General features: G+C 69.9%; 63 protein-coding genes (1 of these 63 running past the window's edge). 32 read left to right on the top strand and 31 right to left on the bottom strand.

Annotated elements, in window-relative coordinates; translation table 11 throughout:
- Positions 1–423 carry the 3' portion of a GNAT family N-acetyltransferase gene (locus tag ACZ59A_RS41570; RefSeq protein WP_470970203.1) on the top strand. 147 nt of this gene lie to the left of the window's left edge, so only the last 423 of its 570 coding nucleotides appear in the window; the start codon falls outside the window, past its left edge; the stop codon is at positions 421–423.
- Positions 424–440: 17 nt separating this feature from the next.
- Positions 441–920 carry a gamma-glutamylcyclotransferase family protein gene (locus ACZ59A_RS41565; protein WP_470970201.1) on the top strand — a complete coding sequence of 160 codons (480 nt, stop codon included), beginning with the start codon at positions 441–443 and terminating at the stop codon, positions 918–920.
- Between the two features lie 127 nt (positions 921–1,047).
- Here ACZ59A_RS41565 and ACZ59A_RS41560 read toward each other — a convergent pair whose 3' ends face one another.
- Positions 1,048–2,487, bottom strand: coding sequence for a DUF2637 domain-containing protein (locus ACZ59A_RS41560; protein ID WP_470970199.1), 1,440 nt, complete (start codon positions 2,485–2,487; stop codon positions 1,048–1,050).
- Between the two features lie 374 nt (positions 2,488–2,861).
- Here ACZ59A_RS41560 and ACZ59A_RS41555 point away from each other — a divergent pair, with 374 nt between their 5' ends.
- The 3 genes from ACZ59A_RS41555 (at position 2,862) to ACZ59A_RS41545 (ending at position 5,156) form a co-directional block, all read left to right on the top strand.
- Positions 2,862–3,773 (top strand): ParA family protein, encoded by a 912-nt coding sequence (locus ACZ59A_RS41555; protein WP_470970196.1) that lies wholly within the window; start codon positions 2,862–2,864, stop codon positions 3,771–3,773.
- The gene (locus ACZ59A_RS41550; RefSeq protein ID WP_470970194.1) at positions 3,770–4,681 is read left to right on the top strand and encodes a hypothetical protein; all 912 of its coding nucleotides are present in this window, start codon (positions 3,770–3,772) and stop codon (positions 4,679–4,681) included. The genes ACZ59A_RS41555 and ACZ59A_RS41550 overlap by 4 nt, the downstream gene beginning before the upstream one ends.
- A gap of 322 nt (positions 4,682–5,003) precedes the next feature.
- The gene (locus ACZ59A_RS41545; RefSeq protein ID WP_470970191.1) at positions 5,004–5,156 is read left to right on the top strand and encodes a hypothetical protein; all 153 of its coding nucleotides are present in this window, start codon (positions 5,004–5,006) and stop codon (positions 5,154–5,156) included.
- On the opposite strand, the gene ACZ59A_RS41540 is transcribed toward ACZ59A_RS41545, so the two are convergent.
- Positions 5,147–5,398: a hypothetical protein gene (locus ACZ59A_RS41540; protein ID WP_470970189.1), complete on the bottom strand. Its 252-nt coding sequence runs from the start codon at positions 5,396–5,398 to the stop codon at positions 5,147–5,149. The two genes, ACZ59A_RS41545 and ACZ59A_RS41540, sit on opposite strands and share 10 nt — an antisense overlap.
- 1,425 nt (positions 5,399–6,823) lie before the next feature.
- Here ACZ59A_RS41540 and ACZ59A_RS41535 point away from each other — a divergent pair.
- Both ACZ59A_RS41535 and ACZ59A_RS41530 read left to right on the top strand, forming a co-directional pair.
- On the top strand, positions 6,824–6,991 hold the full coding sequence (locus tag ACZ59A_RS41535; RefSeq protein WP_470970188.1) for a hypothetical protein: 168 nt from the start codon (positions 6,824–6,826) through the stop codon (positions 6,989–6,991).
- Between the two features lie 13 nt (positions 6,992–7,004).
- On the top strand, positions 7,005–7,394 hold the full coding sequence (locus tag ACZ59A_RS41530; protein ID WP_470970185.1) for a hypothetical protein: 390 nt from the start codon (positions 7,005–7,007) through the stop codon (positions 7,392–7,394).
- 87 nt (positions 7,395–7,481) lie between these two features.
- On the opposite strand, the gene ACZ59A_RS41525 is transcribed toward ACZ59A_RS41530, so the two are convergent.
- Complete coding sequence (locus ACZ59A_RS41525; protein WP_470970183.1) at positions 7,482–7,853, bottom strand: hypothetical protein; 372 nt, start codon at positions 7,851–7,853, stop codon at positions 7,482–7,484.
- Between the two features lie 120 nt (positions 7,854–7,973).
- On the opposite strand from ACZ59A_RS41525, the gene ACZ59A_RS41520 reads away from it, so the two are divergent.
- On the top strand, positions 7,974–8,780 hold the full coding sequence (locus tag ACZ59A_RS41520) for a hypothetical protein (RefSeq protein WP_470970180.1): 807 nt from the start codon (positions 7,974–7,976) through the stop codon (positions 8,778–8,780).
- A gap of 288 nt (positions 8,781–9,068) precedes the next feature.
- Here ACZ59A_RS41520 and ACZ59A_RS41515 read toward each other — a convergent pair whose 3' ends face one another.
- From ACZ59A_RS41515 to ACZ59A_RS41500, 4 genes are all read right to left on the bottom strand, one after another.
- A complete protein-coding gene (locus ACZ59A_RS41515) occupies positions 9,069–9,701 on the bottom strand; it encodes a hypothetical protein (RefSeq protein ID WP_470970178.1) in 633 nt (210 codons plus the stop codon).
- A gap of 332 nt (positions 9,702–10,033) precedes the next feature.
- The gene (locus tag ACZ59A_RS41510) at positions 10,034–10,345 is read right to left on the bottom strand and encodes a DUF6233 domain-containing protein (RefSeq protein ID WP_470970176.1); all 312 of its coding nucleotides are present in this window, start codon (positions 10,343–10,345) and stop codon (positions 10,034–10,036) included.
- Between the two features lie 24 nt (positions 10,346–10,369).
- Complete coding sequence (locus ACZ59A_RS41505; protein ID WP_470970173.1) at positions 10,370–10,573, bottom strand: hypothetical protein; 204 nt, start codon at positions 10,571–10,573, stop codon at positions 10,370–10,372.
- Positions 10,574–11,107: 534 nt separating this feature from the next.
- Complete coding sequence (locus tag ACZ59A_RS41500) at positions 11,108–12,970, bottom strand: hypothetical protein (RefSeq protein ID WP_470970171.1); 1,863 nt, start codon at positions 12,968–12,970, stop codon at positions 11,108–11,110.
- A gap of 374 nt (positions 12,971–13,344) precedes the next feature.
- Between ACZ59A_RS41500 and ACZ59A_RS41495 the strand changes: the two genes are divergently transcribed.
- Both ACZ59A_RS41495 and ACZ59A_RS41490 read left to right on the top strand, forming a co-directional pair.
- Complete coding sequence (locus tag ACZ59A_RS41495; protein WP_470970169.1) at positions 13,345–13,980, top strand: hypothetical protein; 636 nt, start codon at positions 13,345–13,347, stop codon at positions 13,978–13,980.
- 1 nt (position 13,981) lies between these two features.
- The gene (locus ACZ59A_RS41490; protein ID WP_470970166.1) at positions 13,982–15,064 is read left to right on the top strand and encodes a site-specific integrase; all 1,083 of its coding nucleotides are present in this window, start codon (positions 13,982–13,984) and stop codon (positions 15,062–15,064) included.
- Here the strand turns inward: ACZ59A_RS41490 and ACZ59A_RS41485 are convergent.
- On the bottom strand, positions 15,010–15,537 hold the full coding sequence (locus ACZ59A_RS41485; protein ID WP_470970164.1) for a hypothetical protein: 528 nt from the start codon (positions 15,535–15,537) through the stop codon (positions 15,010–15,012). The genes ACZ59A_RS41490 and ACZ59A_RS41485 overlap by 55 nt on opposite strands.
- Positions 15,538–15,548: 11 nt before the next feature.
- Entirely contained in the window at positions 15,549–16,196 is a 648-nt protein-coding gene (locus ACZ59A_RS41480) for a hypothetical protein (RefSeq protein ID WP_470970163.1), read from the bottom strand.
- A gap of 434 nt (positions 16,197–16,630) precedes the next feature.
- Between ACZ59A_RS41480 and ACZ59A_RS41475 the strand changes: the two genes are divergently transcribed.
- Positions 16,631–17,032 carry a hypothetical protein gene (locus ACZ59A_RS41475; RefSeq protein WP_470970160.1) on the top strand — a complete coding sequence of 134 codons (402 nt, stop codon included), beginning with the start codon at positions 16,631–16,633 and terminating at the stop codon, positions 17,030–17,032.
- A gap of 165 nt (positions 17,033–17,197) precedes the next feature.
- Here ACZ59A_RS41475 and ACZ59A_RS41470 read toward each other — a convergent pair whose 3' ends face one another.
- Positions 17,198–17,389, bottom strand: coding sequence for a hypothetical protein (locus tag ACZ59A_RS41470; protein ID WP_470970158.1), 192 nt, complete (start codon positions 17,387–17,389; stop codon positions 17,198–17,200).
- 441 nt (positions 17,390–17,830) lie between these two features.
- Here ACZ59A_RS41470 and ACZ59A_RS41465 point away from each other — a divergent pair, with 441 nt between their 5' ends.
- Together ACZ59A_RS41465 and ACZ59A_RS41460 are read left to right on the top strand one after the other, a co-directional pair.
- The gene (locus ACZ59A_RS41465; RefSeq protein ID WP_470970156.1) at positions 17,831–18,430 is read left to right on the top strand and encodes a hypothetical protein; all 600 of its coding nucleotides are present in this window, start codon (positions 17,831–17,833) and stop codon (positions 18,428–18,430) included.
- Positions 18,431–18,542: 112 nt separating this feature from the next.
- Positions 18,543–19,139 (top strand): hypothetical protein, encoded by a 597-nt coding sequence (locus ACZ59A_RS41460; RefSeq protein ID WP_470970153.1) that lies wholly within the window; start codon positions 18,543–18,545, stop codon positions 19,137–19,139.
- A gap of 131 nt (positions 19,140–19,270) precedes the next feature.
- Here ACZ59A_RS41460 and ACZ59A_RS41455 read toward each other — a convergent pair whose 3' ends face one another.
- Positions 19,271–21,052, bottom strand: coding sequence for an immunity 49 family protein (locus tag ACZ59A_RS41455; protein ID WP_470970151.1), 1,782 nt, complete (start codon positions 21,050–21,052; stop codon positions 19,271–19,273).
- Positions 21,053–21,205: 153 nt separating this feature from the next.
- Here ACZ59A_RS41455 and ACZ59A_RS41450 point away from each other — a divergent pair, with 153 nt between their 5' ends.
- Positions 21,206–21,607, top strand: coding sequence for a hypothetical protein (locus ACZ59A_RS41450; RefSeq protein WP_470970149.1), 402 nt, complete (start codon positions 21,206–21,208; stop codon positions 21,605–21,607).
- A gap of 352 nt (positions 21,608–21,959) precedes the next feature.
- Positions 21,960–22,175 carry an e9imm peptide gene (locus ACZ59A_RS41445; RefSeq protein WP_470970146.1) on the top strand — a complete coding sequence of 72 codons (216 nt, stop codon included), beginning with the start codon at positions 21,960–21,962 and terminating at the stop codon, positions 22,173–22,175.
- 120 nt (positions 22,176–22,295) lie between these two features.
- On the opposite strand, the gene ACZ59A_RS41440 is transcribed toward ACZ59A_RS41445, so the two are convergent.
- On the bottom strand, positions 22,296–22,739 hold the full coding sequence (locus ACZ59A_RS41440; RefSeq protein WP_470970144.1) for a hypothetical protein: 444 nt from the start codon (positions 22,737–22,739) through the stop codon (positions 22,296–22,298).
- A 29-nt stretch (positions 22,740–22,768) separates the two neighbouring features.
- Positions 22,769–23,038 (bottom strand): hypothetical protein, encoded by a 270-nt coding sequence (locus ACZ59A_RS41435; protein WP_470970142.1) that lies wholly within the window; start codon positions 23,036–23,038, stop codon positions 22,769–22,771.
- 396 nt (positions 23,039–23,434) lie between these two features.
- Between ACZ59A_RS41435 and ACZ59A_RS41430 the strand changes: the two genes are divergently transcribed.
- The 6 genes from ACZ59A_RS41430 (at position 23,435) to ACZ59A_RS41405 (ending at position 27,382) form a co-directional block, all read left to right on the top strand.
- Positions 23,435–23,878 (top strand): hypothetical protein, encoded by a 444-nt coding sequence (locus ACZ59A_RS41430; RefSeq protein ID WP_470970139.1) that lies wholly within the window; start codon positions 23,435–23,437, stop codon positions 23,876–23,878.
- Positions 23,875–24,057: a hypothetical protein gene (locus tag ACZ59A_RS41425; protein WP_470970137.1), complete on the top strand. Its 183-nt coding sequence runs from the start codon at positions 23,875–23,877 to the stop codon at positions 24,055–24,057. The genes ACZ59A_RS41430 and ACZ59A_RS41425 overlap by 4 nt, the downstream gene beginning before the upstream one ends.
- 32 nt (positions 24,058–24,089) lie before the next feature.
- The gene (locus tag ACZ59A_RS41420; RefSeq protein WP_470970134.1) at positions 24,090–25,139 is read left to right on the top strand and encodes a hypothetical protein; all 1,050 of its coding nucleotides are present in this window, start codon (positions 24,090–24,092) and stop codon (positions 25,137–25,139) included.
- Positions 25,136–25,894 (top strand): hypothetical protein, encoded by a 759-nt coding sequence (locus tag ACZ59A_RS41415; RefSeq protein WP_470970132.1) that lies wholly within the window; start codon positions 25,136–25,138, stop codon positions 25,892–25,894. The genes ACZ59A_RS41420 and ACZ59A_RS41415 overlap by 4 nt, the downstream gene beginning before the upstream one ends.
- On the top strand, positions 25,891–26,325 hold the full coding sequence (locus tag ACZ59A_RS41410) for a hypothetical protein (RefSeq protein WP_470970130.1): 435 nt from the start codon (positions 25,891–25,893) through the stop codon (positions 26,323–26,325). Before ACZ59A_RS41415 ends, ACZ59A_RS41410 begins: the two co-directional genes overlap by 4 nt.
- Before the next feature lie 433 nt (positions 26,326–26,758).
- Complete coding sequence (locus ACZ59A_RS41405; RefSeq protein WP_470970127.1) at positions 26,759–27,382, top strand: hypothetical protein; 624 nt, start codon at positions 26,759–26,761, stop codon at positions 27,380–27,382.
- A 72-nt stretch (positions 27,383–27,454) separates the two neighbouring features.
- Here the strand turns inward: ACZ59A_RS41405 and ACZ59A_RS41400 are convergent, their stop codons facing one another.
- From ACZ59A_RS41400 to ACZ59A_RS41360, 9 genes are all read right to left on the bottom strand, one after another.
- Positions 27,455–28,360: an aKG-HExxH-type peptide beta-hydroxylase gene (locus tag ACZ59A_RS41400; RefSeq protein ID WP_470970124.1), complete on the bottom strand. Its 906-nt coding sequence runs from the start codon at positions 28,358–28,360 to the stop codon at positions 27,455–27,457.
- Positions 28,361–28,434: 74 nt separating this feature from the next.
- Positions 28,435–28,569 carry a hypothetical protein gene (locus tag ACZ59A_RS41395; protein ID WP_470970122.1) on the bottom strand — a complete coding sequence of 45 codons (135 nt, stop codon included), beginning with the start codon at positions 28,567–28,569 and terminating at the stop codon, positions 28,435–28,437.
- Between the two features lie 91 nt (positions 28,570–28,660).
- Positions 28,661–30,541 carry a radical SAM protein gene (locus tag ACZ59A_RS41390; RefSeq protein ID WP_470970119.1) on the bottom strand — a complete coding sequence of 627 codons (1,881 nt, stop codon included), beginning with the start codon at positions 30,539–30,541 and terminating at the stop codon, positions 28,661–28,663.
- A gap of 33 nt (positions 30,542–30,574) precedes the next feature.
- Positions 30,575–31,417, bottom strand: coding sequence for a nucleotidyltransferase domain-containing protein (locus tag ACZ59A_RS41385; protein ID WP_470970117.1), 843 nt, complete (start codon positions 31,415–31,417; stop codon positions 30,575–30,577).
- Positions 31,414–32,328 carry an NAD(P)-dependent oxidoreductase gene (locus ACZ59A_RS41380; RefSeq protein ID WP_470970114.1) on the bottom strand — a complete coding sequence of 305 codons (915 nt, stop codon included), beginning with the start codon at positions 32,326–32,328 and terminating at the stop codon, positions 31,414–31,416. The genes ACZ59A_RS41385 and ACZ59A_RS41380 overlap by 4 nt, the downstream gene beginning before the upstream one ends.
- Positions 32,325–32,813: an NUDIX domain-containing protein gene (locus ACZ59A_RS41375; protein ID WP_470970112.1), complete on the bottom strand. Its 489-nt coding sequence runs from the start codon at positions 32,811–32,813 to the stop codon at positions 32,325–32,327. The genes ACZ59A_RS41380 and ACZ59A_RS41375 overlap by 4 nt, the downstream gene beginning before the upstream one ends.
- Positions 32,814–32,856: 43 nt before the next feature.
- Complete coding sequence (locus ACZ59A_RS41370) at positions 32,857–33,717, bottom strand: isocitrate lyase/phosphoenolpyruvate mutase family protein (RefSeq protein ID WP_470970109.1); 861 nt, start codon at positions 33,715–33,717, stop codon at positions 32,857–32,859.
- Positions 33,714–34,382 (bottom strand): dTMP kinase, encoded by a 669-nt coding sequence (locus ACZ59A_RS41365; RefSeq protein ID WP_470970107.1) that lies wholly within the window; start codon positions 34,380–34,382, stop codon positions 33,714–33,716. Before ACZ59A_RS41365 ends, ACZ59A_RS41370 begins: the two co-directional genes overlap by 4 nt.
- Positions 34,383–34,384: 2 nt before the next feature.
- Positions 34,385–35,119 carry a hypothetical protein gene (locus tag ACZ59A_RS41360; protein ID WP_470970105.1) on the bottom strand — a complete coding sequence of 245 codons (735 nt, stop codon included), beginning with the start codon at positions 35,117–35,119 and terminating at the stop codon, positions 34,385–34,387.
- 362 nt (positions 35,120–35,481) lie between these two features.
- On the opposite strand from ACZ59A_RS41360, the gene ACZ59A_RS41355 reads away from it, so the two are divergent.
- Positions 35,482–36,873 (top strand): sporulation protein, encoded by a 1,392-nt coding sequence (locus ACZ59A_RS41355; protein ID WP_470970102.1) that lies wholly within the window; start codon positions 35,482–35,484, stop codon positions 36,871–36,873.
- On the top strand, positions 36,773–37,324 hold the full coding sequence (locus tag ACZ59A_RS41350) for a DUF6233 domain-containing protein (protein ID WP_470970100.1): 552 nt from the start codon (positions 36,773–36,775) through the stop codon (positions 37,322–37,324). Before ACZ59A_RS41355 ends, ACZ59A_RS41350 begins: the two co-directional genes overlap by 101 nt.
- Positions 37,325–37,395: 71 nt before the next feature.
- Here the strand turns inward: ACZ59A_RS41350 and ACZ59A_RS41345 are convergent, their stop codons facing one another.
- On the bottom strand, positions 37,396–37,608 hold the full coding sequence (locus tag ACZ59A_RS41345; RefSeq protein WP_470970098.1) for a hypothetical protein: 213 nt from the start codon (positions 37,606–37,608) through the stop codon (positions 37,396–37,398).
- Positions 37,609–37,811: 203 nt separating this feature from the next.
- On the opposite strand from ACZ59A_RS41345, the gene ACZ59A_RS41340 reads away from it, so the two are divergent.
- From ACZ59A_RS41340 to ACZ59A_RS41305, 8 genes are all read left to right on the top strand, one after another.
- Entirely contained in the window at positions 37,812–38,228 is a 417-nt protein-coding gene (locus ACZ59A_RS41340; protein WP_470970095.1) for a hypothetical protein, read from the top strand.
- The gene (locus ACZ59A_RS41335; protein WP_470970093.1) at positions 38,225–38,596 is read left to right on the top strand and encodes a DUF6247 family protein; all 372 of its coding nucleotides are present in this window, start codon (positions 38,225–38,227) and stop codon (positions 38,594–38,596) included. The genes ACZ59A_RS41340 and ACZ59A_RS41335 overlap by 4 nt, the downstream gene beginning before the upstream one ends.
- The gene (locus tag ACZ59A_RS41330; protein WP_470970090.1) at positions 38,593–38,889 is read left to right on the top strand and encodes a hypothetical protein; all 297 of its coding nucleotides are present in this window, start codon (positions 38,593–38,595) and stop codon (positions 38,887–38,889) included. The genes ACZ59A_RS41335 and ACZ59A_RS41330 overlap by 4 nt, the downstream gene beginning before the upstream one ends.
- A 182-nt stretch (positions 38,890–39,071) precedes the next feature.
- Complete coding sequence (locus tag ACZ59A_RS41325) at positions 39,072–39,779, top strand: hypothetical protein (RefSeq protein WP_470970088.1); 708 nt, start codon at positions 39,072–39,074, stop codon at positions 39,777–39,779.
- A 57-nt stretch (positions 39,780–39,836) separates the two neighbouring features.
- Positions 39,837–41,054, top strand: coding sequence for a recombinase family protein (locus ACZ59A_RS41320; protein WP_470970085.1), 1,218 nt, complete (start codon positions 39,837–39,839; stop codon positions 41,052–41,054).
- A complete protein-coding gene (locus ACZ59A_RS41315; protein WP_470970083.1) occupies positions 41,051–41,440 on the top strand; it encodes a hypothetical protein in 390 nt (129 codons plus the stop codon). The genes ACZ59A_RS41320 and ACZ59A_RS41315 overlap by 4 nt, the downstream gene beginning before the upstream one ends.
- 145 nt (positions 41,441–41,585) lie before the next feature.
- Complete coding sequence (locus tag ACZ59A_RS41310; protein ID WP_470970327.1) at positions 41,586–42,044, top strand: HAD family hydrolase; 459 nt, start codon at positions 41,586–41,588, stop codon at positions 42,042–42,044.
- Positions 41,947–42,225 carry an HAD family hydrolase gene (locus ACZ59A_RS41305; RefSeq protein ID WP_470970080.1) on the top strand — a complete coding sequence of 93 codons (279 nt, stop codon included), beginning with the start codon at positions 41,947–41,949 and terminating at the stop codon, positions 42,223–42,225. The genes ACZ59A_RS41310 and ACZ59A_RS41305 overlap by 98 nt, the downstream gene beginning before the upstream one ends.
- Before the next feature lie 12 nt (positions 42,226–42,237).
- Here the strand turns inward: ACZ59A_RS41305 and ACZ59A_RS41300 are convergent, their stop codons facing one another.
- The 3 genes from ACZ59A_RS41300 to ACZ59A_RS41290 all read right to left on the bottom strand — a co-directional run bounded on the left by ACZ59A_RS41300 (position 42,238) and on the right by ACZ59A_RS41290 (position 47,507).
- A complete protein-coding gene (locus tag ACZ59A_RS41300) occupies positions 42,238–44,265 on the bottom strand; it encodes a helix-turn-helix domain-containing protein (RefSeq protein ID WP_470970078.1) in 2,028 nt (675 codons plus the stop codon).
- Positions 44,259–44,399: a hypothetical protein gene (locus ACZ59A_RS41295; RefSeq protein ID WP_470970075.1), complete on the bottom strand. Its 141-nt coding sequence runs from the start codon at positions 44,397–44,399 to the stop codon at positions 44,259–44,261. Before ACZ59A_RS41295 ends, ACZ59A_RS41300 begins: the two co-directional genes overlap by 7 nt.
- Before the next feature lie 333 nt (positions 44,400–44,732).
- Positions 44,733–47,507 carry an SAM-dependent methyltransferase gene (locus ACZ59A_RS41290; protein WP_470970073.1) on the bottom strand — a complete coding sequence of 925 codons (2,775 nt, stop codon included), beginning with the start codon at positions 47,505–47,507 and terminating at the stop codon, positions 44,733–44,735.
- Positions 47,508–48,029: 522 nt separating this feature from the next.
- Between ACZ59A_RS41290 and ACZ59A_RS41285 the strand changes: the two genes are divergently transcribed.
- Positions 48,030–48,770, top strand: a complete 741-nt coding sequence (locus tag ACZ59A_RS41285) for a hypothetical protein (protein WP_470970070.1) — start codon at positions 48,030–48,032, stop codon at positions 48,768–48,770.
- Between the two features lie 39 nt (positions 48,771–48,809).
- Here the strand turns inward: ACZ59A_RS41285 and ACZ59A_RS41280 are convergent, their stop codons facing one another.
- The 5 genes from ACZ59A_RS41280 to ACZ59A_RS41260 all read right to left on the bottom strand — a co-directional run bounded on the left by ACZ59A_RS41280 (position 48,810) and on the right by ACZ59A_RS41260 (position 53,230).
- Positions 48,810–49,646, bottom strand: coding sequence for a cytochrome P450 family protein (locus ACZ59A_RS41280; RefSeq protein ID WP_470970067.1), 837 nt, complete (start codon positions 49,644–49,646; stop codon positions 48,810–48,812).
- A 57-nt stretch (positions 49,647–49,703) separates the two neighbouring features.
- Positions 49,704–50,933 (bottom strand): cytochrome P450 family protein, encoded by a 1,230-nt coding sequence (locus ACZ59A_RS41275; protein ID WP_470970065.1) that lies wholly within the window; start codon positions 50,931–50,933, stop codon positions 49,704–49,706.
- A gap of 348 nt (positions 50,934–51,281) precedes the next feature.
- Positions 51,282–51,650, bottom strand: a complete 369-nt coding sequence (locus ACZ59A_RS41270) for a hypothetical protein (RefSeq protein ID WP_470970063.1) — start codon at positions 51,648–51,650, stop codon at positions 51,282–51,284.
- A gap of 314 nt (positions 51,651–51,964) precedes the next feature.
- Entirely contained in the window at positions 51,965–52,306 is a 342-nt protein-coding gene (locus tag ACZ59A_RS41265; protein ID WP_470970060.1) for an SH3 domain-containing protein, read from the bottom strand.
- A gap of 66 nt (positions 52,307–52,372) precedes the next feature.
- A complete protein-coding gene (locus ACZ59A_RS41260; RefSeq protein WP_470970058.1) occupies positions 52,373–53,230 on the bottom strand; it encodes a tryptophan synthase subunit alpha in 858 nt (285 codons plus the stop codon).
- Positions 53,231–53,429 lie beyond the last annotated feature (199 nt).

Below are 53,429 nucleotides of genomic sequence, written 5' to 3'. Positions count from 1 at the left end.
GACATGTACCGCGACCGGCTGCTCACCGCATTCGGCCTGCCCGGCTTCGAGACGGTGACCGCCCACCACGAAGGGCAGATCATCGGCTACGTCCACGGAGTCACCCTGCCCGCGGACAAGCCCTGGTGGACCTCGCTCGGCGACCAACGACCAACAGCAGCTCGCCAAGCAGCAGACGAAGAGCGGGTCTTCTGGCTCCGCGAACTCATGGTGCTCCCCACCCACACCGCTCAAGGGATCGGTCGACAGCTCCACGACACGATCATCGCCGGACGAGACGAGACCACCACCACCCTCACCTGCATCATCGGCAACGAACCCGCCCACGGGGCATACCGTCGCTGGGGCTACCGCATCATGGGGCAGATCAAGCACGCGCCGGAAAGCCCCACCTACGACGCGATGATCCTGCCCTCCCGCTGAGCACCAGAAAGAGCCACATGCACCACCCAACACCCCAAACTCCGGCCCTCGCCCCCCAGAGCCACGAACCTCGCGACCGGCTGACGGCCGCACCCGACACCCTCTACGTCTACGGAACCCTGCAATTCGACCCCGTCCTCCAAGCACTCCTCGGCCGAATACCCAAAAGCACACCAACGACCGCCCACGGCTGGCGCGCCGCCGCCCTCCCCAAGCGCGTCTACCCCGGCCTCGTCCCCGCTGTCGGCGCAACGGCAACCGGCCTCCTGCTGGAAGACCTCAGCCCTGCCGAATGGCGAGCCCTGGACGACTTCGAGGACGACCGATACGACCTACGACAGGTGCGTCTAGCCGATGGCCGACTCGGGTTCGCGTACTTGTGGCCTGGCGACGAAGTTCTCCCTGAGGACTGGGATGCGGGGAACTTCGCAGCCTGCCACCTCACCACCTACACCGCACGCTGTGCGGCTATCGCTGCACAGCGAACGACGCGGTAATCGCACAGCATCGCCACACGCTGCGCTCCGCATGGCCAAAGTGACCTTCGACAGGTCGTAGGCCGCCAGACTGCGCGACGGAGCCCCCGAATCCATCATGATTCGGGGGCTCCGTCGCACAGAGACGCTACGCCAACGAAGCCTCTTTCGGCTCTATGCTCCTCTCCTCACCGACATGCTGCCGAGGGATGCGCGCCCCCGTTTCGTCCTGACGCTCCCGAGCTTCGCCGAGATCATCCCCCGCGGCCTCTTCATGCGTGGTTGGAGGCTCAACGAGCCCTGGCCGCCCAGCGCTGGCCTGCTCCTGCTCCATCGCATCCCGGATTTTCCGCAGCTCGGGCAACAACTGCTTGACCGTCGTGCGTACCGCTCCCGCTGCCATAAGCCCCTCCTTGTGCCCGGCCTGCTGCCCTAGCTTCATGTTCGCGCGGTATGCGGCCGCGTTGCTGAGTTGCGACTTGTCAGAGAGGACTCGATAGTCGCCCTGACGAATCTGTGCCGCCAGCTCAGCGAACAACTGCGCTTTCTTGCTTTTGGGCCGGGAAGCGGAGGGAGGTATCACGGGTTGTGGAGTGCCAGCTGTAGGTCGTGGCCCTTCTGGGGGCGGGGCAGCGGTATGGGGCTGGTAAGCCCGCTCCTGGGGCGTGTTGGGGAGCGGGGAGGAGGATACGTTTGGAGCGGGAGCGGGAGCCGGGGGGATGCGCTCGATCTTCGTCAGCTCGGGTGAAGAGGCCGCAGCTTGCGGTTTCAGCGAAGTCGCCGGGCGTGGCGCAGCGGGAGTCATCTCCTGCACAGCGGTGGTGTCCTGCTGGCCACTTGGTCGAGCCGCCCCCGGGAGCGGGGCCCTTGAGCCGGGAGCGCGGACCTGTTCGAGCGTAGCGTGCAGCTCCGCCCGCCATTTCCTCCACATCTTCCGCGGGTATCCGACCACTGGCACCCACAGCAACAGGCTGTAGCCGCGCTCGGCGCTCTTCTTCGCCTTCTTCTTCGGATACTTACCGAGGACCAGCTGCTCGACCTTCTGTAGCAGCGTCTCCAGGAAGATCGCATAGACCAGAGGAGGGATCACCGCGACGAGGCGCCCGCCGACGCTGGCTGACTCTCCGGGCGCATGCGGGGCGTGCAGCAGATTCATCACTGCTGAGGCGATGACGAAGCCGACGAGGTACAACTTCGTCAACTGGCTGGAGCGGGCCGTGAGCGCTTCGAAGAGCCTCATCAGCGACAGGCCCAGCGCGCCAGCATCGAGTAGAAGGGCGAAGCCGGTCGCCGCGGACCGGGAGCCACCATTGCGGTCGAAGGCATACGCCTTCTGCGCGCCGAAGCTCAACCAGGCTGCGATGCCAGCGATGCAGAAAATGATCACGAAGGCTACGACCAGCGAGATCACAGCCAAGCGTCGGCGCCACGATTCACGGCGCTCCTTGTTGAGTGCTTCACGCTCCGCGGCGGTTAGCTTGTCCTGCTCGCTGCTGCGGCGGAAGCGCAGGACCAGCGCCACCGTAACGAGGAGACAGAGCGCGCAGACCGCGATCCCTACAGGCAGCGCGACCTTGCCGACGTCCATCAGCTCAGCCTCCCCAGCGCGAGGCCCTGCTTGCGGGCTCGCTGGGCTTGCGGCTGGCGGCCGCCGCCTGGTGACGCATGAAATCTCCGATCATCGGTTTTCTGAGGTTCCAGCGTCACAACCCTAGGACGCTGCACATGCAGCCCCAGACGTAGCAGTATCTTTCACAGGCACCGCAGGCATCATCGACCTCATCTTCGTCCGCACGCGCTCCCGAGAGCCGATCAAGATCGTTCTTGCCCAATTGGGCAAGAACGATCTTGATCGGCTCCGGCCCCGTACGAGTGAAACACCCGGCCCTCTTCGCCTACCGCCACCGTGCCTTACCGACTAGCTGTCCCCACCGCGGCGTCGGTGTGGCTATCGTCCCTGGCATGGCAGAAACTACGAAAGGGCCCCTCATCGGTGCCCAGCAGGGGCAAAGCGCAGCAGTGGAGCGCAAGGAGACCGAACAGGAGCGACAGGAACGCGTCCGCGCGGACCTGGAGCAACACCGCTCCGAGGAGACGCGCGCGCGCGTCCTCGCGATGTGCAACCAAAAGGGCGGCGTCGGCAAGACGACGACGACCATCAACCTGGCCGGCGCGCTCGCCGAGTACGGCCGCCGTGTCCTTGTTGTCGACGGTGACCCGCAATGCAACTGCACTACCGGTTTCCAGGTCGCCATCCCGGGCCCCAACGACCTGACGCAAGCGAAGGTTGTCCTCGATGCCCTCGACCCGCTGCCCCTCATCCGCGAGACGAAGGTGCCGGGCATCTACGTCCTCCCGGCGAGCCTCGACATGGCAGGCCTTTCCATTGCCCTCCGGGACACGGGGACGGGACTGACGCTGTACCGCGTGATGATCGACAAGCTGCGTGGCCTCTTCGACGACATGCTCTTCGACCAGCGGCCTGCGCTCGATCTGGACACCGACTCGCAGCTGGTCGCCTCGGATAGGGCCATCATCCAGGTGGATGTCGACCAGTGGTCCATGGAGGGCCTCAAGCGCCAGCTTGGCCAGCATAAGCGGGCCATGGCGCGCGCGGAGCGTGACGACTTCGACGTCCTCGGCTTGATCATCGGCCGCGTTACCAAGCCCATGGGCAAGTTCGACGCCGCAGTCTACAATCTGCTCCAGAACCATCCCACTGTCCGATGCCTCGGCGAAGTGCCGGTTCGATCCGCCGACATCAAGGAAGCCCGTAACCAGGGGCTTCCCGTCTGCCAGTTCCGCCCTCGCACGGACACCGCTGCCTTCTTCCGCACGATCGCCGCCAACGCCGGGCTGGTGAAGGCGTCGTGACCGACAACGATTTCGGCCTGGACTGGGGCGCCGCCGACGAGCCCGAGGACACCGCCGACACACTCAAGGCAGTTGACACCAACCGCGACGAGCAGCGCCAGCAGGCCCAGGCCAAGTTGATCTCCAAGCATGTCGAAGCGGCAGTGGAAGCCGCCCGCCCCAGCATGGATAAGATCCCCGACCCGGTCGAACCTGCCGGAACCGGCGCGCTCACCTCCGCGGAGAAGAAGCGATTCCAGACCTGCAACGAAGGCATTGACCTCGGCAATGAGGTCTGGTTCATCCTGGCCAAGTCCCTGGACACCATTGCCGTCGGCCGCCTTTTCCGGGACACGCCGCACAAGTTGGAGCCGGAGCGCTGCTACACCACGATCGAGGAGTGGGCCCCCCTTGAGAAGGGGATCTCGGTCGGCAAGTGCAGCAAGCTCCGGGCGGCGTGGGAGATCGGAGCAGCCCTTGCTGCTCGTGGCTATGCCTCCAACCCGGGCCAGGTCCGCGAGATCGTTCCGGTCAAGAACGCGTACGGCCTCAACGCCGCGGTGGCGGTATACGTCCTCGTCGCCGACAGCGTCGGAGCGGACATGGTTACGGCCGACCGCCTCCGCGAGGTGGTCAAAATGCTGCCAGGTGACCTACAGCTTGACGACGAAGAAGACGTCGACGTCCTCGCCAAGACCATCAACGGCGCCCTCATCGAGGAGCGGCCGACGTCGTCCTCGAAAGCAATCCCGGCGGCTGTGACGCAGGCAGTCGACAAGCGAGCCATCGACCTGGCCAACGTGCTCGAACGTCGCCGCATCCCCCGCGCGGAGGTCACTCTGCACCTCCTACGGGCCTTCGCCGATCCGAACGACTCCACGGTGTACGACGCGGTTCTCGAACGCATGAAGCAGACAGAGCAGAAGTAGGCACAGGCACACCGCGTACCAACGCACGGAGACCCGGCCATAGGTGGTGACCGGGTCTCCGCGCGGGATTGCCGGCCGCCGGGTGGGGGACCCCGATGCTGCTGGCTGCGCTCGGCCGGGCCTGCCGGATGGGGCAAGACCCACAAGCAGCCGTGCAGCGGTCAACTATCGACGGCGTTCAGCAGCCGAAGGCCCCGCATTGCGGGGCCTTCGGCTGTCGCGGCACCCTCGATACCCTCTCCCAGGGTTCCCCGAACGTCCAGTTCGGTCTGGCGAATGGTCGTTCGTTCCGGAGCAGTCGACGAACAGGAAGCGGGGCGTAGTGGACGAGGACGAGATTGCAAGGGGAGTGGCACGCGGCCTGCATCAGCACGAGGCCCGCCGGGCCCGGGAGACGTCCAGCGCCTTTTTCCGCGGCCTCTTTGCTCTGGCCGTCGCGTTCGTCGCATTCATCCTGCTGGTGACCTACGGCTGATCTGCGTTCGTCGAGGAACGCTGCTGCCAGCCCAGCACACGGCATGTGCTGGGCCGAGGGCTGCGTCGATCCGAACCCTTTCGTTCGCAGACGCTGGGCGGCGCGCTGACGCGGGCGCGTTCCAGCGCCCAGGCGGCCACCCGCTCCCACCATCGCTCGTACTTGCGCCGGGTCTCCTCGGGAACGGCGTTGGCCAGCGCCTGCCGGGTGGCGTCGGTGAGCTGGTAGTCGGCGGTCCACACCTGCTCGCCGGTGGGGCGGTGCGCGGGCGCCGCGCCGCCGGGGCGGTCCGGCAGCGCGGGGGCGGGCCGGGGACGGCCGGGAGCAAGTTCGCGGTGGTGTTGTCGGTCATGTGCCTCTTTCTCGGGTGTACGGGGGAGCCGGCCCCTGGGTCGGAGCGGAGCGGCGTGGCCGCGGGCGCGGGCGCCGCCCCGCACTGGGGCAGGAGAGGGGTGTTAAGGCCGCCGCCGCGCCGGGTAGTCGGGGCGGTCGCTGAAAGGCTCAGGCGAAGGCTTGCAGGGACCACCGCAGGCCGTCCGCGTACGCCGGTCCGGGCCCGTCCGGGTGGGCGCCGGTGCCGACCTGGCTTTCACGCACCTCCAGGATCCGGGTCAGGCCGCCGAGCAGCTGGCGCTCGCCCGGCCGTTGGCGTTATCTCGGGTGAGAAGTGAGCGTCAGGCATGTGAGGCGAGTACCTGTTCCGGGACGTGCCTCACAGATATCCGAGGGGCTGTCAGGCATGTCGGTCACGACTGGCAGGTGCACTTCCGTTCGCCCGAACCGAAACGGTAGGCCGGACCTTGTTTCGGCCGAAACGAGGTTGCAAGTCGGGACACCACGATCGCGGCGGCCGGGTACGCGCGGTAGCTTCCACTTGGCGCCTCCCGCTGCTGCTTTCTTGATCAACAGCTGCGTGACGTGCAGTCGTCATACCAGCCGGTACGCGCAGCTTTTGCAACGCGTGTACGTCACGCTGGGCGCCTCGCCCGGCGGGCAGCGCGACGCCTCCAAGCGCGGCTCCTGCACTTCCCGCTGCAGTAGATCAGGTCGCTGCGCCGGGTGGCTCCCGCGAAGGTGATGTGACCGCACTCGGGGCAGGTCAGTAGCCGGACCATGCCCTCGTCACCGATCCACTCTGCCTCGCCGAGCATCAGTCCGAGTCCGAAGGCGTGCTCAGCGCGTTTGCGGTCCCGGTATGCCTGGGCCCGGCAAACATCGTCGCAGTACCGGCGCCGGGCCGAGGCGCCTCTCGGCAGCCGGGCCCCGCACGAGTCGCAGAAGCGGATGCGCGCCACGCTCCCAGCATCGCCCCGGCCGCCGACGCTGACCCGCTCCGAGCGCGAGTGCAGGAAGGTGGTTCGACCGAACCACCTTCCTCGGACATGCCAAGCCGTACTTGCCCTACTTGCCTGCACTCTCGATCAGTGGCCTGAGCTGTGCAAAGAGGTCGCGTCCCCTAGATAACGCGTGCCGCGCATGGGCTCCTTCCCGTGCTCTTCTTCGCGCGGGCTCGACCCCCGAAACCCCATCACATGCCATGTTCATGAAGCGTTTCACATTCTGTGAATCGACCTGGCATTCGTTCAATTGTTTGATTTTCGTGAACGCGAGGTAGGTCCGCTCAGGCTGTACCCGACACCCCCGCCAACGGCCACAAGACGCTGGTCTTGTGGCTGGGCGCACTGACAAGCACCGTAGTCTCCCGGCGGCGGACCGGCGCGCTGCTGCCCGGCGGGCAGCCGTCGGAGGAGCAGTGGGCCCGTACCGGCGACGCGGCCGTGCTCCCCCGCTGGTCCAGCCTCTCCGGCCGGGCCTCGAACGATGACACCGACTGAGAAGAGACCGCTGATGCCGATCCCCGACGACACACAGCCGCACCTGACGCCCGAGCAGGAGATGACCGTCGCCTGCGAATTCGTACGGGAAGGGTTCGCCCGCCTCCAGGCCGCCACGATGCGGACCGCGGACGCGGGCCCGCACGCCGAGGGGCTGCGCCGCTTCCACGACCACCGCGACCGCGAGGCGGGCCTGCTCCACCTGTTCGACAACTTCCTCGCTGGTCTTTCCCTCTCGCTGAGCGAGGTGGGCGCGCCAGAGGACGAGGACCAGGTCACCACCGTCATCGAGCAGCTGGACAGCGCGACAGCCCACCTCCGGGGCGTCGCGGAGCGCGTCGACCGGGCCCGCGAGGCTCTCGCGCCGCTCCTCCCGGCCCAGGCGCCGCGCCCTCAACGCTGATCTGCGCGCGGAAGTACGAGCCGCGAAGCCGCCGGGCTGTGGGCTGATTGCGTCAGGGCATGGGCCCGCACAGGCGACCGCGACCGTTCAGACGCGCTCGCGGTCGCCGGTGTAGTGCCGCATCAGCGGGTCGCGCACCTGGTGGAGCACGGCGTGCAAAGCGAACTCGAAACCCACCGGGTCGTCGATGTCCGGGTTCTCCTCCGGCTCCAGCCCCAGATGCATGCCCCATTCGGCGCACTCCGGGCAGCCCTCGACGCGGGGCGGGTTCAGGCGGTGCACGCCGACCTGATGGTAGGTCCACGCCACCTCGGCCTCGATGGCACGGCGGGTCGCCTCACCCGCGGCGACGCCGTCGCCGAAGGCGTCCACGTAGGCCAGCAGCAGCCCGCGCCCTTCACGGCAGCACGGTATGGGCAGGCCCGGAATCGCGGGCGAGGTCAGATCGGTGTCCGGCATACAGCCGACCGTACCGGGGCCCGCATCGTACCGGCAGGCGATCAGCGCCCGGTACGCCGCTCCCCGCCGCCGGGCGCCCGCCCCTGACCCCTGGCCCCCGGGAGCGGAAGAATGCCATGCATGGCCTCTCGTTCTCCTCGTGCGGCGCGGCAGCGTCCGGCTGCCGCGCCGCTGCGCCGACCCCCCGCCCGTGTCGATGTCGACCCTGCCGGGCTCGCCCGGGAGCTACGGGAGTTGCACGAGAAGAACGGAGATGCGAGTGCGGAGCGGATGCCGGAGTCCGCGGAGCTGTGGGGGGTGCTGCTGCACGCCGAGCAGTACGACCAGGTGCTCCGCGATCCGGCCGTACGCAAGGAGGCGGCGCTGAAGCGGGTGCTGCTGTGGGAGTACCTGAGCCAGCAGTCCGACATCCGGCAGGGCCGCGCGGTCCGCGACGCCCGCGACGCGGGCGCGGAGTGGGCGGAGATCGCCCCCCACTACGCGGTCCGTGGTGCCAGCGGGGCCTACCAGAAAGCGCGCAGGCAGCGGGGGGCCGAGCTGTCCACCGAGGACGGCGCGCTGCCGGTACGCCGCACCCCCGAAGCCGTCGCGCGGGCGGAGGAAGAGCGGGCGGCGGCCGCGCGGGCGGAACGGCGGCAGGAACACGAGGCACAGCAGCGCCATCTCCTCACCGCCCGGGTGGCACGGGCACTCCTGGCGGCCCGGGAGGAGCTGCACGTCGACGACGAGGCGGACTACTGGCTGGGGGAGGCGGAGGAGGTTCTCCGGGACTGCCGCACGCCACGGCAGTACGCGAGTCTGGCGGTGTACGTTTCAGCCTCGCTCCGGTATCTGGACCGCCAGGACCAGCGTGATGCGCCGCCCGACGCGAAGCGCGCCCTCGGGAACGCCCGTGCCTGGCAGGCAGATCGCGGTTCTGAACATTGACGGGCGCAAGCTGCCCCGGTCCGGCGCCCACGGGAGGGGCCGACGGATTAGGTGATCACCAGTCTGTCGCCGGTCGGAGCCGGTGCGACCGGCCCCTTGGTCTTGGGTGAACCTCCCGAAGCCAGGCATGGCGTCGAACGGGGCGGATGTCGCGGTGAGCCGGATCGGCCCGCCCCTGCTGCGGGAGCCGGGGCTCCCGCAGCAGGGGCGGCACGGGTCGCCGGCGCGGGGGCAGAGGACGGGACGAGGCCGCGCGTGTTCGCAGACCGAACACGGCCAAGTCGTGATCTAGAGCTGCCGTGAGCGCTTGTAGTGGGCCTGGCCCAGCTCTTCCTCAGTCAGCGAGGCGATGCACTTCGGGCAGGGATGCTCGAACAGGTCGGTGGTCGAGTCGTAGAGCGGGTGGCACGGCAGGGTCACCCGGCGGCCGATGTTCCATGCGCCGCCGCACACCGAGCAGCGGTACAGGTCCGTCCGCACTCCCTTGACGGCGCCTTGGTGGATGGCGTCGGTGTGGGCACGGTCGCGGTCCCATTTCTCGTTGTTGTAGTGCTCCCACTCGGGCGGCTTGGGGGCGCCCCACCGCCAGCCGTCCGGGTATTCCTCGGTCGTCGGTTTGGGCAGGCACTGCGGGCAGCTGCCCCTCAGGTACGTCACGCCGTCGGCCAGCACGTGGGTGCACAGGCTGACGAGGGCCGGGTCGCTGCCGCTCGCGCCGCAGTGGTGGCAGCGCCAGGTGCGCGGTGCCTCCCAGGGCACCGGGTCCGCCGGGCCGAAGGTGAGCGTGGTGATACTCAGCGCGCCGTTCCCCGCGTCCGGGGCCGCGCTCCGGCCGCGGGCGGCCTGGGTGTACTTCACCTCGTCGCGCTCCTGCCGGGCGCGGGCGCGGGACTTGGGGCCGTTGGCTCCGCTCTTGGTCATGTCCTTCTCCCTCGCGGGATCCCACGCATCCCGCCGGGCTCATCGACATGAGGGCGGGTACGGCTGTGCCGGTGCAACTCCGCGGGCCCGCGCCGGGATGTCCCGGGGGTCCTTGGCCGTCTGCCCTCGCAGCGTGGGTGCCGGGCGACCATGGCGTGCGGCGTGCGCGTCCTGCCGCTGCCCGCAGCATATCGGCAGGCACCGGCATCCGGCCGGTACGCGCCGGATGCCACAGCGCCGACACACCGTCCGATGCCGCAGGGCCCGGGCGCACGAGCGCCGATCACCCCGTGAAGTGGGCCGGGTGCGCGATGTCCTCGGCGAGCGCGATCTCAGCCCGTGATCCCCGGGCGGCATCCGTCGCACTCCTGGATGTCGGGCGATTCGGCTGCGAGCCGGGCCTGCTCACGGTCGACCGGGCGGCCGGGCAGGAAGCAATCGTCGCGATGGAGGTAGCCGCGCGGGGGCGCGTCGTCGGGGCTGGGCATGAGCTGGATCTTCCATCCGGTGGGCGGGCCGTCCGCCCAGCCGCCGGGCTGTGGGGTTTCGAGTTCGGCGATGCGCGCTCGGATGGCGTCCAGCTGGAGGCGCAGGTACGTCTCCAGCACGCGCAGACGCGGCAGGTCCGGTGGAAGCTCGCTCACATGTTCGAGTGTAGGAGGTGCCCGCTACGGGGCGGTCTTGTCGATCCAGACCAGGCGGCCGATGAGGTAGAGGCCAGCCCCGATCGCGCCCAGGATCACCGAGGGCGTGAGCCACCGGATGTCGTTCAGGACACCGGAGAGGATCAGGCCCGCGGCGCCGCCCGCGGCCGTGATGCCGACGGCGCCCTTGATGGCGGCTTGTACCTGGTACCGGCTGTGGTGGTCCATGCCGTACACCTTTCCATGGGAATGACGCTTGCCGCTGCGGGAGCGGGGTGGGGCTCCCGCAGCGGGGGCGCCACGGGCCACCGACGGGGCCGCGTCGGTGGCTAGCGGGTGTGGGCGCGCAGGTCGGCGACGGTCAGCCGCAGCGGCTCCGCCCGCTTGCTCCGCTGGCGCGCTATTAATCCCTCCAGTGCCACGTTCCTGGTGCGCGGACCGCACGAGGTTCGGTCATGTCACACCGCACACCGCCAGCCTCCAGCGGAATGAACTGCATCCCCAGGGGCTGGAGGATTGCGAGCCCGACTGCCTTCCCGTCCTCGCTGACCTCCGTGATGGTCGCTGCTTGGAAGGACTTCTCAGGGAGCATCTCGCTGCCGTACTTGGCGCGCCGTTCGCCTTGGTGCACGTAGTACACCTGGTCTCCGACGCAAGGTCGGCGTGTCTCACTCATGGATCAATCCCCTTCTTCTGGGTGGATCAAGGTAGTGGGCGATGGTCGCCTCGATCGGCGCATACGGCCGCGACGAGGCGAGGGGGTCAGCGGGCGTGGGCGCGTAGGTCGGCGACGGTCAGCCGCAGCGGCTCGTCCTGCTGGAGCGTGCTGGTCGTCAGGGTGCGCAGATGGTCCTGGAGATGCTGGGGCCGCTCTTCCAGTTCCTGGGGGCGCTCGGGGTCGGGATGGGCGATGACCGCGTAGGCGAGGGCCCGGGCCAGGGTGTCCGGGCCGGAGCCGCGGTACCCCCAGGTGGCATCGGTGGTGAAGTCCCTCGGATCGGTGGGCAGCAGGTCCACCCGCCCGTCGGGGAGCTGCACGAAGACGGCCATGGCCCGGAAGGTGCCCATCAGTTCGGCGTCGTCCGGGTACGGGGTCTGGGGCAGGTGGCGGGGCACCTGGACCACCAGGGCGCCGGTGGTGGGGTTGTGGATCACCATCCGGCCGAAGGGGTCATAGCCGCACCGGGCGCCGTCGGTGTGCTTGCCCCACAGCTGGGCCCGCAGCTCCTTCTCCCGGTGGGCATCGCCGGGGGCCGGGCCCCACCAGGAGACGGTGCGCAGGTAGGCGGCCTCCGCCTCGCCGGGGTTGGCGATGGCCACCGGTTCGGGGCCGGGGTCGGCCACCAGGCCGGGGTCGAGGTAGTGCGCGGCGCTGACCAGCTCGGGCCGGGCGGCCTCCAACGCGGCCAGCAGCTCGGGGTCGGCGGCCGGGGAGCCGGTGGCGACGGCCTCCGTCAGCCGGGCGGCCATCTGCTCCAGCAGGTGCGCGGAGCGGTGCAGTCCGGCGGCGGTCAGCCCGTGCAGCAGGTCCGCATCGCCGGTGCCGGTGTAGTAGGCGGCCAGGGCCTGTTCCTCGGACGGACCCGGGGTGCGCCAGGACCGGGTGGCCAGGTGCGCGCCGGGGTCGTCCTCGGCGTCCTCGGACTGGGCCTCGTACTGCTCGGCGGCGTGGACGGCCGGGGCGGCCAGCAGCCGCCCGGCCACGGTCAGCGCCTTCGCGCCGCGGCGGGCGCCGTCCGGCCCGGTGGCCAGCAGCTCGGCCGCGGGGGTGTGGGGCACCTCTTCGCCGGACAGGGCCCGCTGGTAGCGGTGCAGGGCGGTGAGGTGGTCCAGCTGCTCCCCCAGGTGGTCCGGGTCATGGTCCACGGCCACCGGCCGTTCGCCTGCGGCCAGGGCGGTGACGGTGGCGGCGGTGTAGGTGCCCGGGGGGTAGTCCAGGTCCGGCTCGGTGCCGATGGCCCGGGCCAGGTCCTCCCGGTCGATCGGTCCCCAGGCGGGGTCGTTGAAGGTTCCGTCCCAGGCGGCGGCCGCGCCCCGGCGCAGCAGGGTCTCCAGCAGGCCGGTGCGGGCGGGCTGGTCGGGGAAGTCGAAGGAGACCCAGTCGATCTGGATGGCGCCGTCGGATCCGCCGGTGTGGCCGCGGGGCCAGAAGTCGAACCACCACGCGAGGCGGGCTTCTTCGCCGCGCAGGTGGGCGGCGGCGATGGCGGCGGCGATGGTCTCGGCGCGGTTGATGATGGTGCCGCCCGCCTCGGCGATGGCCCCGTACAGGACCACGGTGCGCGGGGTGCCGTCGACGGTGCCGCGCCAGATCCGCGCGTGCACCTGCAGCGGGGGCCCGGCCGCGGAGCGGCCGAAGGGGAGCACGGTGTCGACCGCCAGGGTCAGCGGCGGGGAGGGCGGGGTGAGGGCGGCGAAGTCGGGCCGGGGCAGGCGCCCGGTGGCTTTGCCCAGGGCGGCGGCGTCCAGCTCGATGTCCCCCTTCCTCCACAGCCGGTGGCGTCCGTGCCGCATGGGCTTGGTCACCCGTCCCTCGGCCACCAGCACGTCCAGCCGCTGCCGCCTGATCCCCAGACGGTCGGCCACCGCCTTGCTGTCCATCAGTTCGTCCATGTCGCGGTCCATCCCGCCACACCCCTCCCGTTGGTCGTCGGCACGCCCACCCGAATGAGGGGGCGTCAGAGCATCACTGTCCCATGACTGTTGCTTTGAAGCAACAACCCCCCGAGAAGGGTTGCGCACTCCCCGGGCGGAATCACCGGCGTTGCCCCCGCGCCCCCGCGCAAGGGGGATCCGGCCGTCAGGTGCGCGGAAGCAACGCGCGTGCTGCGGAGGTTGCGGGGGAGCCCGGGGTGGTGCGGGGGGTTGCCGCCGGGCCCGGGAGCGGGCGGTGTCGCCGCGGTGTACGGCCCGGATAAGCTCACATATCCGGGCTGTAGATGCTGCAAAGGTTGGTACGGAAAACCGGGCCTGACGGTCGATCGGAATGAAAGGGGATCATGTACTCATTCAGGATGATGCTCATCCCGCAGTGCGCGCAGTGCCAGAGGGACGTCACCGAGGACGACGGCCGCGCGATGCTCGTGGAGACCCGGCTGCTGCCCGAGCCTCTGCGCGGCCGCCTGACCGAGTCCGGGTGGAAGGTCACCCCCGGCAACCCGAAGATCAACCGCGGACCGCAGGATGCCATCGGCGGCGACACCCTGCGCTGCCCCGACTGCCTCGCCCGCGACCAGGCCGCCACCGACGCCGAACAGCGCCGCCTGGACGCCCTCTTCGCCCGCCCGAGGACCAAGCGGCTGGACGTCTCCGCCCGGCTCGGGCCCGGCTGGGAGCTGACCCAGCGCGAGGGCGACGCCTACCGGCACCACTGGCTCGTCGAGCACCAGGGCACCGTCCACGGCTACGTCCAGCGCTACCTGCGGGTCAACAAGACCTTCTCCCCCGGATGGGAAGCGCACCACCTCGGCGGCGTGCACTTCTTCCGCCTGGACGCCCCCACCGCCTTCGCCCACCGCACCAACAGCTCCTTCCTGTGGTCCGGACGCGATCTGGCCGCCTGGGGCATCGCCCACCGCCCTCGCTCCCAGACCCCCCGGCCCGTCTGGGCCACCCGCACCCGGAAGGCCAGCTGACATGGACGACCTCCACCAGCAAGGCCCGGCCGGGCCGGTCCTCCAGCCCTCGGCGGTACTCCCCTCTGCCCCCGGCGGCCCGGAGGGTACCGCCGCGCGGTTCACCCCCGAGCAGCTGGCCAAGCTCGCCGAGCTGGAAGAGCGCTCCGCCCAGCACGACCAGAACCTGCGGCCCAAGAACACGGTCGACGGCTACGCCGCGGACTGGAAGCACTGGGAAGTCTTCATCGCGCTGCTCGAACTCCCCGTCATCGCCATCACCCCCGGCACGCTGACCGCGTTCGTGGAATGGCTGTGGGTCCAGCCCGGATGGCGACCGGGCACCTTCACCGCGCCCTCCACCATCGACCGGCGGCTGTCCGGGGTGGTGGTCACCGGCCGCACCCTCTACAAGCTCAAGCTGGACAAGACGGTGGCCGCCCGCGCCCGCCGGGTGCTCAAGGCCAAGGTCCGCGAGATGGAGAAGACCGAGGAGACCCGGGGCCGGGGCTCGGCGCCGGCGCTGCTGGTCCAGCACCTGCGCGCCGCCATGCTCGCCGCCCCTGACACCCTGCTCGGCATCCGCAACAAGTCCATTGCCCTGACCGCGTTCGCCCTCATGGCCCGCGAGCACGAGGTCGCCTTCCTGCGCCAGCGGCACATCATCGAGACCGAGCACGGCCTGATCATCGACGTGAAGGTCTCCAAGACCAGCCCCCGCAGGCCCAAGGTCCCCTTCGGCTCCCGCCCCTCCACCTGCCCGGTCCGCGCCTGGCGGGCCTGGAAGGACGCCGCTGGCCTGGACGACCCCGACGACTTCGCGTACAAGCCGCTCCACCCGCGGTGGCACACGGTCATGGACGGCGGGCTGCACCCGGAGACCATCGGCGACGTCATCACCCAGATCGGCCAGTGGGCCAAGATGCCCGTCCGCGCCACCGGCCACTCCACCCGCCGCGGCGCCGCCGAGTCCTCCAAGCAGGCGGGCAACGACCGCAAGCACATCGCCGTCCAGGGCGGCTGGGTGCCGCACTCCGCCGTCATGGAGGTCTACTTCGACGACGCCGACGGGTGGGAGGAGAACGCCATGATCGGGGTGCTGTAGAGGCCGGGGCGTATCAGGATGACGGGGCACAGCAGGGCGTACATCCGGCCGCGGTCCTGGGCGGCCGGAATGTCGGCCGGGTGCGCGATGTTCCCGGCGAGCGCGACGAATACGCTGTGGCGGCGGGCCAGCCGCCGCCACGTCTTCGAGCTGTTCAGGGCGCCCGTGTAGAAGGGGACGCCGCCGGGGCCGGTCACGGTGAACAGGTCGCCGGGCACGTCCAGGGCGGCCGACCAGCCGGTGGCGGGCTCGGCCCAGGCGGCGAAGTCGTCGAACTTCGCCCAGCCGCCGGTGGCCAGGCCGTGCAAGTGCGGGTCGGTCCCGCTCCCGCCGCCCGGCCTGAACGTCTCGACGCGGTGAGCTTTGGTGAACACCACCTGGGCCCGGTCGCGGTGGTCGACGCTCCACGCCTGCATGTCCATCGGGGCCGGCGGCCCGGACAGGTCGACGCTGTACATGGTCTGCGGGTCCACAGCCGCACGCCTCAGCCGACCGGCGCCAGAGCGGCGTCGTACTGCTCGACGGCCCAGGGCAGCACCACGCAGGACAGTAGGTACCAGTGGCTGTAGCGGTGGAGGTCCCATTCCTCGACGGGGAAGCGGAAGCCCTCGTGGATGTCCTGGTAGGCGCCCTCGAAGCGGCCGATCGCCTCACGCAGTCCGGCCTCGGTGTTCAGGTCCGGGCCGTCCCACTCGGGGAACAGCTCGTTCTCGACGTCCTCGGACAGGGAGGGGTGTTCCGCGATGTAGTCCACGACGGTGTTCCGGATGTGGGAGGCCGCGCGCTTGGCGTCGTACTCCTTGGCCTCGCTGCCGGAGCCGGGCACCAGCTTCCCCGCCCAGGACACCGGGTCGATCCGCTCCTGGTGCGGGGTGGGGCGGAAGTAGTCGAGCATGTCCTCGACGCGGGTCCAGCACCAGCAGCCCAGCCCGCCGCGCAGGACCAGTATCCCGGGCCAGGTGACGACCTCGCACCAGTCCCACGATGCCTTCGGGAACCGGAAGGACAAGTGCCGGTGGACACCGTCGTCCTTCACCACCGTCATCGTCGCGCCCTTGACGTCGGAGGCGAACCGCTCCTTCGCCGCGGCCAGCTGCCGCTCCATCTCGTCGTACGGATCGGTCACACTCATCCCGGCGCCCTTCCTCACGGCTTCCCGGCCCTCCCCCGCGTTGGGCCCTCTGGGGTACAACGACCCCGTGGCAACGTGGTGGCGGGGAAGCCCGGCACTCGTCGACCGGTCCGGCATGGCCACCACGTGTCGCAACGTCACAAAACTGATTAAAAGGACGAAGCTGGGGTGGTGATGACCACCTGCGGGGAGTGCGCCAGCCACAGCTGCCGCGAGTGCTTCCCCATCCCGCCCCCACAAGACACCTTGTGCGCGACGTGCGAGCGTATGAAGTGCGCCGACTGCGGGGTGTGCGCGTGCGCCTCCAGGTGCCCCAGCTGTGAGGGCCCCGTGAGCAAGGCGCACCACGTGCATGCAGGCTGGCCAGGCGGACCCTGTTGGTGCTCCTGCACGTGCTCGGTGCTGGTGATGGAGCGGGCCGTGGATATCGAGGCATGACAGCGCTGGAGAACGGCCCGTCGAGGGCCGTGGACCCGGCACCCGCCAAGCCTGCTGGTCGATGGCTGCGGATGCTCGCCGTGACCACCGACGTGGGCGGTCCCGGGGCGGTAGGTCTCGACACCATGGTCAGGCTGGAGAGCGTCGGCAGTGTCCAACTGTCCGACAGTACGGAGAGGGTGGCCACCGGTGTGGACCAGGACGTCATCGGTGGCGCGTCCGGCATGACGACGGCCGCGAAGTTCTGCGCTCCGTGGATGGCTTCCGTATCGAGCTGGACGGACACGGCGGCGCTCGCGTGTTCACGCCAGTGGATGTGGAGATCCCTGTGGGCGGGTTCTTCTTCGTCCACGACCCCGAGGCCCGTTCTCACCAATGACCAGTTACGAGAGTTCTGAGAAAGCGCCCCAGGGCGATCGTGTTTCCGCAGGTCGCCGTTCGCAGAAGTACGATCGCCTCGGACGCCGAGCTGAAGACCCGGATCGCGGAGGTGAAGGAGCGCTTCGCCGCCGCCTGACACGGGGCCCGGGCCGGATAGCCGGGCCCCACTACGCCACGGTTGGTCACATCACGGCGACGGCCCACTTCAGGGTGAGGCCGACCGCCGTTGCGCCCGCCGCGCCTGCGGCGCCCAGCGCCGCCCGCCATACCAGCGCCTTCGCCCTGCGCCGCCACCGGCCGCCCTGCGGCGGGGCGACGGCCGCGCCGCAGGGTCGGCTCTTCGTGCTGGGGGCGGAGTCAGGATCGGTGGTCATGTTGTGCTCCTCGGATCGGGCATGCGGATTCGCATGCGAATTGGTGGGGATGCCGCCGAGCCCGATCACAGCGGGAGCGAAGGCGGCGACGGCACTGTGCGACAGGCGGTAGTTAGCGGCGCAACCACCGGCGGCGGATCACCTTGGGCCCATCCCCAGCCCCATGAAGAGACGTTGGCCTGGGGCTTTCCTTGCCTCCCGTACGGGGTCTCCAGAGAGCCGATCGCCGGGGCTGTGCGTTTCCGCTCTTCGTCCGCAGCCCCATACACCGTCATGGGCCTAGCCACGCAACCCCCACCGGCCAAGGCGGACGCGGGCCCGGTTGCGCGACAGCCCATTTCGCGGTGTAGGCCGATCGATTGGCGGCGCCCGGAGTCCATCGGCCCTGGTGGGCGGCTGACGGGCCGGTTACGTCGAGGCGACGGTGGCGTTGAGCACGGCGTGACGGATCTGGAGTACCGACCCCTCATCGCAGAGTTGGCGGCGGACCTTCCACTGCGCGAGGTCGCCGCGGACTTCCTCGCCGGTGCGGAACTGGGTGACCTTGCGCTCGACTACGGCACGGACGCGGATGCCCTGGAGGCCCTGCTGACCCAGGCGGAGTTCTTGCCGATCGGCGACGTGGCCCGCCGGTACTGGCGGCGCGAGCCGGTTGAGCACATCGCGGCGTCGTACAGGGTGAGCGGGCGGACGCTGTTTCGTTTGCTGGAGCGCTTCGGCATCGAGCGCAACGGCGGCACCCGCAAGCACTTGCCGCTTTCCTCGCAGGAGATCGCCCGCTCCTACACGCGCGAGCGGCGCCAGCTCCAGGAAATCGCTGCGGAGCTGGCCGTCAGCCCGCGCACCATCTCCCACCGGCTACGCGAAGCAGGTGTCCGAGTTCCGGTCGGACGCCGCCCGCTCGCCCTCCCGGAACAGGAGATCAGGCGCCGACGCGAAGCAGGCGAGACGATCGCCGCCCTGGCGCGCGACTTCGCAACCTCAGCGCCCACCATCCGTCGGCGGCTCCCCGGCGGCCGCGGGGCACCTGGCGCTCCCTGACCCCGGCCGGCGTAGCGGCTCAAACCGGCCCGGACTGTCTCCTCCGCACGCCAAAATGCCCCCAGGGCCGCCACCACGGCGGCTCTGCCCGTTCCGGAGAGGACCCGTACCCATGCCCGACTGGACCTCCACGACCCTCGTGTCCGTGGACGAGGACTACGACCTCGCCAACCACGGCCACAGCCGGTACGGCGCCTACATCGCCGACCGCCCCGCGAGGTTCCACCAGTACAAGGAGCCCGAGACCCCGCTCACCGCCGCCGAGTTCTCCGTGGCCGCCTGGGAAGTCGCCACGCCCCCGGTCCTCACCGGGTACGTCAACCTCCGCCCCGACCTGAACGCGGTCACCACCACCTTCAACGACAACGCCGACCTGCTGCTGAAGGTCTCGGTGCCGCTGCGGCACACCGACCTCCCCGCCGACCGTCGCCCCGGCTACCCCTGGCAGGACTGGACGAGCAAGTACAACTACGCGGACCGCGACGAAAAGTACCGGCACGCCTACGAGCCCGAGGTCGAAGCCGACCGCCCCGCCGTCCTCACCGTCTCGCACATCCTCATCCCCACCACCGGATGGGACCTGCCCACCCCGCAGCACACCAAAGGCCGCGCCCTGGTCGAGGAGGCCAAGCAGGTCGTCCACGAGATCGCCCGCCGGGTCAACCAGGACGCCGGGCCGATGGTCGCGCAGCTCCTCGGCGACCGGTGACCTCGGTGACCGGCACGAACGGGCTCGACGCCGTGGAGGCCAGGTGTAACGGCGGCACCGAACGGGGGTCCCGCGTTCCGGTGCGGGCCCATCGGCGGCCGCCGCTGATCGAAGCTGTGCCCTGTCTCGGGTCAGCGCCTGTTCAGCGCCTGGAAGGGTTCGGCCGCCTGGAGCAGTCGCGGCGGCAGGTAGGGGGAGGCGACGCGGATCGTCCAGCCCCTGCGGCGGGCGTGGCAGGTCAGCGCCAGGATGTCGAGGTTGATCGTCGCGTCCGAGTCGTCCGCGCGGTCGGCGACCTGGTAGTGGTCGCGGTGGGCTTCGAGGGCGTCGGCCAGGGCCAGGTTGAAGCTCTCCTCATCGCCCTCGACGAGCTGGGAGAACAGAACGGCGGGCGGCGGGAAGAATCCCCAGTCCCTGGCCCGCTCCGCTTCCTGCAAGGCCCGCTCTGTCGCCGGGAAGGGATCTTCACCCCTCAGGTAGTCGTGGAGGGCTTCGCGGTACGCGGTGAACGCGGAACCGTCCTTGCAGGCGTAGGCCGGACCGGTCAGCACCAGCGGGGCAAGGTCCTCACGTACGCCGGTGACCAGCGCGAAGTTCGTGGCGGTGTGCCAGTGGCCGGGGCTCATGTGCTCGCCGCGGGTGGCCGGGTAGGTGACCGTACGACCGTCGATGGTCACCTCGGCCTCCGTACCGGGCTCGGCAAGGGCTATGCGGAACAGGGCCGCCCCCAGCTGGGAGGCCAGGCGCAGATTCGCCATCTGGACATCCGTTACATCGGCGGAGAGAGAGGCACGTTCCTTGAAAAGGATCTCCTGGTCGCCCATCGCACGGGCAAGCCGCCGTACGGCGGGGCGCTGACCGTTCGTCTCGGTGAACGCCTTGCGGGTGTATTCCTCGAAGTGCGCCTCGCTCTCCGGATGCAGGGGCCGGGGCGCAATCGGCCGGTCGATGACCACCGTGCCGTCGGCCAGCGCGGCGACCGCGTCCGCACGACGGTCGCGGCCCAGGCCGCCGACGCGCGGACCGGGAGTCTCGAACCCGGTGACCAGGGCGCGCGGGAGGTAGTCGGTCTCGACCGCGGGCTCCCACCCCGGGCCCCGGTACGCGAGCGCGGCCAGGGCGATCGGCAGCAGCGGCAGGAGGCTGCTCGGCCCAGCAGCGGGCCCGCGCTGTTCGGCCAGGGGGAGAAGCAGGTCCATCAGGCCGGTGTCGAACGCCTCCCGGTCTCCTGCGGCCAGAGCACGCAGGGTCTGCAACGCCACGGCGTACGGCTGGCGGAACATGTCCTCGTCGGTCTCCTCCGCCCGGACCCGTATCCGGGCGAGCGCCGCGTCGATCGCGCCGAGTCTGGCTTCCGCGCTCGGCGGGTACTCCGCGCCGTCGTCGCCAATGTCTCCAAGGACTTGGGCCATGAAGCCGGTGGCCAGCTCACCGGCGCTGGTTCCCTCCACGGCCGCGCGGAACTTCTCCCGGGCGAAGTGGAAAGCCTCGCCATGCAGCGTGGCCTTATCCGACAAGACCGCGAGACAGAACGCGTCGACCCACTCGTGCGGGATGACCTGGTCCCCCGGGTCCTCCTCGCCGCCGGGGTCGTAGCTCATCCCGAAGTTGACGTATTCGAGCATGACGGAAAACGCATTGTGCGGGTGGTACGCCGCGTACGCGACGGCGCCGGCCGCGGCTTCGGTGGCGTCCTTCAGGACGGCCTTGGCCTCCGGGGTGTCGAGGTCGGGCGTCTGGACCGACAGCGCGCCCAGGTACTCGTGAAACTCCTCGGCGAGCAGCTGCCACTCGTAGGTGGCTATCGGGCCTGCTTTCGACATGGACCGGACCTGACCGCCGATCCGGTTCACGAAGTCGTCGCGTACCGCCGAGACCGCGTCCCTGCCCACCTGGTGACGCTCAATCTGCATGCCCCGCTCCTTGATCACTGGATTGGCTTGCAGCCTAGGCGTGGGGGCGGACACACTGCCGCGCACCGGTACAGAAGTCTGCCCAGGTAGCAGCGGAACGAGGGCGGCCCGTAGCCTTCGTTGCAGATCAGCCCGAGCAGGAATGCGGACGCCATGAGCAGTGAACAACCGATCAACCCGCGGTTCGCAGAGGACATTCAGTGGAGGGAGAAGTCTGGTCCGGCGCGGTACCGGAACTGGACCGAGCGGCCGGTGCGGTACTTCACCGTGGTCGACAAGGACGACGGGTCGGTCCTGGGATATGTGTGGGCCGGTGACGAGGACGACGCCGCCTTCTACGAACCGCGCGAGGCAGGTGGCTCCCGCGCGGTAAACCACGGCATGGTCTGGATCCAGAGGCTGCGCGAGGGGAAGGCCCGCGGCCTCCCCGCGGCGCAGCTCCTTGAAGAGCTGTACGGCGATTCAGGTCCGGCTGGCAATGGCCGTCCCCTCCCCGGCTCTCTCACCGGCGCCGCGAACGCCGCCGTGGTCAAGGCCCTCGCCCAGACGTCTTGAGAGGTGCGCTAGGTCTCCGGGGACATAGCGCCGCCCCCACCGGCGCAGGGCTCGGCGACGATCCGGATAGTCTCCAGTCCCCGGCCGGAAGGAGCCCACTGATGTCCAAGAACACCGTCACCTGCACCCGGTGCGCAGCCAGTGCGCTGGTTCCGGACAACAGGGATCACTCCGGGCTGTGGGACAACGGATGGCGCTGGATCGGCTCTCAGGACCTTTTCTCCTGCCCGGACTGCCCGCCCGTGATCGTGGTCGATGAGGACGGGATCCACCGTGGAGGACCAGGAGCAGGGCCGCGCTGATGTCGGCCGGGAGGTGTGGCCCCGGCCGAGGGGACGGTAGGTCAGTGGAGATGAGCCGAACCGAGGCGGTTGACCTCGTGCAGAGGATCATGGACGCGGACCATGCATCCGAAGAGCAGGTAGACCAGTGGCTTGACCTGCTCGACAGGGCGCTGGCATGTCCAACGGGGCACGTCAGCGCCTTGATTTTCTGGCCACCGCAGCGGGAGCTTTCGGCTGAGGAAGTGGTCGACCAAGCCCTGTCGCATCGGCCGATCGCTCTGTGAAGTCCTCTGGGTGCCGACCAGCTCGGTAACACGGCTTTCGCGCACCGGTACAGAAGGCCGCCCAAGCCCCCGTGGGCTTCTCCCCGAGCGCTACGAAGTGGTCGTGCCGATTCGGGGGGATCAGTTCGAGGACCGAGCCGAGTGCAGATATTGAGTCGAGGCATCGTCGTCATCGGTGATGAAGTCCGCCGACCAGGGCACGGGACAGGGCCCCGCGTGCTCGAACGATGGGCAGGCCGCATGTGCCAGCGCGTCCATAACGGCCTGTGGGTTCGGCTTCCGACTCACGACGGTAATACGGATCTCCCCGATCTCACGAGTGCCAGGATCTTCGCCGGGGTGCTCATCGCGCCATTGCTCCGGCAACTCGGCGTAGAGGTCGCTCACAGTGAGGTCAGGGTCGAGGGCCGCTGTCTCCTTCGCGGATGCGTAATAGACGTGACGTGCTGCGATGCCCTCCATTGAGGAGACGTTTTCGGCTCCCCGTTCAAGCAGGAGGTCCCGATCGTGAGGGGAGGCGAAGATCCCCAGATGCACTGCAAAGGTCTTGTCCTGGTCTGCCATGCCGAGATCTTCGCCCCTTTTCTCTTCGCTCAGTGGACGCGTACAGTCCGGCAGTGCTTGGCTCGGTGACCGGATCCGACCTTGGAGTTGGCATCTCGCTTGGCCGCCGTCACTGCCTTCGGCTTCGTATTGCCGCGGCCGTGCCCGGTCACGAAGCCGACGCCGTGGTTGTTGCTGATACGAACCTTGGTGCACTTCACTTCCGCATGGAAATTCCTGGCTGAGAGTGCTCCGGCCGTTTCCGTCCCGCTCAGCGCGATGGGGACGGCCATCGCCAGCCCCGCGAACAGAACACCCAAGCGACGCATCATCGTGAACCACCCTAATCGATGTATCGAGACCATTTCCCTGGGCAGAAACCGTATGGTTCGCGGCATCTCTCAGGTGTCGCTATGCGTGAGTTCACCTGCACGGGTGAATGTCAAAGTTCAGCTCTGTTCTCGCACAGCTGTGTCTCGCGCGAGATTCAAGTGCCACCCGATATCGGCGCACACGGAACTGCCCGTCTCGACCTGTGCCTGATCGCACCCCGGGCCGAGGTCGAGGGGCACTGGGGCTTGGTCGAGCGTGCAGCCTTTTGCATCACCCCCGTCCGGGGCCCAGTGCTCGGATAATGTGCCGTATCCGAGGCGATAAACCGGACATGACGGCAAGTCAGCGAACCGGACCGCCGACCCGGAAGGAATCGAACGTCTGTGTCATCGACTCCGGAACCGCCCCGGCGGTACGTCGTGGACCTCACCGCCGCCGACGGTGAGGCCGTCTTCGCGTTCCTCGCGCCGCGACTGCGCGCTCAGATGGACGAGCACTACGGCACCGAGACCTACAAGATGGGCTTCGCGCTGGATGCCATCATCCGCAGTGCGGAGCACACCGTCGGCCGTCAGTCCCAGGCGCTGGCTGCGGACAGCTTCCACGACGGCCGCGAGCGGCTGCGCTGCCTCTACGCTCTCCAGGATGCCTGGAACACGCTGTGGCGGGCCGTCTTCCCGTGGCGGGAAGAGGAGGGGTACGACCACGCCCGGTGGGTGTACGTCGAGTACCACGACGCCGAGGACGCCGCACGCTACGACGTGATGAAGGCGGAGCTGCGTGCCGAAGCGGCGGCCGCCGAGCAGGCCCCGGAGGCCAGCCAGTGAACGCCCTGGACACGCCGACGGCGCAGACAACTCCCGTGTGCCCGGGGCAGCTTGAGCTGTTCCGTCCGCCCGGCCCGCGTGTCGTCATCTCCTACGGTCATCGGCGGCTGCGCTTCGCCGAAGCCACCCGGATGGGCGAATTCGTGGACCCGGAAACCCTGCTGTCAGCCTATGGCTGACACGGCCATGCTGTCAGCCATAGGCTGACAGGATGACGGAGAAGGAAGTACCGCAGCTCGCGGAGCAGGACCCGCCGCACCCTTATACCGAGGTGGCATTGGCCCGTCTCATGCTCTCCGATGCCTACCGGGATGCCGCCGATTCCGCCCTCGCCGGGATCACCACCTCCTACGACAGTTCCGGCATGGCCGGCGGGGGCAGCTACATCGAGGAGGCCGCCAGCCTGGTCCGCCGCGCCGAGGAGGTTCTGCGGCGGGCAGTGGTCTACGAGCGCGGGCGCGGTACCAGCTGGGAGGAGGTCGGCGAAGCCCTGGGCATGACCAGGCAGTCCGCGCACAAGAAGTTCTTCGAGCACGTAGACGGCTGGTGCGCGCCCTTCAAAGAGCCCGAGCGTCTCCACTCCGACGGCACCCCCGACGACGAGCGGATCCCGTACGGCGTCCGCTACACCCCGGACCCCATCAACGCCGAGCACACCGCCCGGGAGCTGGACACCTGGCTGCGCGAGCGCACCATCGCGACCGACGGCTGGGCGGGTGAGGAGCACCCGGTCAGTGGCGGTCTGCCCCGGCACTCCACCACCTCCATGCTGATGCTGGCCGACGATATCTCCGGTCGTCTGCTCAATGAGCAGGTGGTGCCCGACCCGCAGGCGCAGGCCGCTGTCTGCGACCGGCGGGTGACGCTGTACGAGCGGCTGATCCGCGAGGGCGACGCCCTGCCCGAGACCCACCAGTGGATCAAGGAGGACCGCGCCCGGGCCGCTGCCCTGCGCGCGGTCCCCCACCGCGGCGTTCCCTGGGAGAGCATGGGCACCCCCAGCAGCTGGCTCTCCGGGGCATGGGAGCGCACCGTCGCCCGTCTCCCCGAGGTCCGGCTGCTGGACCACGTTCAGCCGCTGGCCTGGGTCGCCGGGACGGTCCTGCTGGAGGCCGACACCCCGGAGACTTGCCGCGCCCTCGACGCGGACTTCACCCTCCGGCAGCGACTGGTCGCGATGCTGAGCGAGGAGACCAGCCCCGCCGACGACCTCTCCGTCTCCGCGGTGGCCGTAACGGAGAAGGGGCTGACGGGCCGATGAGCACTCGCAGCACCCAGGCCCGGCGCCTGGCCCAGCACCTCATCCAGACCACCGGGGTCACCGTCGAGCTGACCTACGACACCAGCACCCGGTGGTGCCTGACGTGGACCGACGGTCCGACCCGCGACCAGATGCGCGAGCACCTGACCGACGCCCTCGCCGGACCCCACTACCCCGACATGCGCGACCGCCAGATCTCCACCAGCCGCAGCAACTCCCCCCGCGCCTGGGCGGCCCGCGCCATCCACGCCCGCCGGGACGGCGTCCTCGCCCGGACGATGACCGAAGGCGCCGCCTGGCGGCGGGCAAACCTCCCTCAACGGCAGATGGGCGGCAACCCCGCCGATCTGACCCCCGAAGACCACGCGATCCTCGCCCACATCGACAGCATCCTCGACGCCACGCCCAGCCCCGACCGCGCCGTCGCCCCCGAGGACGAACCCGCCATCGCCCAACTCCTGGCCGCGGGCGCAGGCGGCCCCGGCGGCACGAGCGAGTACACCATGGTCCGAGTCCTGCGCGCCGAGCTGACCGCGCCCCGGCCGACGGCGGACGGCCCGGACCTCCGCGCCGTGCCCGCCCCCGCGCCGCGCGAGGAGCAGCCCGCGGCCGCGCAGCACAGCCCCGAGGGCCCCCTGAAAGCCGAGGCGGTAGACGGCCTCGCCCGGCACGCCGAGACCGTCCTACTCCCGGCCATGCGGACGCTTCCCCCCCCCGACGCCCCGAGCCATTGGCTACCGCCGCGTGGCAGATGAGCATCGCCTACAGCCGGATCGCCGAACTCCTGGGGGACCTTGAACCTGCGCGGCGCGCCGAACTGGCCCAGGATCTGGCCGAACGGTGCCGCATGGCCCAGCACGAGGCACACACCTACTGGGCCTCCCAGCAGACCCCGCTCGACCTCGCCGCGCGTACCGACGAGCACCTGTTAGATCTGCTCGACGTCCAGGGGATCGTCAGCCAGGCCACGGTCAGCCTCACGCTGCCCATCGGCCGGTCCATCACCGTGCAGTTGCGCCGCGCAGCCGGCCATCCCGGACGCGGCTGGAGCACCGTGGAGACGGACAGCCCGCTGCTGAGCACCGGCGTGGACGGCACCGACCACCTCGACCTCGAAGGCGCGCTCACCACCATCGCCGACGTGCTCACCCGGCACCTCAGCGAGGCGGCCTTCGAACGAGACTGAGCACCGCAGACCCCGCCGCAGAGACGCGTAGGGCCCGGCCGGAAAGCATCCGACCGGGCCCTACGCGTCCCGCAGCGCGGGGGTAGCCCTTATGGGCTGATGAGGCAAAGCCCGCCAAGCCGATCAAGGCAAGGCACGAACCTTGCGATCCCTTCAGGGATGATGATGATGCAACACGCACCGTGCCAGCATGCTGTTGCGAACCCACCAGGGATGATGCTGCGCCAGGCCCGGGGGGCCGGCACGTGCATCACGTTAGCAGCCCGGGCGCCACAGAGGGGTAAATCGTGGTTTCTCCTGACCAGGTCGAGTAGTACCGTTGCATCACTCGCCCCGTTGCCTCCGGATTCCACATGGAGCCGGGGCACTTCATCAGCCCTTCAGGGATGGCCTGGCGGACCGCGCCGGGCCCCACCAACTGAGGGGACTCCTCATGCCCGATTTCTCCAGCCTCAGCCGTCAGGACCAACGGGAGACACGGGAAGCCGCGGACCATCTGGCCAGCCTCGGCATCTTGGTCAGCGTGTCCCAGGTGGCCAAAGCCGAGAAGGACATCCAAGCCTGGCGCGGCGGACGCCTTTCCAGCGTGCGTCTGTGCGCACGGCACGGATGGGACCTCAGCCGCTTGCACCCAGAGTGCGACGAACACGATAAATTCGGGCGCGTCGTCTACCTGTCCGACGCCGCCTTCACCGACGCCGTCACGACCGCTCGCCAGCGCACCGAGGCGGGCGAGCCCACGTTCCTCGGGTACGCAGTACGCTCCGGCGGCGTGAAGCACCTGCCCGTCGTCACCGTCGCGCGCCGCTCACGGACAGCGGTCGAGCAGCTGCTCACCGGCAAGGGGTTTGAGTTCGAGGACCTGCCCGGTCTCCGCATGGCGGAAATCCCGGTCAACCGGCCGCACCACCCGGACCGCGGGATCCCCTGCGCCCTGTGCGACGTGTACGGAGCGCAGCGCCTGCGCCGTGACGAGCGTGGACGCCCTGCCCTGGTGTGTGACGACTGTGCCGACATCGACATGAGCACCCGCATGTGGCCCATGCACCTCGGTTAACGGGCTCCGGAGGGCCACGGCCGCTCCCCGCAGAAGAGGTACGGGTGACGGTAACGGCCGCTGGGCTCGTCGTCACAGCGCGAGAGCGTACCGGTAGACCGCTCGCAGGGCGGCGCGGAGAGCGCCGTCCGTGATGGTCTGCAGGGCGGTCTCGTGGTCATTGAAGACGGTGCGGAGTTGGGCGCGCTGCCGGTCGAGGTAGGCGGTGAGGAAGGTCTGGGTCTCGCCGTTGGTGGTGGGCAGTACGGAGGCGACGTAGAGCGTGACGAGGGAGAACGACCAGCAGGCGTGGATGAATCCGTACGCCGGCCGGTGGGTCTTCTTCCATGGGGAGTAGAAGGTGCGGGTGTTGTCGAGCGCGCAGCCGGTGACGGTGAGCGCATCGTTGAGCCAGTTGTGTCCGGCCTCGTGGACGAGGTCCCGGGCGACCATGGCGGGATTCTCGGGGACGTAGTCGAGGAAGACGGTGCCGGGCAGGCGGCTGATGGTCCAGCTGCGCAGGGGGCTGCCGAGGGGTTTCCCGGTGAGCAGGCACACGATCGAGGCGTGTGTGTCGACCAGGTCGCCGAAGCCGTGGTCGGCGGCGAGAGTGGCCGACTGCGCGGTGAGCTCGCCCAGGTGTTCCGGGGCGGGCTGGGTGGTGGGGCCGAGGACGTAGTACGGGGTGTCGGCGATGTCCGAGGTGAGCAGGTCCTTTTCGTCGGGCGCGAGGGTGAGCGGTCCGGTGGCTGGGGTGAGTTCGGCGGCTCTGGCGTCGGGGTGGTCGGTGTACCAGGTGAAGGTGTCGGAGTCGTCGGTGTGGGCGGCGTGCTCGGCGCCTTCCAGAACGTGGTGGGCGAGTGCGTAGGCGGCCGGGGTGCGGGCGGGAGGTGTGAGGGCGTGTCCGGCGCCGCGGGTGAGGGCCTGGTGGATGCGGTCGGTCTTGGTCCGGTGGAGGTCGTCGATCGCGTGCATCCGGAGGATGGTGGTGAGGTCCATGGCGGTCTCCTTGGCGGGGTGGTGGGGCCAGGGCTCGTGTGAGCCCTGGCCCCGGTGGTGTGGAGTGCGCCAGATCAGGGGACGACGGGGGTCTCGGGCGTCCAGTCGTCGGAGCCCTCGCGGGAGGAGTGCGCGGTGATGCGGACGGTGCCGTCGTCGGTGAGTTCCGCGACGGAGGCGAGGAAGTCCGTGGCCCAGGTCTCGTTCATCGGCGGTTCCTTCTCTCTTTGTGTGTGGTTGCCGGGGAGGGGCGGGGGATTGTTGCGGATCCCGGGGGTGCTCGCCCCCGCGGTGTCGTGGTCACGCGGTGACCGGCAGGGCCGTGGGGGGAATGTCGGCCGGGAGCGGGCAGGCGCAGTCGGCTCCGCTGGTGGGGTTGTCGGCCTCCAGAGCCGCGAGGAGGAGCGCGGTGGCGTCGTCGAGGGCATCGAAGTACGCGGCGCCGGCCGTGTTGGAGGTGGGGAGCAGGCGGAGGTCGAGTACCGGGTAGGTGTGGCCGGTGGTCTGGCAGGTCAGGTTGTTGCGGGCGAGGAGGAGTTGGACGGCGTCCGGCATGGCGGCCGCGCATCGGGTGGCAGCCCGGCACAGGGCGGTGGCGGTGGCGGCGTACTCGGCTCGGGTGCGGGGGAGGATGCCCACTTCTCTGGTCTGGTCGTTGCGGGCGCTGTCGTCGTACTGGTGGCCTGCGCAGCTGTCGTAGGTGACCAGCTGCCAGCCGCTGGTGAGGTGGTCGACGAGCGGTTTGATGCCGGGCTCGATCGCGGAGGTCCACTGCGGGTGGGCGGGGTCGAGGTCGTCGGCCGGGTGGGTGCCTGGAAGGCCGACGGTGTTGATGTTGCCGAACTCGCTGGTGCGCAGCTCGGCCGCCGGGCGGGGAGCGGTCGGGTTGTCCCAGGTGGTCAGGAAATTGTCGACGTCGCGCATCCGGTTGACGGGGGTGGGACGCCAGCGGGTGGTTCGGCACCACGCGCCGCCGGGGTAGTCGGGGGCGGCCAGCAGTGCGGCGGTGCCGTCGATGAGCCGCATCCGGTGCTCGCAGTACGCAGCGTGCTGGTCGGCGTGGTTCATGCGCCAGCGGGTGGCGATGCAGCCGCCGCCGCAGGTGGCGCGGTAGTCGCAGGTCGTGCACGCGCGCATGAGGCTCTTGCCCTGGTTCAGGAGGTTGGAGCCGCGCTGGGCTGCGGTGATTTCGGCCTGGCTGGTAGTGGGCTGGAGGCGGGTGAGCTGGGCCTGGGGCCATGGCAGTTCGTCGCAGCTGCCCAGGCGGCCGTCGGGGTAGAGGGTGAAAATGTGGTCGCACTTCATGTCGGAGAAGTGGCAGAAAGAGGCGTTCAGTCCCCGCAGGCGGCGGATGGTGGGCACGGCAGGGGAGAGCTTCAGGCGGCGGAAGTGGCCGCTGGCGATCCAGTGCTGGGTGAGGCCGAGGACGAAGTCGGTGTACTGGGCGGGGGTGATAGCCCACTGTGGGCCGGGGCCGTTCAGGGCGGTCTGCTGGAGGACGCGGCTGGCTGGGCGGCGTCGGCCGGTGTGCGTGGTGGGCCGGGTGATCGTGGTGTCGAAGCACGGCACGAAGCTGACAGAGGTGACGGCCTCGAACGCGGCCAGGTGGTCCAGCACCTGGGCCGGGCGGCCCAGGACGGCGGGGGTGACGGTGGTGATAATCCCGCACCTGCGGCCGCGCTCGGCCAGGAGTTCCAGGGCTTTGACCACCAGCGGGTAGGTGGGCTGGCCGTCGTACCCGAGGCGCCACCGGTTGCCCTCGGGGTCACCGTCGAGGGAGATCCCGAGTTCCAGGCCCGGGTACAGGGCGTCGAACAGGTCGAGCCATTCGGCGTCGAGCTGGACGCCGTTGGTCTGCAATGACAGGCGCTTGACCTGCGGCAGTCCTGCGAGGGTGCGCAGCAGGTGGGCGATGTGGTCCTTGCCCGCGGTGAGCGGTTCACCGCCGTGGAGTTCGATGGCGAGCGGCCGGTCCCCGAAGATCTTCGGCAGGAGCTGGACCTGCTCGGCGCTGACCCGGGCGCCGCCGGGGGATTCCTTGCGTTTCTCGTAGCAGTGCAGGCAGTCGATGTCGCAGGTCTCTCCGCGGACCTTGAGGATCACCGAGACCGCGTCGTCCTCGGACCGGTCCAGCGACCGGTACAGGTGGCCGATCTCCTCGTTCAGGCTGGCAGGTTGCACAGGTGCCTCCCAGGAAGGCGAGCGGGGCCCCGGTCAGGGGCTAAGGGCGTGGTGCCAGGCGGCCAGCTGGCCGGGAGTGAGGCGGATGGTCGCGTCGGCGAACTTCAACCGCCATCCGTCGCTGTAGCGCTGGGGCAGCCAGCCGACGTCCAGCCAGTCCTGCGGCACCGCCCCCTCCGGTTCGGCGTCCTCGGGCCACACGGTCCACAGCGCGGTCAGCAGCCGGAGGCGGGCTTGACGGGCGGTGTGCAGGCCCGGCCCCGCGGGCGGCCAAGTGCCGTCGGCGAGGACGGGAGTCCACTTGTCGCCGAGCAGCGGGTGGCCGGCGGCGACGTTCTCGGCCTGCTGGACGGCGAGGTGCAGCTGCGCGGCCACCAGGTCCCGGGCGCCGTCCAGCCCGGCCCGGGACAGGCCGTCCAGGTCCTCGACCAGGCCGATCGCGTGCTGCACCCGGTCGGCCAGCGCCCACCTGCGGTAGACGCCCCGCTCGGCCGCGGTGAGGACGGGCTGCTGCCCGTCGTGCAGGGCTCGGGCGGTGCGAAGAGCGGTCAGGGCCGACAGGCGGCGCCGGACGGTGCGGAACAGATCGACGTCGTCGCCGCGGAGGTGGAACCGCTCAAGCAGACCGCGGAGTTCATCGACCTCCTCGGTGGCCTGCGCCTCCAAGTCGACCCGGACTCCGTCGATGATGCGGGACTGCAATACCGGCACCGGGCGATCGGTGAACAGCACCCGCAGATCGACGTCGCTGGCGGCGTGGGCGAGCCCGCACGCCACCGGCCCGACCAGCCACACCGGCGCGCCCGGATACTCCTCGGCCAGCTGATTCGCCACCGTGCGGGCCACGCGGACCCTGTGCTCCACCCACCGGTTCACGCCGCCCCCTTCCCGTGCAGGACCGTGCGGGCGGTGGCGGTCACCCAGGCGTTCAGGCGCGTGCGGACGTCCGCGCGCTGCGCCCCCAGGTGCGGGGTGACCAGCAGGTTCAGCGGCTCGTCGCCGGGCGTGAACAGGTGCGTGTCCCCGGCCTCGACCGGGTCGAGGGCGAGCCCGGACAGACGGCCGTCGGCCAGCGCCTTCAGACAGCCGGTGGTGTCGATGGTGGCCAGACGGCCGGCGAGGATGAGCAGGGGCCGCCGTCCGGCTGCCGCGTGCAGGAAGTCGCCGCCGAACAGGCGGGTGGTCTCCGCGGTGGCGGGCAGCGCGACGATGTGGGCGTCCGCCCAGCCGGGCAGCTCGCTCGCGGGCATCTGGGGCAGCCCGGTGATGCTCGGCCGGGCGGCAAAGGCCATGTCCGCGGCCAGGGGGCGGATGGCCGCGGCCGCGGCGCGCCCGACCGGTCCGGCGCCCCAGACGGCCACGTTCATCGACGCCACCGGCACCCCCATGCAGGCCGCCTTGAGGTGGTCGCCCCGGGCCACACCGTGCGCGCCGAGCGGGAGGCGGCGGGCCAGGGCCAGCAGCGCCACCAGGCACCATTCGGCGACCGCCGGAGCCGATGCCTCGGGGCAGCGGTGCAGGCCGATGCCCCGCGCGGCCAGGAGGGCGGTGTCGATGCTGTCCAGCCCGGACCCGGCCCGGATGACGTGACGCAAGCGCGGCAGGGCGGCCAGCTGCTCGGCGCCGAGGCTGACGCCGGAGCGCAGGACGATCAGCTCCGCGCGCCGGGCCGGGCCGACGAGGTCACGAAAGCGGGTGAACTCGTAGACGTCGTGCGTGCTGAGCTGGCGGACCAGCATGTTCGGGTCGGCCGCTCCCCGGGCGACGAGGATCGTCGGCGGCCTCACCGGGCCCGCCTCGGCTGGGCGCGGTCCACGAGCACGTCGCGGGGGTCCGCGAGCCGGTCGCGGATCGAGGGGGCGACCTGGGGGATCAGGGTCTTCGTGGTGAGCTGGTCCAGCGGCACCCACTCGAAGCCGATCTGGATGGGGTCGCGCGGGTCGGAGAACCGGGGCTCGGTGCGGCCGTCGGTGATCTCGGCGAGGAAGTTGTGCTGCGTCTTGTGCTGATCCCCCAGGTCCTTGCCGAACTGGCCGGGCACGTACTCCACGACGAACATCTCCCGCACGGTGCGCACGGTCAGTCCGGTCTCCTGGCGGACCTTGCGGACGACGGCGTCACGCAGCGGCTCGCCCGCGATGGCCTTGCCGCCGGGCAGGTTGTAGTGGAAGCAGCCGCCGTCGGCGCTGTCGTCGTAGGACAGGAGCAGAATCCGGTCCTCGTGGATGATCGCGGCCTTCACCGACACGCTGATGCTGGGCAGGGCGCTCAAGGGTGTGCCTCCGTGACGTGGTCGTCGGGGCGGAAGGGGGGTGTCACAGGCTGGCGCGGGCGTCGGGGTCGGCGACGCGCATCAGGTCCTGGACGTCGGCCAGCTCATGGGCCGGGAAGACGCCCGCGGTGCGGAAGCCGTCGGCGGCTTTCTGCATGGCCGCCAGGGCCGCACGGGAGAGCTGGTTGGCGTAGATCGCCAGGCAGAACCCGGCCTGCCCGAGGCGCCGCCGGTCCAGGTGCGGGAACGCGGTGGGCACGCTCACCAGCGGGACACCGGTCCAGCGGCGGCCGGTCTCCAGGGCCTGGTGGCCGGTGGTGTCCTTGCTGTGGATCAGCACGGCGTCCGCCCCCGCCGCCTCGTACAGCCCGGCCCGGGCCAGCGCGTCGTCCATGCTGGCGCCGCAGATCAGCGCCTCGGTCCGGGCGATCAGCAGCAGGTCCGGGGCGGCGGAGCGCAGCTCCTTGATCTGCTCGCCCACCACCGCGGCGTCGGCCAGACCCTGGGCGCGGTGCTCGGAGAAGGAGTTGCACTTGGGGTAGCGGCTGTCCTCCAGGCAGACGGCGGCCGCACCGGCCGCCCGGAGGTCGAACCCGTACCGTGCGGCCGACGGCCCGGTGCCTCCGGCGTTGTCCACGTCCACGATCACCGGCAGCGCGGCCACGCGCCGCAGCGCGGTGACGACGTCGGCCAGGTCCCGGGAGCCGAGCACGTTCGCATCCGGGAGCCCGAAGGCGGCCGACACCTCCAGCCCCGAGACCCACAGCGCGTCAAACCCCGCCCCGGCGGCAACGCGGGCGGCCATGGCGTTCACCGCCCCGACCGCCTGCACCGGGACCCCGCAGCGGGCGGCGCCGTCGAGAGCGGCCCGCAGGCGGCCGGCCGCGGATATCCCGGCGCTCACCGGCCACTCCTCGCCAGACCAGGGGTCAGGCCCCGTTCCAGCAGCGCGGACCAGGCTTGCGCGAGCACCCCGGCCCGGGGCTGGGAGGCGTCGATGCCAGCCGTCGGGCCGATCTTCGGGAAGGCGGCCGGGCTGCCGGTGACCGCCTGGTACGTGACGCGCACCGCGCTCTGCACGTGGTCCACGTCCCAGTCCTCCCGGACCGCGTCCCCCATGCTCCGGGCGGCCGCGCGCTCCATGGAGGTACTGGCGGCCGCGTCCAGAACGAGCGTCAGATCCGGCACCAGATCGATCACGCTGGCCAGCTCGGCGTAAGTCTCCGCCGGATCCTGGCCGTGCTTGACCTGGAAGAACGCCAGCTCCGACAGCAGCCACCGGTCCGCGATCACCGGCCGCAGCGGCAGCGACGGCGCAATCAGACGCTCAACGGTAGCCCGCTTGTCGGCCCGCAGCGCCGCGAGGTAGCGGCCGCGGTTGCCCTCGGCGGGCCGGTACTTGCCCTCCACCAGGTCCGCAACCACCTCGGGGGCGAGGTGGTTGGTGGTGAGCACCGACAGCGGCGTCACCCCGTACAGGCTGTCGAACAGCCGGAACAGGCCCTTGCGCAGCGTGGTCTTGCCGCTGCCGTCCAGGCCCTCGATCACGACGAACGGAAACATGTCCATCCCTACTCCACCTGCCCCGCTCCGGTACCCGACTCGTACTTGGTGAACTGGCCGCGCCACGGCACCGAGGTCGTCACCAGGTCGGTCAGCCGCATCCCGCCGATCTCGCCGAGCAGTTTCGGCAGCGACGGCTCCAGCACCACCGCCGCGGTCACGGCCCGGCAGTAGGCCATGCGCAGCACCTGGTCGTCCTCACCCCTGGTGTGCAGCGCGGCGCGCAGGACCCGCGTCGCCGTACCGAGGGCGACGGCCCGGGCGGCGCTCTGGAGCATCGGCAGGGAGGCGGTGCGGCCGCTCTCGTGGTGGAGGACGGCGAACACGCCGATCCACCAGGCGCTGGCCCGGGCCGCGCCGTGCACAGCGGCTTCCGTGCCGCCGTCCAGGCCCCCCGTCAGGTCCCTGGCCACCTCGTCCACCGTGGTCGTCAGCGGCCCGGCAGCGACGGGGTCGTGCCCGAGCCGCTGGGGCACCGCGATCCACGGATCCAGGCCGGCGGCGCCGATCACCGGGGCGTCGGACGGCACGACGAGGGCCGGGCGGGACACCAGGTCGACGGGGTCCAACTCGCTGGGCAGCCCGAGTTGTCCGGCCGGGCGGCCAGCGGCCTCCCGCCACTCGTCCAGGTGCAGGTGCACCCGCTGCACATGCAGCCCGTCGGCGAGCACCTGCCAGCTGTCCCGAACGGACGCCGGACGAAGCGCTCCAGGCGGGCTGACGGTAGGGGTGGATCCATCCACGCCGTACTCCTTGAGTGGTCAGGACGAAGCGATTCATCGTAGCGATGCGGCTACACAGGGTGGTTGTCACTGAGGGGCATCGTCAGCCGCCGATGTCCGGCCTGACGAGCAGTCATGTGGGCTCATCACATCGGCTGCCGCCGGGCACCGGGAGGGCTCACAGGGGGGCTCACAACTCGCAAACCCGGCCACCCAGGGTCCGCAAGGCAATACCCTCGGTGGCTCCAGGCGTGGGGGGGGGTGCCGACTTCCCGCGCCCAGCCGGGTACGCGCGACCGAACATGCCCAGCCCGATGCGGACCGGCCCAGTGGGTTTTCCTCAGCAGGCCCGTCGCTGATCTGGTTGAAAAGGGAGATTTAAGGTGGTATCGACCAGCCGCCGGACGCGTCCGCCCAACGCGGACCTGACCCGGCTCATCGAGGCTTGCGGCGCGAGCCACAATTCCCTGGCCCTGCGGATCAACCAGCTAGCCCAGCAGGCGGGGCAGGAGACCGGGTACTCGCATACCTCCGTCGCGAACTGGTGCCGACGCGGCATGACCCCCAAATGGCCCGTGCCGACCTTCCTCGCCCAGGCCCTCGCCGACCGACTCGGGCGGCCGGTGACGCTCGCCGAAATCGGAATGGGCGATGCCCAGGCACCGCACGCCCAGGTGGGGTTGGATTTTCCGCGGGACCGTGGCGATGCGGTCCGAGTGGCCACTGCGTTCTGGAGTTCCGTGAACCGCCGCAACTTCCTGACCGGATCCGGCTTCGCCGCGTCCGCGTTCACCACCCCCGTGACCCGCTGGCTGGTCACCCCTGCCGACGAGGCCGCCAACCACACGGGCGGCAAACAGGTCGGCCGCGCCGACCTGGAAGAACTCCAGGACGCGGCCGACGAGGCACGCCGCTGGGACTCCAAATACGGCGGCGGGAGCTGGAAGGCCAACTCCGTCACCGCCTGCCTCCAGCAGCGGGCCGCCCCGCTACTGCAGGGCTCTTTCACCGACGCGGTCGGCCGTGACCTGTTCTCCGTCACCAGTGAGCTGTCCCGGCTGGCCGGGTGGACAGCCTTTGACGTCGGCCAGCACGACGTCGCCCAGCGGCACTTCATCCAGGCCCTCCGCCTCGCCCGAGCCGGTGGAGACATCCAACTGGGCTGCTACGTGCTGACCACCATGGCGATGCAGTCCCTGCTGCGAGGATTCGCTTCCGAAGCCGTCGACATGGCCCAAGGCGCCTTCGAGCGAGCCAAGGGGCGTTCCGCACCGCGGGTGCTGGCCTTCACCAAGCTGATCGAGGCTCGGGCCCATGCCCGCGAAAGGGATGCCATGGCCGCCTCACAAGCCTTGAAGACATCCGAGGACCTCCTGAGCCAGGCTGAATGCGACAGCGGTCCCGAGCCCGCCTGGATCGACTTCTATCACCACGCCCGCCTCTCCGCGGACGCCGCCGAGGTCTTCCGGGACCTGAAGAACCCCAAAGCGGCCCTGGCCTGGAACCAGCAGGCCGCCGCCATGCCGCCCGGGATGTTCACCCGCTCGGTCGGAATGCGGCTGGCGATCGTGGGGACCGCCCATCTTCAGGGCCGCGACCTCGAACACGGTCTCGAACTCGGCAACCGAGCGATCGACATCCTCGCCCGCGTCCAGTCCACCCGGGCCAAGGACTATGTCTGCGAGTTCAACACGGCCCTCGCTCCCTGGCGCCGCGAGCCAGCCGTCCAGGCATTCATCCACCGCGCCCGTACCGAACTCGGCATTGCCGCCTGAAACCGACACCCCTCCTCACCATCATCACTCCCACGAGGCGGATTGGGCAGGCAATCCGCCCATTACGAAGGAGTCCCGCACCGTCCACCAGCTCCCGGCCCGGGCGAGAAGTAATATCGAACCTGTGAGCGAGATGCCGAGTGATGCCGCAGGGCTACGAGCCCTGGAGGCAGAGCTGGCCACCCGGCTTGCCCTGGTACGGGCCGCGCTCGCAGAATCCGAGAGCCGACCCCACTGGTGGGTCCAACGGATGCGGCGTGGACAGAAGGCCCGCGCACCCCGTGGCTACCTTCACCGCGCCGGATGCTGGATGCCAGGAGAACCCAGCCTCAGCCGCGCCGCTGCGGCGGAGGCACTCGCCGACCCGCAGATCGCTTCTTGCACCGCCTGCAAGCCGGAGCAAGGGCTTCGGGGCCACCTCCACGTCTCACCCTCCGTAGCCCGCCGATGACGGCCTACGAGACCGTCTTCCAGTTCTGGGAAGGCGGCCCGGCGCTCGTCGGGCGAACGCCCACGAGGTGTCTACGCACGGACGAGGGCCAGGCCCATGAAGAGGACGCCAAGGGCCAGTTCTGCGTTGAGCTGTCGCTGACCGTGGATCCAGCCGATCCAGCCCTTCCAGCGCTGTGCGTCCTCCGCCCACCTGGAACGCCGCGACCAGGTGATGTACGCGCCCACCAGATACCCGGCCCCGGTCATGGCGAAGATGACCGTGGACGCATCGGCGTTGAACATTTAGACACTTCCCGGTCATCGGAAGCGGGGTCGAAAAGGAGTATCCCAGCGCGTGCTGTTGACTGCGGTCCTCTTCAGGAACGCGCGCAGGATCGGCGCTCTGTATCCCTGGAGTGGCAAGGTGTGCCGGACGCGTTGTTTGCTAGACCTTGAAAATCTAGCCTTGATGGGATGCACCGCTACCAGCGTCTGATGGAGGAAACGTGAGAGCCGCCGACAAGAGCACGGCGCGTCCTGGCCGTTTGGTCTGGATGGACACCGATCTGTGGAAGCGGCAGGTGAAGTATCGCGCCGAGGGCGATGGCCTGGCCCGTGCCCGCTCGCGGGTTCTGGAGGCGCTGTTGAAGGCGTACGGCGAAGGGGTGCTCGACGCGCCCGTTCCTGCTGGCAGCACGTACGGCACGGTGGAACGGGAGGGGTGCCGCGTCTATCTCGACGAACGCGTGCGCGAGAGGGCAGAGGCCAGGTGGAAGATGCAGGAGCCGGACCGCCGGGGAGGTGATCCCGGGCTCGGGCTGCTGTGTGAGGTGCTTTTGCGGGAGTATGCCGAGGGACGCGTCGAGCTGCGGATCACCGCAGCTCCCACCGGTACGGCGGACGAAGAGAGCGTGAGGGCATGAGTGAAGCGGCAGCAGACGGGCACGGATCGCTGATTCCGCAGCCCAAGACCACGGCGGAGGATCTGCGCGCGGCTCTGGTGCGGATCTCGCCTGCCCAGGTGGCCGCGTTCGACGCCGAGCGGACGGCGGCGGTGGAGGCCGCCCGTAGCCAGGTCGATGCGGCCCCCATGCGCCGGTTCCTGCGGCAATGGGCCCACGTCGTGGCGATCGAGCGCTTTCCTGCGCGCGTCGCACGTCTGAGCGAGCTGGAGGCCCGCGCGGGGCAGGTGGAGGATCTGGCCGAGGGGCGGGCAATCGCTGCCGAGGTAGCCGCTATTCATGCCGGGGCGGCGGCCGAGGCCGGGATCGACGGGCGGACCGCCGGGTGATCGAGGACGCCGCGCCGGGGTGGCGCTGGGAGTTCGAGCCCGACCATGCGCACGTGGCGAAGGGGCTGCCCGGGCACGTTGTCACAGAGGTGGAGCGGCTCGCCGATCAACTGGTCGACCTGGCCGAGATGGCCATCGACGTCACGGCCGTAGGCGATGGCCCCAGGCCGGGGGCCGCGGGCGGCGTGCGGCGCCTCCCAGTCCTGGAAGACGGGTTCATGCTGGTCCTGCCCTTGCCCCGCCTGCGCCTTATCGCGATCACGTACATCTGTCCCCCGTTCGCTGACCTGTAGCTCTTCGCGCATTCGAGGCCCGCAGCCCCGTTTCCCACTCCGGGAACGGGGCTGCTTTGCGTCCCGGGCTTTAATCCTAGACTTTGAAAGTCTAGGATTAGGTGCGGCGGGCACGACCGCCCCGGTCCGTCCGCTGCCCGGCGCCCGCATCCGGGCGCACGCATCGAATAAGGAGCAGACCCATGTCCCGGCCCGCACTTGCAGATCTCACCGTCGCCTCTCTCGCCCGTCACCTGGCCCACTACGACATGCCCGGCCAGCGCTCCAAGACCGCCATCACCCGGCTCCGCCGGCATCGCGCCGCACTGAACGCCGCCCCCGCTCCTCTCCCGCCGGTCAAGGAGCGGGCCCAGGCCCGGTTCCTGGCCGGTGCGGTCGCCGAGATCGTCCGGCGCGGCGGAGAGACCCGCATCGAGGGGGAGAACCGGTCGATACCGCTGCTCGTCGTGGAGCGCGTGGACGGAATCGCCCTGATCGGCGCGTCCGGGTGGCGTTGGTACGGCAAGCGCGTCAAGCCGCGGTTCGTCGACCTGGCCTACCTGTACGGGAGGGACGACGCCGGTCCGTGGGCCGTTCGCGTCGCGGGCAGCGTCACGTCCGTGGCCGAGGGCCTGGCCTGGCTCACGCCCGCCGCGGTGGTGAAGGCCGAGGCCGCGGGACAGCGCGTCCGCCGACAGGGTGACGTCTACGCGATCGAGACCACCGCCCGGCGGGACGGCCGCGGTGACCTGCCCGACGCTCATCAGTGGCGTCCCGCGACCCGCCGCATGGTCCACCGGCCCGCCGACGGGCGCAAGCACCGGCCGCTGGTACTTCCCTGGCCGGTCGAGTTCGTCACGCAGCGCACCATCGCCATGGGGCGCGGCAACGGATGGGGCGAGGGCGACTGACCCCGCCCCGCTCTCCTCAACGACTATCCGGCCGGACCCTCAACTCACAGGAATGTCATGCCCCTGCAATTCGGACCGCCCATCGACCTCACCGACCTGCCGAACTACCAGGAGGCAGACGGGCGCCCCCGCCGCTCGGTATTCCTCGGCAGGGTCTCCACCAAAGATCAGCAAAACCCCGCCACATCCATATCGCGGCAAGTGACCCTCGCCTCCGACCGTCTGGAGGAGGGCGAGGAGTTCGTCGCCCACTTCTGGGACGTCGAATCCGGGATGCTGCCCCCGGAGCTGCGGGGCCATGGGCCGCAGGAGATGTACGACGCACTCGCCGTCCCGGTTCCTCGGGACGGCGGCCTCCAGGACCTCGTGGACCGTGCCGGTCAAATCGGTGTCACCCACGTTCTGGCCGAGCGGACTGACCGCGTGGCCCGCGCCATGCTCACCAGCCTCACCGTGGAACACGAGTTGCAGCGAAACGGGGTGGAGGTGATCTACGCCAATGAGCCGGTCGGCGGCACCGAATCGGGACGGTTGCGCACCCGCAGGTCCGCCCAGCTCGACGCGGAGCTCTACCGGGCCGCGCTGATGGAGATGTCGATGGGCGGGCAGGTCGAGCACGCCGTCGGCGGATGGAACCACGGCTACCCGCCCTACCCGTACGTCGCGGTGATCGACGAGAACGCCCCGGTGCGGGAGCGGGGGCGATTCGGTGCGGAGCGGCCGAAGCGGAAGCTCGCTCCGCACCCCGACCGGCGCCGGTTCGACGCAACATGGGAGCTGTGCCGCCTGCGGCGGGAGGAGCATCTCAAGGCCGCGGACATCATCGCGATCCTGGCGTCGGAGCCCGACCGGTATCCGATCGAGGGCCAGTGGACGCACAACCTGGTGGAGGGCCTGATCGCGAACCCCAAATTGACCGGTCACCAGGTGTACAACCGGAAGGCGACCCGCACCGGCCGAGCGGGGTTCTCCCGGGTGAACCCGGTCTCGCAGTGGGTGTGGTCGCCGGGGATCGTGCACGAGCCGGTGGTCAGCGTCCAGGAGTGGAAGCAGGCCCAGGAGGTCACCGCAGGACTGCGCGCGGGGGCGGAAGGCGGCGGGGCGCTGCTGCGTATCCGCGCCGCGGCCCGCCGGTTGGGGCTTACCGTCACCGCGGTCCGCAGCAGCGACACGCACACGCTGTACCGGATCGGGGGCCAGCAGGTGGCCTTGCCCACCCCCATCCCGGACATGGTCGTGCAGCAGGTCATCGACGACATGGGGAGTGCGACGTGAGCGAGACCATCGAATGCCAGGCCACCAGGCGCGGAAGGGTCTGGGTGGTACACATCCCTGAGTACGGGGTGTACGGGCATGGGCGGACGCAGAAGGCGGCGCACGCGAGCATCAAGCAGGGGCTCGAACTCGTCGGCGTGACCGCCGAGGTCACCATCACCCCGACGACGCCGGAGCTGGAAAAGCTGCGGGCCGCCGAAGACGTCTACATGGCGGCTCTGCGCGAGGCGGCGACTTCCCTTGCTCTGCGGCGGACAACGGTGGGCGACATCGCGTGGGCGACAAGATGGCCGACCAGGCAAGTGAAGCTGCTCCTTGCCGAGGACGCGGAGGACTCGACACCTCTGGCTGCCCCTCCTCCCCGGCCCCGCGACGGAACCCGGTGAACCGGACACCCACGACAGCGCAGCCATCGGCCGCAGCCAAGCTCGGATGCGGCCGATGGCGCCTGCCCGACGAAGGGTGAAAGGGGCACTCCCACAGGCGGGGCGCGAACAGCAGGGGCAGATGGGGTTGCCCTACGCTGCCCGGATGATTCGCACGGTGGTGCTCGACATCGGTGAGACTCTGATCCGGGACGACCGGGGTTGGGCAGCGTGGGCGGACTGGTTGGGCGTTCCCCGGCACACCCCCTCGGCCCTGGTCGGGGCGGTCGTGGCGCAGGGGCGCGACAACGCGGAGGCGCTGCGGCTCGTACGGCCCGGTATCGACATCGCTGCCGAGCGCGCCGCCATGGAGGCCAGCGGCCTCAACGGGCAGTTGGACGAGTCCGATCTCTATCCGGATGTACGTCCTGCCCTCGCCGCTCTTCGCGAGACCGGCGTACGCGTCGTCATCGCGGGCAACCAGACAGCGCGTACCGGAGAGTTGCTGCGGGACCTCGCCCTGCCGGTTGACGCGAATCGCCACCTCGGGAGAGTGGGGTGTGGCCAAACCGGAACCCGGGTTCTTCACCCGCGTTCTGGAGCTTGCGGGAACGGCGCCCGGTGAGACCCTTTACGTAGGCGATCACCCCGCGAACGACACAGGCCCGGCGAAGGCCGCAGGTCTGCGCGCCGCGCATCTGCAACGTGGACCCTGGGGCCATCTCTGGTCCGGCACACCCCAGGCGGCGGCCGCCGACTGGCAGATCGACTCGTTACACGACCTCGGGCAACTCATCGCTACCTGATCAGCCACCTGGCTAGCCAGTCGGGGCCCACGTGAGCGTCGCAGCGCGAAGTGGGGCCGCGCCTTGACGTTGCTGAAGGGGGCCCGGCCGGGCGAACGCCCAAGACGAGGGCCAGACGTTCCCATGCTCGGCACCGGTCCCTGTGCCGATGGTCGGATCGGGGACCGTCGACGACGGAAGCATGCCTTCGATGACCAGGGCGAAGAGCACATCATGCGGACCGCTGCCCGGTTCCAGCAGTGCGCGGGAGACCGCGGTCCCTGCCGCCTCCAGCCGGGCCCGGGCGGTGTTGCGGTGCACTTGGAGCGCACTCGCTGTCCGCTGGATGGACGTGTCCTCCGACAGCCACGTGGCCAGCAGTTCCTTCTGCTCAGGGGAGAGGGGCGCCAGCAGCCTGGTGGCCCACTCGACGACGGTCGGGTCCGACCGCAGCAGGGTGTCCAGCGAAGGCATCTTCCGCGATGCAGCCGTGGCTACCGGCGGCTGAGTATCGAGCAGCTGTATCGCCAGGTCGAGCACTGCCCGGCCTTCCAAACCGGGCGCGAGGCCGACCTGCTGCATCACGGACGAGAGGCGCTTTGCGACCGTGTTGCGATGCGGCCCGGCAAGCCCTGCGGGCTCCATCTCGCCCAGCAGCTTCGCGGCGCGAATCGGTCCGAACGTCGCTGTCAGCCGCGCGGTGTCGATCAAGCGCTGGTACTCCTCCTGGGATGCAACCGCTTCTCGAAGAGGGCGCAGCAGAGCGGTGGCCCAGGGTCGTGCCCTGTTCGCGAGCACGGCGGCCAGCGGCTCACCGATGTTGTGGACGGCTATTCGCTCCGGGACGAGCCTCGCGGTTTCCAGCGCCTTGAGGGCCCCGGAGTAGCCCTGCGCGGTGCGCGCCCATGGCAGCGGTGTGCTGGCTCCCAGGGCTCGTTGCGTGTTGGCGTGCAGAACCGGGTCCAGCAGCTCGGCCGTGGTGGGCTCACCGCGTTCTGGGGAGCGGCGGCAGATGACGATGTGCCGGTCGTGGGCTGGGGAGATGACGGTCAGCGCCTGCCACCCGAGGGCCTGGTCGCACTCTGCGGCGACGGCGCGCCGGTCGTCGTCGACGGGGCACTCAAGCACACTGATCTCTCCAGATGTGGCGGAGAGCAGTTTCGGCAACAGCGGCGCGACGGCGCGCTCGGCTTGGTCGAGGTCCCCGGAGATCATCGCCTGGAGGACAGTCACTCGGTTCGCTGTCTCGGTGTGGGCGAGGCGGCGTTCGCGGGCTTGCAGTTCGAGCTGGCAACTCACGAGCGTGAGCTGACCGGCGACCAAGGGGACCAGGGAGCGCGCCGGGTAGGGCCATGGCGTTGGCCGGCGGGCGGCAAGGATGCGGTACGGGGTGGAGTTGCCGACAGCGTGCAGCATGTAGTGCTGGTTGCCGACATCGAGCATGCAGGTGGTGATGCGCCCGCTGCGCAGGTCCGCGAGCAGACGGTCGTGGCCCGACTCGGTCATCGCCCGCCAGAGGGGGTTGGCCCGCCCGCGGATCATGGTGACGCGGGCTCCGGCTTGTCTCTCAAGCCACCGCACGAGCCGTTGTGGGCCCTCGCTGGTGACGTCCAGACGCGGCGCCATCTCCAGCAGGCGGGCCTGTTGGCGTGCGTAGTGGCGCAGGGACTCGATCTGGTGGCGCTGGATGAGGGTCTGGAGCGCGGTGGCACTGTGGGGGATGGCAGGGACCATCACGGGAAGACCGCCTCGGCGGCCTCGCGTTTGAGTCAGGGACGGAACGCCCTGGTCCTGCGCCGCGATGACGAGGCCGACGGCTCCTTGGCGTTCGAGGATGCGCACCCTTCGCTCGGTTTCGCTGGGGGTGTTGAGCCAGGCCGCTGCGGCTGGAGCGATTACCAGGGCTCCCCGTATCTGCCCATCACCGACGCCGGTACTTGGTATCCAGGAGTCTCCGCACACCACCACCTGCTCAATCAGGCGAGGGGAGCGAGGGTCGGGCACTTCAAGGTGGTGCAACGTCGGTTTGATGCCCTCGGTCAGGTCGTCCACGGTCAGCATCGGTTTGCCTTCACCTCGTCGAGTTCGGTGACACCGAGGACATCGCCGATGAACTCCGCCGCACGCCGCACGGCCCTGGCCGCAGGGGCTGGGGGCGGTTCGGCGGACGAAAGCAGGGCGGGAGAGTTGCGCATGGGTCATCTCCAGGCACGTGGGGCGACTGGGGTCACGAGGACGCTAGCCATCCCGGGAGGAGCGCGCCGTGTGCATGTGGCATGGACCGTGTGCGAGTGGCCCGAGGAACCGCTGATGGGTGTGCAGGTGGAACGGAAGAGCGCTCAGTGCCACTTGCACAGCAAGATTTTACCTATTCATGGCGTACGCACCCGGCGCCACCAGGACGCCCCATCGCCCCTTGAACGTTCATGCCCGCCGCGTGCGACGCAGGCACACGCCGCCTCCCCGGGCGCGCAGAAGACGGTCACGCGGGCCCGGGACACCCCTGCCGACATGCCTTCCGGGGGTACTTATTCCATCACCGCGATGACGCCCCAATCGGGCCAACTCGCCTGGGCTTCGGGGGAGTCGAGCTTGTTGTGCCACTGGTTCACCATCACGATCCGCTCGTGTAGCGGGGCGTCGGGGCCTGCTGCGCCGGACTCCGGGGCGAGGGGAGTCAGGCCCGCGCTGGTGAGCGCCGCGAGGATCTCTGCCCGGCTGCGCGGGGTGACGGGGGTGTGCTCACGCCACCGCTCCATGGCCAGCCTCGTCGGCTCGGGGTCGATGTCCAGGGTCCCGTTGCTCATGATCACGCAACTGCCCGGCGCGAGCAGGGCCACATAGCGAGCGAGGATCTGCGCGAGGTCCTTTTCTGTGAACTGCCAGACGATGCCCGCTACCACGACCACGGGCTGGCTGAGGTCGAGGGTGGCGGTCAGCTCGGGGTGGGCCAGCAGTTTTTCGGGCTCCGCGGCATCGCCGACCACGAACGTGCGAGTTTTGCCGTCGGGGCGCAGGTGCGCATCGCAGTGAGTGATGGCCACCGCGTCGTGGTCGACCCCGACCACATGCACATCGGGCGCGGCCTCCTGGGCGAGGTCGGGCAGGGCCGGATCGAGCGGATAGCCGCACCCCAGATCGAGGACCTGGCGATATCCCCTGCGGACTGCCCATACCGCGCTGTCCTGCACAAAGGCTTCGTTGACCCGCGTCATCTCGCGCATCGGCGCATACACCTCCTCCAGCAAGAACGCCAGCCGCGCGTCCACCTCCCGCGCGTCTTTGCCTCCTCCGCCCATCAGCTCCTGGTGGAGCCGGGCCACATTGCTCAGGCCAGGGCCAGAGGCGTCGTAGGCCGTGGCGGCGGACTCCAGCGGGTCGTGCAGCGCGATGCCGCCCGTCCCCAGCGCGGCCAGCGCGAGCAGCACTTCATAGCTGCCCTCCCAGGGCGGAGGCATGAGGGGCTGGCCGGTCAGTGACGCCAAGCGCCCGCGGCGCTTGCTGACGGTATTGCGGTGGACACCGAGGTCGTTCCCGGCCGCGCTCAGGTTTCCCAAGCGGGCCCAGGCCGCGAGATGCGCCATGTGCCGGGCGGGCGGCTTGCTCCGGTCGGCCCGGTCGGCCTGCGCGACCGGCTCGGTCAGCTGGTGGGCGTGATCCTGGGCCTGCGGGGTCTGGAGGATCTGCGCCAGCGGCAGCGCGGGCACCTCATCGGCGGGTGCGGGGAGGCTGGCCAGCTGAAGGATCAGGTGCAGCACGGCCCGCCCGGCAGGCAGTCCGTCGTCCTGCCCGAGCAGAGAGGCCAGCCGCGCGAGGCGGGCACCGACCGAGCTGCGCCCGCGGCCGCGGGCGATCTGCTCTTGGGAGTCGGGGATGACGCCGGTCAGCTCGGTCGCCCCGCGCAGCCCCGTGGTGAGTGCGACCCGCGCCAGCGGCAGCAGTTCGGCCTGCTCCGCCTCGGGCACACGCGCGAGCGCCGCACGTGCCCAGGCCCTCGCCTGCGCGGGCAGCTTCTCGGCCAGCGGTGTCAGTGCGCCGCCGAACGTTCGCACCGGGCGCTCCGGTCGGGTGGTGCGTACGGCCTGGAGTGCCTCGGCGTAGCTGTGCGCCGTGCGCTCCCACACCACGGGGCGCCCGATGCCCATGCTCCGGGTGGGCGCGGCAGTGACCACCGCAGTCAGCAGGGGGCCTGTCGCCTCTGCCGCGTCGTGTCCGGACAGGGCGTGCAGGACGAGCACTTGAGTGGTGCTGGCGGGTGAGGGGACCGTCAGCGCCACGTCGTCCAGTGCGGCCCGGCACTGCTGCACCACCGTCTCCACCTCGTGCGCCGCGCATTCCAGTACGCACACGGCCACGCGGTCGCGGGACAGCAGGTACGGCAGGCCCGGCACATCGCATTCGGCTGCCTCGGCGACCTCCCCGGTCAGAAGGTGCTGCACGGCCCGAAGCTGCGCTTCGGGGTCGGCCGGGATGCTGGGCCGCGGTGGCAGGGGAGCGTGCGCGGCCGCGAGCAGCAGCGTGATCTGCCGGGCCGCGAGCTCCAGGAGTTCGATCAGATGTGGGGGCCAGTCGGTGGCGCGGATGGCGATCAGCAGCCGGTAGGGCGCGGAGGGGCCAATCGGCTGTACCAGGGCGTGCTCATGGTCTCCGCCCCAGGAGGCGGAGGGCAGTGTGCCGTGCCGGACGTCGGACAGCAGGTCCTCGTCGTACCGGGCCGAGAGGGTTTCCCAGTGCGGTTCGCCGGGGCTGGTGACGACGATCTCGGCCGTGGTCCGGCCGTCCCGGGCCTGTTTTACCAGCCAGTCCAGGACGGGGCGTGGGCCGGCGTGCTCCATGCTCGCGCGTGCCGTGACTTTGATCAGACGGGCCAGCTGGTTGCGGCGCTCTTTCGGGATGCTGTCCGCCCGGTTCCGCACCTGCTGCTGCAGTTCTTCGGCCCGCGCGCCGGAGTTCACGGACAGTCGCAAGGGAAGCCCGGCTTCCTGAGCTGCCGCCGAGAGCCGCCGCATGTGCCCGGGAGCGCTGTGGAGACCGACAACAGCGACCCCGACAGCGCCGCGCAGCATCAGTCGGCGCATCGTTTCTGCAATGTCCTCATCCGCTGCGTCGGGCGACAGCCAGGGGGCGTCGCCATCTGCGATGACCAGCGCCTCCCGGAGCTTTTCGGTGCGGACCTTCGGCGTCAGGATCGTTATCTGCCGGATGTTCTGTGCGGCCGCTCGTGCGGTGGCGGGCGTCTCCCCCATGCCCACCGGCCGCAGCACACGAAGCTCGCCCTCCGTGAGGTCCTGCACGGTCACCATGACGACTCCTGCTGTCCTGTTTTGCACACCCGGATCAATCGGGCACATTCCCCGTCTCACAGTGATGCTGCGAGGTCAGCGCCACACCACACTGTTGTTCATGACACCTGACACGGGCTGCCGTCAAAATCGCCCACCCATTCCGGGATTTACTCGACAAGCCGTCGAGACACAGGTCACACCTGGGGTGATACCGGTTGCACACGACGACCGCAGGGCAGAAATGCGCCGGTCCAACAGGTCGTAATTCAGCCACGCTCCGCTCATGAGGGATGCACATGGAACCGAGCACCCCCCTTCCTGCGCTGCCGTCCCCTCTGGCCCGCCGCCTGCGCCTCGCGCCGCAGCAGCGGATACACCCGCCGACCAGAGCGGTGCGCCCATGAGCCCCGCCGACATACCGGGAGCGGGCTCCGACCCCGCGACCACCGGCGAACAGCTCAGCCCGCCCTCCTTCTGGCCCCGTTAGCACCCGCCGCGCATCCGGCGGCCAGCCAGATCGGCAACCGCGCCCTGGCCTGGATGCGACGCCACGGCCTGGAGACCGAGCCCGGCCAGCTTCACCGCCTGGCACAGGCCGACTTCGGCACGCTGACGGCCAGCACCATGCCCTACGGCCACACCCCGCTGCTCGACCTCGTCGCGCGACTCCACGCAACTCTGTTCGCCTGGGACGACGGCGTGTGCGACGAAGGAGCCGCGACACCACAGCAGCTCTCAATCGGAGGTGTGGCAGGCTGGCGGGAATGGCTGCCCGGACCGGCGGACCAGCGGGGATGCCCTCGGCGCGGGGCACGTCATGCCGTAGGAAGGGAAACTGTCGTGCACGCGGACGAGATCGTGGCTCTGTACCGAGACCAGAAGCTGCCGTTCGGGCGGGCCCATGCCGCCTACTGCTGGCGCGTCACGGCGGCCCTGTACCGGCAGGGGATCCAAGCGGGGGCGCCGGAGCTGGAGGAGGAACCGCGGGCTGCGCACATGCGGCTCGCCCTGCCGGACGGGGCTGCCACTTTGCGGTGGAGCGAGACCACGGGCTGGCTGGTGACGGGGCTGCCGGACCGGTCGGAGGAGGTGTTCGCCGCGCAGCCGGACCGGGTGGACTCGCTGTCGCAGCCCGAGCATGTGGCCGCCTGGGTCATCGATGTGGTGTACGGCCGGGAGGCGCCCGCGGCACCGTGGGCGCGTGCTGCCACTGACCCTGAGCGCCCGTCGGCTGCCGACCTCCGATTCGAGCGGCAGTTGCTCGCCGTCGGCGGCGACTAGCGACCGGGCGCTGTGAGCTGCCCCGCGGCCTCCCTTCCGTTATGTTCCCGGCCGACCGAGGGGATCCGGGGCGGGGAAGAACGCTCCGTCCGGCAGCCAGGCGAGCGGCGGCGTGTCCCCTCCCAGCGCCAGTGCCCAGGCCGGGATGCGCTCGAAGCGGACCGGCACACGGCCCGGGTCACCGGGCGCGGGCCGCAGGTCCGGGAGGATGTCCACCATCCGCTCCACCCCGACGTTGACGATGCAGTGAGAGACCGCACAGGCTGGGCATGCACGGCCCCGCGCGCAGAGGACTCCCGCCTCGGGACCGTCGGCCACGGGCTGCTGCTGCCTGCCGTGCCGACGAGCGGCCTGATGCTCCAGCACCGCAGTACACAGGACCTCGGGCAGGTGCCGCATACCAGTCACCAGAACCTGATACCCCACCTCTCCCACCTCCTCGCGGGAGAGGTCCGGATCATGCTCCAGCACCCGGGACAGCAGGTCCGGGCCGGGCTCCGCGCGCTTGTCCGCGCCCAGGTCGGCCATCCGGGCGCTGAGTCGGCGTGTGGCCTCATCGGTGTAGCGCCCGTTGCACACGATGTGCTCGACATTCACGTCGACGTTGGCGGCGTAGTGCTCCGGCACGCCCAGCAGGCCGCACAGAGATTTGAGGACCAGTGGGGTGGCGTAGGCGGTGTGTAGGTCCCCTCGGGGCGCGGCGGCGAGGTCCTCGCGCAGGTTGTCGGCGAGGAGGCGGATGTAGTCGCAGGCCCGGGCGGCGGGTATCTCGGCCAGGGCGCGGGCGGCCGCGCGGCCGTGCCGGTGCGGGGCCAGGCCGTCGAGGAGACAGGGCGGCCCCGCGGTGGCGGGGCCGCTGATGGGGTTCGTGGTCATCAACTCTCGCTGTATAAGGGCGATTTGGTGAAGTGTGCTGTTGGGGGCGGAGCGAGGTCAGTCGAGGGTGACCCAGTAGCGCGCGACGGCGTCGACGATGAACGTGCTGACGGGGGCGGGGGCGGGGTCGGGGCCGTCGGCGACGGCCAGGCCAGGGAAGCGGTTGAAGATGGCGGGCAGGGCGATCTCGGCCTCAAGGCGGGCCAGTGGCGCGCCGATGCAGTGGTGAATGCCGTGTCCGAACGCCAGATGGTTCTTCCGGGGACGGGTGACGTCGAAGGCGTCAGGGTCCTGGTGCTGGTGAGGGTCGGTGCCGATGGCGCCCACCGCTGGCATGACTGCCTCGCCCTTGCGCACGGTGACGCCCTCAACGCTGAGGTCCACATCTTCCAGCGCGAAGCGGGGGAAGATGTGCGCGACCGGCGGCTTGAGACGCAACGACTCCTCGATGGCGGCCGTCCACGACTGGTCGGGGTCGCCAGAGCGGACCAAGGCGAGCTGCTCGGGATGGGCCAGCAGTTGCGCGATGACGTTGGTCACCAGAGTGGCGGTGGTCTCGTGACCGGCGGCGACCATTAGCAACAGCGTCGAGATCAGTTCCCGGTCGATGATGCGGTCGTCGCGGGCGGCGGTGACAAGAGCCGAGGTCAGATCGTCGCCGGGCGCTCTGCGCTTACTCTCGATCAGCTGGCCCAGCTGGTCAGTGAACGTTACGTGCATCGCTTGCACGGTCTCCGGCGAGGCGCTGGTGTCCATGCCGGTCGCAGTGAGAGCGCGGAAGGTGTCGCGGGTTGCCTGGTCGGTGATGCCGAACAGCTCACTGAAAACAGCCATCGGCAGCGGCACCGCGAAGCGTTCCTTGAGGTCCACTGGTGCGTGGGCCGGGAGCGCGGCGAGATCGTCCAGCAGGTCGGCGACGATCGCCTCGACCACGGGGCGCATGTCCTCCACCGGAGTGGCTTTGAAAGCGCTGGCAAGGACATCGCGCAGCCGACGGTGATCCGGCGGATCGGAATTGATCATGCTCTCGCTGGCCAAGAACAGCATCGCGGGCCAGCCCGGGAGCCGGTCCGGCCACAGATTCCAGTTGCTGATGTGGTGCGACAGACGGGGATCGCTCATCAGCCGTCGGGCGAGGTCGTATCGGGTGACCGCCCATACGGCGGCGCCGCCCGGCACCTGAGCGGGCACGATCGGGCCGTGCTCGCGCAATCTCGCGTTCTCGGCGGGCAGGTCCAGTGTGCTGGGGCTGATGGACACGAGGGGATGGGTGAGATCCAGACCCATGACGTACTCCTCCAGGCAACTCGGGGTGCCCGTGACAGGCCGAGCAGCGGGCTAGGGCTAGGGGGCGGGCTGCGGGCCACGGACGAACAAGGGGAGGCACCAAGCTAGTTCACACCAGTCCCGGAAAGCATGGCGTGGGCTTCCGACGCCGCGGCCCCTCGCGGTGCACTCATGTGCGCTTCGGTCCACAGCATGGCCCAACAGCTGAAAGGGGGGCACGCACGGCGGCCAGATGCGGGCATCGGCCCAGTTTCAGTGCGGGGCGTGTCGGCGTTTTCAACGCGGGCAGGGCCCGGACGGCCAGCCATCCGGGCCCTGCCGAAGAGAGCAGGCGCTTCTCAGCGCTCCTCAGGCCCTAGCAGTGAATTCGCCCTGCCTGATTTCGTTCTTCTTTCCCTCTGCGTAGACCACGAAGCGCAATTTGTGACCCTCGGGGTAATTGTGAACGCATTTCACGGTGACTGGCGCCTTACGTCCTTTGGAACGGCACTGTAGGGAGTAGTAATCCCCGTTCGTTTGGTTGTCCACCCATACCCAGATGGAATAGCCGTCTTTCTTCGTGTCCGTCACCGAGATCGTGTCACCGTTGCTCTTGAAGGCGACCTTCCCCCGACTGTAAGTGTGGCTGACGGTGCTGGCCTCTGCTGTTCCGGTTCCAGCGAGCAGGCCAAGTGCGGCGATACCCGCGGCCACTGAAACAGCGCCTCGCGTCCGCATGCGCTTCCCCTTCGGTGTAAGTGCTGAGTCGGCATCGGCACCGCATGTCCTGCGTGCTGACTGGCCCCGTCCGGCGGCCGTGACGGTGCCAGCGACACTGAGAAAATGTGATCGACGCATGGTGATCGGTCCCTCGTTAATGATGCGAATGTCAGCGCCCCGACGCCTCTAAGGCGGCGCGGGCGTAGAGCGCGGGGAGGAGCATGGCCGGAGTCGACGGTTGACATCGGCCGTGCTCGGCGTGGCGCTGATGGGGCGCGGAGTCACTCCCATTGACTCCGGCCGTCAGGGCCACGGTCCGCTTCAGCGGTTGGTCAGTCCAGCTGCATCGGGACGTTGATGTAGGACGAGGCCACCCAGCCCGTCTGGCCCTTGTGGGCGCCGGAGGTGGCCCGGACGTAGCCCCAGTGCTCGCCCTTGTTGCAGGCCCAGTAGACGGTCGTGCCCTTCGCGAGCTGCCCCCGGGCCGTGTATCCGGTGCCCGGACCGCTGCGGAGCTTGACGGTCTCATTGACATCGGTGCTGAGCTTCACCGAGTCGTTGCAGCTACCGCTGCCGGGCGCAGCGCTGGCCGTCGTTGCGGCGCCGATAGCCCCGCCGACCATCAGGGTGCCGATGGCGGCCGCGGCGGCGGCTCGGCGGGCAAGTGTTTTCATGGCAGGTACTCCTTGAGTAGTGATGATGGGATGTCCGCTCGTGTGGAACACGGTCGGTGAGCTGCCTCAGAACGAGGCAGCTGCGGTCGGGAAGGTCGAAGGCCGCGGGCGTGGCAGCGCGTCGGCGAACTCGGCGGTAGCCCTGACGACGTCGTACATCCCCCGCCAGTCAGGCCGCTCCAGCAACGGACGGATCAGGGAAGAGCCGAGCATGATGCCCTCCACGTATGGAGCGACGGCGGTGGCCAGCTTCGGTGTCGACACTCCACCTGAGACAACTGGGAGCGTTCCTGCGGTGGCCCGGAGGCGCTGGCAGAAAACCCGCAGCACCTCGGCGTTCAGGTCCTGATCGCCCATCGACGGGTCAGCGCTTGGCGCGTAAACCCACCCGCTAGCGTTTCTGAGCTGCTGGAGTTGGACGTCCGAACCCTGGCTGGACACAAGCGTGGGGGCATGGATCCCGAACTCGGCGACAGCGGCAGCCCAGCTGGCTGATTCGCCGGGGGGCAGGTCGCAGATCATCGCCCCTGCCACACCGGCGCGGGCCAGTTCCTCTGCGAAGGGCCGGAGCCCGTACCGGACGACGGATGCGTGGTACGCGACGACGACCACCGGGGCCCCGGATTGCTGGACGGCGTGGTGTACCACGCTCATCGCCTCGGGCAACTTGACCCCTTGCCTGAGTGCGCGCCGGTGCGCCTCGCGGATGTCTTCGCCATCCAGGTCGGGTGACCAGTGCGGTATGCCGATCTTGATGAAGTCAGCCCCGCTGTACCGGATGAGCATCTCCGCGGCGGCAGCGCTGCCACCCAAGTCGGGGTAACCAGCCATCAGATGGACACCGAGGGCCGGCCGGATACCGCGAGCGGTCAGCAGGTCAGTCAGCTGCGTCGCGGCATATGCCCTCGGCGTGGTGTCCCCCATGTTTCGGCCTTTCGGCGAGGTGGATGAAGCGGAAGGTCAGCCGTGCCGTCCCGTACACTCCGCGCGGGGGGGGGGGGGGGGGGCCCCCGCCCCCCCCCCCCCGCGGGGGGGGGAGAAAAAGGGAGTAACCCTCCCCACCCCCGACTGCAAGGGGCAACCAACAGAAGCACTGCGGGGGCGAACGCTCATCCTCCCCTTC

It is taken from the genome of Streptomyces sp. NPDC040405, from assembly GCF_055595765.1.
This window is presented reverse-complemented; position numbering and strand designations above follow the sequence as displayed.

What these genes read in the sequence shown, in the direction of transcription:
- ACZ59A_RS41475 (WP_470970160.1), top strand. Translation starts at nt 16,631, where the DNA reads ATGACAGCGCTGGAGAACGGCCCGTCGAGGGCCGTGGACCCGGCACCC.
- ACZ59A_RS41415 (WP_470970132.1), top strand. Translation starts at nt 25,136, where the DNA reads ATGAGCACTCGCAGCACCCAGGCCCGGCGCCTGGCCCAGCACCTCATC.
- ACZ59A_RS41365 (WP_470970107.1), bottom strand. Translation starts at nt 34,382, where the DNA reads ATGGACATGTTTCCGTTCGTCGTGATCGAGGGCCTGGACGGCAGCGGC.
- ACZ59A_RS41455 (WP_470970151.1), bottom strand. Translation starts at nt 21,052, where the DNA reads ATGCAGATTGAGCGTCACCAGGTGGGCAGGGACGCGGTCTCGGCGGTA.
- ACZ59A_RS41280 (WP_470970067.1), bottom strand. Translation starts at nt 49,646, where the DNA reads ATGACCACGAACCCCATCAGCGGCCCCGCCACCGCGGGGCCGCCCTGT.
- ACZ59A_RS41270 (WP_470970063.1), bottom strand. Translation starts at nt 51,650, where the DNA reads ATGCGGACGCGAGGCGCTGTTTCAGTGGCCGCGGGTATCGCCGCACTT.
- ACZ59A_RS41285 (WP_470970070.1), top strand. Translation starts at nt 48,030, where the DNA reads ATGCGACGCCACGGCCTGGAGACCGAGCCCGGCCAGCTTCACCGCCTG.
- ACZ59A_RS41530 (WP_470970185.1), top strand. Translation starts at nt 7,005, where the DNA reads ATGCCGATCCCCGACGACACACAGCCGCACCTGACGCCCGAGCAGGAG.
- ACZ59A_RS41295 (WP_470970075.1), bottom strand. Translation starts at nt 44,399, where the DNA reads ATGCGCAACTCTCCCGCCCTGCTTTCGTCCGCCGAACCGCCCCCAGCC.
- ACZ59A_RS41335 (WP_470970093.1), top strand. Translation starts at nt 38,225, where the DNA reads ATGAGTGAAGCGGCAGCAGACGGGCACGGATCGCTGATTCCGCAGCCC.
- ACZ59A_RS41495 (WP_470970169.1), top strand. Translation starts at nt 13,345, where the DNA reads ATGTACTCATTCAGGATGATGCTCATCCCGCAGTGCGCGCAGTGCCAG.
- ACZ59A_RS41555 (WP_470970196.1), top strand. Translation starts at nt 2,862, where the DNA reads ATGGCAGAAACTACGAAAGGGCCCCTCATCGGTGCCCAGCAGGGGCAA.
- ACZ59A_RS41405 (WP_470970127.1), top strand. Translation starts at nt 26,759, where the DNA reads ATGCCCGATTTCTCCAGCCTCAGCCGTCAGGACCAACGGGAGACACGG.
- ACZ59A_RS41480 (WP_470970163.1), bottom strand. Translation starts at nt 16,196, where the DNA reads ATGAGTGTGACCGATCCGTACGACGAGATGGAGCGGCAGCTGGCCGCG.
- ACZ59A_RS41310 (WP_470970327.1), top strand. Translation starts at nt 41,586, where the DNA reads ATGATTCGCACGGTGGTGCTCGACATCGGTGAGACTCTGATCCGGGAC.
- ACZ59A_RS41520 (WP_470970180.1), top strand. Translation starts at nt 7,974, where the DNA reads ATGGCCTCTCGTTCTCCTCGTGCGGCGCGGCAGCGTCCGGCTGCCGCG.
- ACZ59A_RS41300 (WP_470970078.1), bottom strand. Translation starts at nt 44,265, where the DNA reads ATGCTGACCGTGGACGACCTGACCGAGGGCATCAAACCGACGTTGCAC.
- ACZ59A_RS41420 (WP_470970134.1), top strand. Translation starts at nt 24,090, where the DNA reads ATGACGGAGAAGGAAGTACCGCAGCTCGCGGAGCAGGACCCGCCGCAC.
- ACZ59A_RS41320 (WP_470970085.1), top strand. Translation starts at nt 39,837, where the DNA reads ATGCCCCTGCAATTCGGACCGCCCATCGACCTCACCGACCTGCCGAAC.
- ACZ59A_RS41565 (WP_470970201.1), top strand. Translation starts at nt 441, where the DNA reads ATGCACCACCCAACACCCCAAACTCCGGCCCTCGCCCCCCAGAGCCAC.
- ACZ59A_RS41560 (WP_470970199.1), bottom strand. Translation starts at nt 2,487, where the DNA reads ATGGACGTCGGCAAGGTCGCGCTGCCTGTAGGGATCGCGGTCTGCGCG.
- ACZ59A_RS41525 (WP_470970183.1), bottom strand. Translation starts at nt 7,853, where the DNA reads ATGCCGGACACCGATCTGACCTCGCCCGCGATTCCGGGCCTGCCCATA.
- ACZ59A_RS41275 (WP_470970065.1), bottom strand. Translation starts at nt 50,933, where the DNA reads ATGGGTCTGGATCTCACCCATCCCCTCGTGTCCATCAGCCCCAGCACA.
- ACZ59A_RS41470 (WP_470970158.1), bottom strand. Translation starts at nt 17,389, where the DNA reads ATGACCACCGATCCTGACTCCGCCCCCAGCACGAAGAGCCGACCCTGC.
- ACZ59A_RS41410 (WP_470970130.1), top strand. Translation starts at nt 25,891, where the DNA reads ATGAGCATCGCCTACAGCCGGATCGCCGAACTCCTGGGGGACCTTGAA.
- ACZ59A_RS41500 (WP_470970171.1), bottom strand. Translation starts at nt 12,970, where the DNA reads ATGGACCGCGACATGGACGAACTGATGGACAGCAAGGCGGTGGCCGAC.
- ACZ59A_RS41265 (WP_470970060.1), bottom strand. Translation starts at nt 52,306, where the DNA reads ATGAAAACACTTGCCCGCCGAGCCGCCGCCGCGGCCGCCATCGGCACC.
- ACZ59A_RS41515 (WP_470970178.1), bottom strand. Translation starts at nt 9,701, where the DNA reads ATGACCAAGAGCGGAGCCAACGGCCCCAAGTCCCGCGCCCGCGCCCGG.
- ACZ59A_RS41345 (WP_470970098.1), bottom strand. Translation starts at nt 37,608, where the DNA reads ATGTTCAACGCCGATGCGTCCACGGTCATCTTCGCCATGACCGGGGCC.
- ACZ59A_RS41505 (WP_470970173.1), bottom strand. Translation starts at nt 10,573, where the DNA reads ATGGACCACCACAGCCGGTACCAGGTACAAGCCGCCATCAAGGGCGCC.
- ACZ59A_RS41460 (WP_470970153.1), top strand. Translation starts at nt 18,543, where the DNA reads ATGCCCGACTGGACCTCCACGACCCTCGTGTCCGTGGACGAGGACTAC.
- ACZ59A_RS41395 (WP_470970122.1), bottom strand. Translation starts at nt 28,569, where the DNA reads ATGAACGAGACCTGGGCCACGGACTTCCTCGCCTCCGTCGCGGAACTC.
- ACZ59A_RS41325 (WP_470970088.1), top strand. Translation starts at nt 39,072, where the DNA reads ATGTCCCGGCCCGCACTTGCAGATCTCACCGTCGCCTCTCTCGCCCGT.
- ACZ59A_RS41400 (WP_470970124.1), bottom strand. Translation starts at nt 28,360, where the DNA reads ATGGACCTCACCACCATCCTCCGGATGCACGCGATCGACGACCTCCAC.
- ACZ59A_RS41490 (WP_470970166.1), top strand. Translation starts at nt 13,982, where the DNA reads ATGGACGACCTCCACCAGCAAGGCCCGGCCGGGCCGGTCCTCCAGCCC.
- ACZ59A_RS41260 (WP_470970058.1), bottom strand. Translation starts at nt 53,230, where the DNA reads ATGGGGGACACCACGCCGAGGGCATATGCCGCGACGCAGCTGACTGAC.
- ACZ59A_RS41450 (WP_470970149.1), top strand. Translation starts at nt 21,206, where the DNA reads ATGAGCAGTGAACAACCGATCAACCCGCGGTTCGCAGAGGACATTCAG.
- ACZ59A_RS41290 (WP_470970073.1), bottom strand. Translation starts at nt 47,507, where the DNA reads ATGGTGACCGTGCAGGACCTCACGGAGGGCGAGCTTCGTGTGCTGCGG.
- ACZ59A_RS41350 (WP_470970100.1), top strand. Translation starts at nt 36,773, where the DNA reads ATGTCTGCGAGTTCAACACGGCCCTCGCTCCCTGGCGCCGCGAGCCAG.
- ACZ59A_RS41440 (WP_470970144.1), bottom strand. Translation starts at nt 22,739, where the DNA reads ATGGCAGACCAGGACAAGACCTTTGCAGTGCATCTGGGGATCTTCGCC.
- ACZ59A_RS41445 (WP_470970146.1), top strand. Translation starts at nt 21,960, where the DNA reads ATGAGCCGAACCGAGGCGGTTGACCTCGTGCAGAGGATCATGGACGCG.